The sequence below is a fragment of the Kitasatospora sp. NPDC094015 genome (assembly GCF_040304075.1).
Lineage (GTDB): Bacteria > Actinomycetota > Actinomycetes > Streptomycetales > Streptomycetaceae > Kitasatospora.
The window spans coordinates 83664-139974 of sequence record NZ_JBEOUL010000001.1 but is presented as its reverse complement, the minus strand read 5'-3'; the positions used below and the strand labels follow the sequence as shown (position 1 = coordinate 139974).

The window sequence follows — 56311 nt, the reverse complement described above, 5'->3', positions numbered from 1 at the left end:
GTACAGGGCCTTGGCGGCGCTGGTCATCCGGACCGGGCCGGACTTGCGGACGGCGATCTTCTTCATGCGGGAGCACCCCCTTCACGGGTGGAAGCGGCGATCTGCCGGGTCGGATCAGACCGCGACGACGATGCAGTCCCAAGGCGCGTACAGGGCCTTGGCGGCGCTGGTCATCCGGACCGGGCCGGACTTGCGGATGGCGATCTTCTTCATGCGAATACACCCCCTCGAACAAGGACGGAGCAGCAACGAAGGATCGCTGAGATGAACATCCGTTTGACGGGTCGTCATTTCAGCTGGCTCAGCATGGCGGTGGCTGCTCAAGCGTGTCAACGGATGTGAATGGAGATGTCGCCAGGTTTCATCTCCGATCATGGAGGAGATGATCGGGAGGGCATGCGAGAGCCCGGCGCTCGTGGAGCGCCGGGCTGGTGATGGATCGTCAAGTACCAGGCAGGGGGCGGGCAGTGGCCGGGTCGGTCAGGCCGCGTGCGGGTGCGGGGCCGCCCGTTCGGCGGTGGCCCGGGCCAGGTCGTGGTGGATCGGACCGTGGCCGGCCGACAGCGGCAGGCAGCTGCCGCCGCGGCGGTGGGCGACGATCTCGGCGGCGACCGAGACGGCCGTCTCCTCCGGCGTGCGGGCGCCCAGGTCCAGGCCGATCGGCGAGCGCAGCCGGCCGATCTCGGCCTCGGTCAGGCCGACCTCGCGCAGCCGGGCGTTGCGCTCGCGGTGGGTCCGGCGGGAGCCCATCGCGCCGACGTAGCCGACCGGCAGCCGCAGCGCGCGCTCCAGCAGCGGGATGTCGAACTTGGCGTCGTGGGTGAGCACGCACAGCACCGTGCGGCCGTCGACCCGGTCGAGCTGGGAGTCCAGGTAGCGGTGCGGCCAGTCGACCACCACCTCGTCCGCCTCGGGGAAGCGCCGCTCGGTGGCGAAGACCGGACGGGCGTCGCAGACGGTCACCCGGTAGCCGAGGAACTTGCCGATCCGCACCACGGCGGCGGCGAAGTCGATGGCGCCGAAGACCAGCATCCGCGGGGCCGGGACGTAGGACTCGACGAACAGCGTCACGGTGCCCTGGCCCTCGTCGCAGGGGCGCCCGTCCAGGCCCAGTTCGAGGCGGCCGGTGCGGCCGGCGTCCAGCATCGCGCGGGCCTCGGCGACCGCGGACCGCTCCAGCTCGTGCAGGGGCTGCGCGGGGCGCACGGCGGCGGGCGTGCGGGACAGCGAGCCGTGGTGGGAGTCGGCGGTGACGGCGACCGTGGCGCCGAGCAGCCCGGCCGGTCCGGCGATCACCCGGGCGAGCGCGACCGGGGTCCCGGAGGCGATGAAGGCGATGCCGGCGTCGAGCGCCGGATCCGCGCCGGGGACCACCGGCTGCACGAACACGTCCAGGACCCCGCCGCAGGTCAGACCGACCGCGAAGGCGTCCTCGTCGCTGTAGCCGAACCGCTCCAGCACCGGCTCGCCGCCGGCCAGCGCCTCCCGGCACAGCTCGTACACCGCACCCTCGACGCAGCCGCCGGAGACCGAGCCGATCGCCTCGCCCGCGGCGTCGACGGCCAGCGCCGCCCCCGGGTCGCGCGGCGCGCTGCCGGAGACGCCGACCACGGTCGCCACGGCGAAGGACCGCCCGGCGGCGTGCCAGGCGTGCAGCTGCTCGGCGATGTCCTGCATGTCCGGTGCTCCTTACCAGTCCAGTGTGCACGGTGTACGGGAGGTGCCGCGGTACGGGAGCCGGTGGCCCGTACCGCGGCGGGTCGGTCGGGCGGTGCCTAGTGCACGCCCAGCCAGTCCTTGATCGGGACGAGCGCGAAGTAGATCACGAACACCCCGGTCAGGATCCACATCAGCGGGCCGGGCTCGCGCCACTTCCCGTTGCCGGCCTTGATCACGGTGTACGAGATGACGCCCGCGGCGACACCGGCGGTGATGCTGTAGGTGAAGGGCATCAGCACGCAGGTGAGGAAGGCCGGGATGGCGACCTCGCGGTCGGACCAGTCGATGTGCCGGGCCTGGCTCATCATCATCGAGCCGATCACCACCAGGGCGGCCGAGGCGACCTCGACCGGCACGATCGCGGCGAGCGGCGAGAAGAACAGCATCAGGGCGAACATCGCGCCGGTGATGGTGGAGGCGAGACCGGTGCGGGCGCCGTCGCCGACCCCGGTGGCCGACTCGACGAACACCGTCTGGCCGGAGGCACCGGCGATCCCGCCGATGGCGCCGCCGGCGCCGTCGATGAACAGCGCCTTCGACAGGCCCGGCATCCGGCCCTGCTTGTCGGCCAGCCCGGCCTCGGTGCCGACCCCGATGATGGTCGCCATCGCGTCGAAGAAGCCGGCCAGCACCAGCGTGAAGACCGCGACCGTGGCGCTGATCGCACCGAGGCCCTGGCCGCCGAAGGCGCCGAACAGGTCGACGTGGCCGAACAGGCCGAAGTCGGGCGCCGAGACCGGGCTGCCCGGCCACACCGGCGCGGAGCTGCTCCAGGTCTTGGCGGGCAGGTCGGCGACCGCGTTGACCACGAACGCCACCACGGTGCCGCCGGCGATGCCGATCAGGATCGCGCCGCGGACGTTGCGGGCCAGCAGGACGAAGATCGTCAGCAGCGTGAGGCAGAAGACCAGGACGGGCCAGCCGGACAGCTCGCCGAAGGCGCCGAGCGAGACCGGGGTCGGGCCGCCGGTGTGCACGAAGCCGGCCTTGACCAGGCCGATCAGCGCGACGAACAGGCCGATGCCGATGGTGATGGCGTGCTTGAGCGGCAGCGGGATGCCGTTCATGATCTTCTCGCGCAGGCCGGAGACGACCAGCAGCACGATCAGCAGACCGTAGATCACGCACAGGCCCATCGCCTGTGGCCAGGTGGTGTGCGGTACCACCAGCGCGGATATCGCGCCGGAGACCGACAGGCCGGCGGCCACCGCCAGCGGGACGTTGCCGATCACGCCCATCAGGATCGTGGTCACGGCGGCGGCCAGCGCCGTCGCGGTGGTGAGCTGCGCGTGGTCCAGCTTGAGGCCGTTGACGTCGGCGCCGCTCAGGATGATCGGGTTGAGCAGGACGATGTAGGCCATCGCCATGAAGGTGGTCAGGCCGCCGCGGAGCTCGTTGCCGAGGGTGGAACCCCGGGCGGAGATCTTGAAGTAGGCGTCCAGGACGTGTCTCGGCGGGGCCGGTGCCGGTGACGAGGTGAGGGGCTCGTCGGTGGCGGGTGCTTCTTCAGTGGTGCCGGGCTCCGTGGGGATCCGGGTCATGTCCACTCCCAAGGTTCAAAGGGGGTTGGGGTGGGCGAGCCGACCTGTGTGCCGGGCATAGGAGCAGGCGCAGGGGGACTGTTCGACTCACGATGTGCACGTACGTTGGCTGCGGTGCTGGTCACCTGCGGCCGCGGCCGCAGGAGGGGTGGAGCGCACCGCTGCAGAGCCCCGGCGTGGGAGGCAGCGGGATGGTGCACGGTGGGGTGCGTACAGGTGGTGCGGGTGCTCTTGTGGAGCTGCCCCGGGGCGGCGGGGAAGACGGTCGCCGCCCCGGGGAGGTTCTGGTGGGGGACTAGAGCGTTCCGGTGAGGTGCTCCGGTCGGACCGGGATGCGGGTCAGGGCGATGCCGGTGGCCTGTCGGATCGCGGCGACGATCGACGGGGTGGCGGAGACGGTGGGGGCCTCGCCGACCCCGCGCAGCCCGTACGGCGCGTGCGGGTCCGGCAGCTCCAGCACCTCGACCGGGATCGGCGGGGTGTCCAGGATGGTGGGGATCAGGTAGTCGGTGAAGGAGGCGTTGCGCACCTTCCCGTCCCGGACGATGATCTCCTCCATCACGGCCAGGCCGAGCGCCTGGGTGCAGCCGCCCTGGATCTGGCCGACCACCGACAGCGGGTTGAGCGCCTTGCCGACGTCCTGGACGGCGGTCAGCTCGACCACCTTCACCAGGCCCAGCTCGACGTCCACGTCGACCACCGCGCGGTTGGCGCAGAAGGTGTACTGGACGTGGCCGAAGCCCTGCCCGGTCTCCTTGTCGAAGGGGACGGTCGGCCGGTGGTGGTGCTCGCGGGTCAGGTCGATCGCCTCGTCGCCCAGCAGGTCGACCATCGAGATCAGCGCCCCGGCGGTCTCGGAGACCACCTTGCCGCCGGCCAGGGTGATGTCGCGCTGGGTCCAGCCGTAGCGGCGCCGGCCCTTGTCGATCAGCGCCTGCTTGACCGCCTCGGCGGCCAGCTTCACCGCGCCGCCGGTCATGTAGGTCTGCCGGGAGGCGGAGGTGGAGCCCGCCGACCCGACCTCGGTGTTGGCCGGGTGGATGGTGACCTGCTCGACGCCGAGCTCGGTGCGGGCGATCTGGGCGTGCACGGTGACGCCGCCCTGGCCGACCTCGGCCATCGCGGTGTGCACCATGGCGACCGGCTCGCCACCGATCACCTCCAGGCGGACCCGGGCGGTCGAGTAGTCGTCGAAGCCCTCGGAGAAGCCGACGTTCTTGATGCCCACCGAGTAGCCGACGCCGCGGACGATGCCCTCGCCGTGCGAGGTGTTGGACAGCGCGCCGGGCAGGGTGCGGACGTCGAGGTCGTCGAGGTCCAGCGGCGGCGGCAGCGGCATGTCCTTGACCCGCCGGAGCAGCTCGGCGACCGGGGCCGGCGAGTCGATCGGCTGGCCGGTGGGCATCAGGTCGCCCTCCGACATCGCGTTCAGCTGGCGCAGCTCGACCGGGTCCATGCCCAGCTCGGCCGCGAGCTTGTCCATCTGGCTCTCGTAGCCGAAGGCCGCCTGCACCGCGCCGAACCCGCGCATCGCGCCGCAGCTCGGGTTGTTGCTGTAGAGCGCGATGGCGTGCATCTTCACGTTCGGGATCACGTACGGGCCGTGGCCGAGCGAGGCGGCGTTGCCGACGACGGCGGGCGAGGCGGAGGCGTAGGCGCCGCCGTCCAGCACGATCCGGCAGTCGGCGAAGACCAGCTTGCCGTCCCGGGTGGCGCCGTGCTCGTAGAACATCCGGGCCGGGTGACGGTGCACGTGGCCGAAGAAGGACTCGTCGCGGGCGTAGACGATCTTGACCGGCTTGCCGGTGCGCTGGGCCAGCAGCGAGGCGTGGATCTGCATCGACAGGTCCTCGCGGCCACCGAACGCGCCGCCGACGCCCGCCAGCGTGAGGCGGACCTTCTCCTCGGGCAGGGCGAGCACCGGGGCCATCTGCTGGCGGTCCACGTGCAGCCACTGGGTCGCCACGTAGAGGTCGATGCCGCCGTCCTCGGCGGGCACCGCCAGGCCGGACTCCGGGCCGAGGAAGGCCTGGTCCTGCATGCCGACCTCGTACGTGCCGCTGACGATCACGTCGGCCAGCGCCCGGACCTCGTCGGTCACGCCGAGGCCGGAGACCAGCTTCTGCTCGTGGCAGATGTTGCCGTAGCCGTGCGACTTGAACTCGTGCGGCTCGTGCACGTAGCCGTGCACCTCGGGGGCCAGGCACTGTTCCTCGGTGACGATCGGGGTGAGCACCTCGTACTCGACCTTGATCTTCTTCACCGCGCGGCGGGCGGTCTCCGGGTGGTCGGCCGCGACCAGCGCGATCGCCTCGCCGTGGTAGCGCACCTTGTCGATGGCCAGCGCCGGCTGGTCCTGGATCTCCAGGCCGTAGAACTTGGAGCCGGGGATGTCCTCGTGGGTGAGCACCGCGTAGACACCGGGCACCTTGAGCGCGTCCGAGATGTCGACCGACAGGATGTTGGCGCGGGGGTGCGGCGAGCGCAGCGCCATGCCCCAGAGCATGTCCTCGTGCCACATGTCGGAGGAGTACGCGAACTCGCCCTTGACCTTGAGGTTGCCGTCGGGGCGCAGCGGCGAGCCGCCGATCCCGTCCTTGCTGGCCTGGCGGATGTCCTGCAGGTTCTTCTGACCCTGGATGGTGCGAGTGCTCATTCCGAGACCGCCTTCGCGCACTTGCGGGCGGACGCCAGCCGCACCGCGTCCATGATCTTCTCGTAGCCCGTGCAGCGGCACAGGTTGCCCGACAGCGCCTCGCGGATGTCGTTGTCGCTGGGCTGCGCCTCGTTCTCCAGCAGCGCGTCGGTCTGCACCAGCAGGCCGGGGGTGCAGAAGCCGCACTGGACGGCGCCGGCGTCGATGAACGCCTGCTGGACCAGGCCCAGCTCGCCGTTCTCGTCGGCGAGGCCCTCGACGGTGCGGACCTCGCGGTCCTGCACCTGACCGGCCGCGACCAGACAGGAACAGACCGGGGTGCCGTCCAGGTAGACCGTGCAGGAGCCGCACTCGCCCTGCTCGCAGGCGTTCTTCGAGCCCGGCAGGCCGACCCGCTCGCGCAGCACGTACAGCAGGCTCTCGCCCTCCCAGACGTCGTCGGCCTCGACCGGCTTGCCGTTGGCGGTGAAAGTGACCCTCATGCCGCGCTCCTGATCTGCTTGCTGTAGTCGTTCCACGTCCAGGTGAGCGTGCGGCGGGCCATCACGGCCAGCGAGTGCCGGCGGTACTCGGCGGTGCCGCGGACGTCGTCGATCGGGGACGCGGCGGCCTTCACCAGCTCGCCGAACTGCTGGATCACCTCGGCGCCCAGCAGCTCGCCGGACTCCCACAGGCCGCGCTCGGCGAGCACGCCCTGCAGGAACTCCTCGGCCGCCACGGCGCGCCGCGGCGTCGGGGCGGCGGAGCCGATCCCGGTGCCGACGGTGCCGTTCTTGGGGTGCAGCGCGAAGCCGAACGCGCAGACCGCGATGACCATCGCGTTCCGGGTGCCGATCTTCGAGAACTGCTGCGGCCCGTCGGCCACCGGGATGCGGACGGCGCGGATCAGCTCGTCCTGCTCCAGCGAGTTGCGCTTCACCCCGACGTAGAACTCGTCGATCGGGATCAGCCGGGTGCCGCGGACGGAGGCCGCCTCGACGAACACGTCGCGGCCGGCCGCCAGCAGCGCGGGGTGCGCGTCACCGGCCGGGGAGGCGCCACCGAGGTTGCCGCCGACCCCGCCGCGGTTGCGGATCTGCGGGGAGCCCACGGTGTGGGCGGCGAGTGCCAGACCCGGCAGCGGGCCGGACAGCTCGTCGATGATCCGGGTGTACGGCACGGCGGCGCCGAGTCGCACCACCTCGCCGTCGTTCGACCATTCGGTGAGCTCGGTGATGCGGTTCAGGTCGAGAATCGCGGATGGCCGGTGCACGTCGAAATTCATCTCGACCATGACGTCCGTGCCACCCGAGATCGGCAGCGCGGTCGGGTACTCAGCCTTCGCCGCGAGTGCCTCGTCCCACGTAGCGGGCCGAAGGAACTCCATGCGGGTGTCTCCTCAAGTCGTCGCCTACCGGAACGGTCGGGCACAGTGCCCCGAACTCGGCGCTCGCCCGTTCGGAGGCGGCCACCCCGAGTTCCTACCCTCGGATTTCGGACTCTGCCACCGCTCCGTTGCCGTCGCGTCGAGTCCTGGTCACCGGGGTGTGTCCGGCGGCGTGTGGCCAGTGAACCGCTGTCGGCCCACCCGGAGGCAGTCACCGATGGCATGAAGCCCCGGCGGTGGTGCCGCCCGGCATCCTGTACGTTCCTCTAACGAGGGCAATCGCCCAGCCCAAGCGGTTGCGGACCGCTCGGTACGACCGTAATCCGGCCGTGACGGCGAAGCTACGACCCCGTGACCCGAGCACCCGTTGAGACGTAACGCCGACCCCTCCGGCTGGGGCACACTGTGAGCCCCCACATCCCACCCGACCCCCACCCTCCAGACGAAGGAGTCTGCGGATGCGTGTCCGTGACCTGCTCGCCCCCAGTGCCTTGGGGCTGCGGCTGCTCGCCGCCGAGGACGAGCTCGACCGGCAGGTCGGCGGCGTCATGACCACGGACCTGCACGATCCGGGGCGCTACCTGCACGGTGGTGAACTGGTGCTCACCGGCATGCTCTGGCGCACCGCGCCGGAGGACTCCGAGCGCTTCGTGCGCACCATCGTGGCCGGTGGGGCGGTCGCGCTGGCAGCCGGTGAGGCCGAGGTCGGCCCGGTGCCGGCCGACCTGATCGACGCCTGCCGGCGGCACCGGATGCCGCTGCTCGCGGTGCCCGACCACACCGCCTTCGGCGCCGTCACCGAGTTCGTCGGCCGCCAGGTCTCGGCCGACCGGGCCGCCGACCTGGCCGCCCTGGTGGACCGGCACCGGATGCTGGTCTCGGCCGCCGGCGGCGGCGGCCTGGACGCCGTGCTCGACCTGCTCGGCGGCGACCTCGACCTGGACTGCTGGGTGCTCACGCCCACCGGCCGGGTGATCGCCGGCCCGGCCGACCGGCTCTCCGCCGAGGACCGCGACCAGCTGGCCCGCACCCACCTGGCCGCCCAGCGCCAGCGCCGCCGCCCGCCGCACCGGGCCCGGCTGATCTCCGGCTCGTACTCGCTGCTCCCCGCCGCCGCCGACCCCGCCGCGGACAGCCCGCTGGCCGACTGGGTGCTGGCGGTGGCCGGCGACGTCACCGAGTGGACCGCCAAACGGCAGCAGCTGGCCGAGAACCTGGCCCGGCTGGTGGCCGCCGAGCGGGTCCGCCGGGACGAGGGCCGCCGGCTGCGCCGCCGGCTCGCCGACGAGGTGCTGACCCTGCTCCAGCGGGACGCCGACCCGGCCGAGATCAGCCGCGCGCTGCACGCCTCCTCCGCGATGGCCGTGCGCTACGAGGGCGCCAGCCCCGCGCCGGCCGGCGAGGGCACCTGGCTGGTGCTCAGCGCGGAGAGCACCGGCCTGCCGGACGGCGCGCTGCGCTCGATCATGGAGGAGGCACTGGCCGACACCTCCGACCGCGCCCTGGTGGCCGGCTCCGGCAGCACCGCGGTCGGCGTGCTGCCCGCGCCGGACGCGCAGGTGCCCGCCGAGGCGCTGCGCGAGCTGCTCGCCCCGCTGGAGGCGGGCCTCGGCTCCGAGGGCCGGATCACCGTCGGGGTCTGCGCCCCGGCCGCCGAGGCCGGCGGCCTGCGCGGCGCGCTGGAGGAGTCCCGGCACGCCCGCCGGATCGCCGCCGCCCGGGTCGGCCGGGTCTGCGTGGCCGGCCCCGAGGAACTCGCCTCGCACGTGCTGCTGCTGGCCGCCGTCCCGGACGAGGTCCGGCGGGCCTTCCGCAGCCGGCTGCTGGACCGGGTGATCGCGTACGACATCGAGCACCAGGCGGACCTGGTCCGGACCCTGGAGGCGTTCCTGCGCTCGGACGGCTCCTGGACCCGCTGCGCCGCCCAGCTGCACGTGCACGTCAACACGCTGCGCTACCGGATCGGCCGGATCGAGGAGCTGACCGGGCGTGACCTGTCCCGGCTGGAGGACCGGGTCGACTTCTACCTGGCGCTCGAACTGGCCTGAGGGCCGGCGCCCGACCCGGCCGGCGGGGTGGCGGTGCCCGATCCCGGCTGAGGGCTGCTCAGCGGGTGGCCGAAGCCCCGGTCGGCGGTGGCCTTGGCGAAGGCCGCCGCCGCCGCGGCGGAGCTGTCGACCCGCCAGTCGGTCAGCTGCGAGCTGCCCGGCCACTTCTTCTGCAGGTCGTACCAGACCAGCCCGATCAGCCCGTCCGTGCCGGCGGCGCCCGCGAACAGGTCGGCGATCTGGGCCGTCTTGCGCGGGCCCTCCGCCACCCCGGTCTCGGTGATCAGCAGCGGCTTGCGGGAGAGCGTGCGCAGCACCTTGACGGTCGGCGCGAACAGGTGGCGGTAGTCGGCGCCGTCCTGCGGACCGTAGTAGCCGACCAGGCCCAGCCAGTCGACGTAGTCCTCGCCGGGGAAGTACGGCGGCAGCGCGGCCGGGGCCCCGGAGTCGGTCACGTGCGGGGCCCAGACCCAGATCACGTTGGTCGCCCCGCGGTCGCGGAACACGTCGTGCACGTGCTGCCAGGCCTTGACGTAGTCGTCGGCGCCGGCGTGGCCCGGGCCCCACGGGTTCCACGGTCCGTTCATCTCCTGGGCGAAGCTGATCGCCAGCGGCCCGCGGAACGAGCGGACCTGCTCGGCGAACCGGCCGAGGTAGTCGTCCTGGGAGCCGGAGCCGATCGCGGACAGCGCCGTGCCGGTCGGGTCCCAGGAGAGCATCGGCAGCTGCCCGTGGCCCCAGAGCTTGGCGTTCTCGTCCGGGTCGAAGTCGTCGCCCCACTCCTGGTAGTACTCCCGGACGTCCGGCTGGTGGCCGGCCTTGGCGGCGAACGCGTTCACCGGGTCCAGGTCGTCGGGCGAGCCCGCCGAGGCCAGTCCGAGCAGCTTGCCGCCGGGCGTGCGCAGCGCCGATGCGTCGTACGGCTGCGCCGGGGAGGGGGAGGCCGACCCGCCCGAGGGCGCGGCGGCGTCGTCGCCGGCGGGGGAGCCGGCGGTGGTGCAGGCGGTGAGCAGCAGCGCGGCGGCGGCCAGGACGAGAGCCGGCCGGGGCAGGCGGGCGGCGCGGGCTGCGGTGGGACGTCTGATCACGGGCGGCCGTTCCTGAACGGTTTCCCCGGCCGGCTGCGGCCGAGTGTTCGGGCATCCTACGAGGTCGCGTGGGGGAACCGTGCAGAGGGGGGCAGGACGTGAACCGACGATTTCGATCAGGTCACAGGAGACGGTCAGAACCACCCAAACCGAACATTGATGCCAATTCAGGGAGCGCTGGTGCACTACGGTCCCTATGACATCCCCGCCGTCTCCGCTGGTCCCGGAAAGGCCCGATCACTTCAGTGGCACCTTCACTCCTGCGGTCCGGCCGCCGAGAGCGCGTGGCCGCGGCCCGCACCGCCGGTCCGGCGCCGGTCTTCGTCGACCAGTCGGGCACCCGCGGCCGCCGCATGCGCGGCGTCGGCTGGCTGATCGGCGTCCTCACCGCGGTGCTGGCGGCCACCATGACCAGCGGTCTGGTCGGCCTGCAGTCGCAGGCTCCGGCGCTGCGGATCCCGGTCCAGCCGGCCCCGGGCGGGGTGGCACCCGGCGCCTCGGCGCTGCCGGTGACCGTGCCCGGCGGCTCGGCCTCCCCGTCCGCCCCGGCCTCCGGATCGGCGTCCGCCCGGACCTCCACCTCCCCCTCCGGCAAGGCCACCGGCCGGAGCTCCGCCTCCGCGACCGGCTCCGCCACCGCGCCCGCCACCGCGACCGCCTCCGGAAGCCGGGCCACCACGCCGGTCACCGGCAGGACCACGACCGGCCCGTCGGGCGCGGCAGCCTCCCACTCGGCTGCGACCACCCGCACCGGCAACCACTGACCCGCGTCACCGCCCGGCACCAGGAACCGCCATGTCCCGCCATCAGCGCCCCAGACAGTCCGTCCGACGGTCGCGCCGCCTCGCCGCCCCGCCCCTCCGGTTCTTCCTCCCGGTGACGGTGCTGGTCTTCCTGCTCGCGCTGCTCGTGCTGCGCGGCATGGCGACCAACGAGGTGTTCCACGACAACCAGATCGCGGTGTCGGTGGACAAGACCACCGTGCCGCCGAACCTGCTGACCGGCGGTCCGATCGTCGACGCCCGGGGCAAGCTCAACGACGCCCCGGTCAGCTACTCGATACCCGACCGGACCGTCGTCCTGAGCTTCGACGACGGCCCGGACCCGGTCTGGACCCCGAAGATCCTCGACCTGCTGGCCCAGCACCACATCCACGCCAGCTTCTTCGTCACCGGCGCGATGACCGCCCGCCACCCCGACCTGATCCGCAAGATCGTGGCCGGCGGCCACGAGATCGGCCTGCACACCTTCACCCACCCGGACCTGGCGCTGCAGTCCCAGACCCGGCTGAGCTGGGAGCTGGGCCAGACCCAGCTGGCCCTGGCCGGCGTCGCCGGCGTGCACAGCTCGCTGTTCCGCCCGCCGTACTCCTCCACCGCGGACGCGCTGGACGACTGGACCTGGCCGGTGGTGCAGGAGGTCGGCAAGCGCGGTTACCTGACCGCCTTCATCGACGCCGACACCGACGACTGGCAGCGGCCGGGCGTGGACTCCATCGTCCGGACGGCGATGCCCAAGCAGCCCGGCAAGGGCGAGATGATCCTGCTGCACGACGCCGGTGGCGACCGCTCGCAGACGGTCGCGGCGCTCTCCCAGATCATCGACAAGCTGGAGGCGCAGAACTACAAGTTCGCCAGCATCGGCGAGGCGCTGGGCTCCTCCAACACCACCGTGCCGGTGCACGGCTACCAGCTGTGGGCCGGCCGGGCGTTCATCGCCGGTACCCAGCTCGCGGTCAACGTGCTGCCCTTCCTGATCGACCTGCTGGCCGTGGTGGGCGTGCTGGTGTTCGGCCGGTTCGCACTGATGATCGTGCTGGCCACCCGGCACGTCCGGCGCACCCGGCGGGCCGACTTCAGCTGGGGGCCGCCGGTCACCGAACCGGTCACGGTGCTGGTACCGGCCTACAACGAGCGCGAGTGCATCGCCAACACGCTCAACTCGCTGGCCGCCAGCGAGCACCCGATCGAGATCATCGTGATCGACGACGGCTCGACCGACGGCACCGCCGACATCGTCGAGGAGATGAACTTCCCCAACGTGCGGCTGCTGCGCCAGCCGAACGGCGGCAAGCCCGCGGCGCTCAACAACGGCATCGCCAACGCCACCCACGACATCGTCGTGATGATGGACGGCGACACCGTCTTCGAGCCCTCCACCGTGCGCGAGCTGATCCAGCCGTTCGCCGACCCGGGCGTCGGCGCGGTCGCCGGCAACGCCAAGGTCGGCAACCGGGACACCCTGATCGGGGCGTGGCAGCACATCGAGTACGTGATGGGCTTCAACCTCGACCGCCGGATGTACGACACGCTCAACATCATGCCGACCATCCCCGGGGCGATCGGCGCCTTCCGCCGGGAGGCGCTGCTCGAGGTCGACGGCATGAGCGACGACACGCTCGCCGAGGACACCGACGTCACCATGGCCCTGCTCTGCCAGGGCTGGCGGGTGGTGTACGCGGAGAACGCCCGCGCCTGGACCGAGGCGCCGGCCTCCATGCAGCAGCTCTGGTCGCAGCGCTACCGCTGGAGCTACGGCACCATGCAGGCGATGTGGAAGCACCGGCACGCGGTGGTCGACCGCGGCCCGGCCGGCCGCTTCGGCCGGGTCGGCCTGCCGGTGGTCACCCTGTTCGGCGTGATCACCCCGCTGCTGGCCCCGCTGATCGACCTCTTCCTGCTGTACGGCGTGCTGTTCGTGGACGCCACCCGCACGCTCTCCGCCTGGGTCGCGGTGCTGCTCGTGCAGGGCGCGCTCGCCTTCTACGCCTTCCGGCTGGACAAGGAGAAGCCCTGGCACCTGGTCACCCTGCCGATCCAGCAGGTGGTCTACCGCCAGCTGATGTACCTGGTCCTGCTGCAGTCCTCGATCACCGCCCTCACCGGCGGCCGGCTCCGTTGGCAGAAGCTGCGGCGCACCGGCGAGGTCGCGGCCCCGATCGTGGAGGTCTGACGATGCCCGCTCCCACCGAGCCGCGCGGCCCGGTCGGCTTCGACGCCTTCCGGCGCCTGCCGCCGCCGCAGGACGAGACCATGCAGCTGCGGGTGCTGCGGCCGGGCGAGGCCGAGCAGGAGCGCTCCGCCGAGGACCCCTCGGTGGCCGCGTCGGTCGCCGCGTTCGAGGCGGCCTTCGCCGGCCGGGACGCGCGGCGGACCCCCGCCGCGCCGGCGGCCGACCCCGGGCGGGTCGCCACCGTCGAGCCGGCCCGGGAGCGCGCCGCCGGGCACGCCACGGAGCACGCCGCCGAGCCGGACGCCGAGCCGGACGCCGAGGCCGGTCCCGAGGCCGCCGAGGCCCCGGCGCCGCGCAAGAGCGGCCGCGACCGCTACCTCGACCTGCTGCGCGCGCTGGCCCTGGTCCGCGTGATCCTCTACCACAACTTCAGCTGGGGCTGGCTGCCGCTGGCGTTCCCGTCCATGGGCGTGATGTTCGCGCTGGCCGGCTCGCTGATGGTCCGCTCGCTCAAGCGGCCGGCGCTCAGCGTCATCCGCGGCCGGCTGCGGCGCCTGCTGCCGCCGATGTGGCTGTTCGGCGCGGTGCTGATCGGCTTCATGCTGCTCGACGGCTGGGGCCCGCACGCGGACGGCCACCCGAAGTGGTGGTGGGCCCATATGGCGTTCTGGGTGCTGCCGCTGAGCAACCCGCCCTACGGCGCCGACCTCTCCGGCTTCCACGGCATCATGGAACACAGCTGGGCCGAGAACATCGCGGTGCCGCTCTGGTACCTGCGCGCCTACCTCTGGTACGTGCTGCTCTCCCCGCTGATGCTGCGCTGCCTGCGCCGGCAGCCGCTGCTCACCGTGCTGGCGCCGCTGGCGCTCTCCTGGCTGATCAACTCCGGGCTGTTCAGCCACGACGGCCGGATCGGCGAGGCCGCCACCGACTTCACCACCTTCGCGGCCTGCTGGCTGCTCGGCATGGCCCACCAGGAGGGCATCCTGCGCCGGATGCCGCAGTACCTGGCGCCCTCGGTGGCCCCGCTGATCATGGTCGCCGGGCTCTGGTGGCTGCTCAGCCGCCCGATCGAGGACCCGACCCTGATCGGCGACCTGGAGAGCGTCCCGTTCGCCCAGGCGGTCTGGTCCTTCGGGTACGTGCTGCTGCTGCTCCACCTGAGCCCGTCCTGGGAGACCTGGCCCCGGCCGCTGGAGCGCTGGGACGGGATGGTCAGCCTGCTGAACGCCCGCGCGGTGAGCGTCTACCTCTGGCACGTCCCGGCGCTCGCGCTGTCCATCCCGATCATCGACCACCTCTGGGACGTGGACTTCCTCTTCCAGCACGGGCAGTGGCTGCTGCGCAGTCACTGGACCCCGCTGCTGTTCGCGCTGCCGCTGCTGGCCCTGTTCGTGCTCAGCTTCGGCTGGATGGAGGACCTGGCCGCCAAGCGCTCGCTGCGGCTGTTCCCCTACCCCCGGCGCTCGCGCGGCCGGCGCCGCGCCTGACCGCTGCCACGAACGCGAACGGCCCGCCCCCGGTTCTCCCGGGGGCGGGCCGTTCGCCTGTCTCGCGGGCCGGTCAGTGCTGGACCGGGATGACGCCCGTCAGCCACTTGAAGATCTCCGGGACCATCGGCGCCCAGACGTCGCTGGTGTGCGGGCCGGTGGTCTCCAGGGCCGTGACGGTGGTCGGCGCCTTCGCGGCCTGCTTGAGCGCGGAGGCGTCCTCGAAGCCGTCGCCCTTGTTGCCGCTGACGAACAGCGCGGTCTTCGGCGGGGTCTGGGCGGTCTTCAGGATGTTCAGCGGGTTGGACTTCTCCCGCAGCGCCGGGTCCTTGGCGGTCAGCGAGGCCGGCTCCGCCGCCGGGTCGTTGTAGCCGGAGAGGCTGACGCCCGCGCGGTAGCGGTTGGGGTGCTCCAGGGCGAGCTTGGCCGCGCAGTGGGCGCCGGCCGAGTAGCCGGCCACCGCCCAGCGGTCGGCGGACGGGTCGGCCCGGAAGTTGTCCAGGATCATCTGCGGGACGTCCCGGGAGAGCCAGGTGTCGGCGTTGACCTTGCCCGGGACGTCGGCGCAGCCGGTGTCGACCGTGTCGCCGAGCAGGTTGGTGCGCGGCGAGATCAGGATGAACGGCGCCACCTCGCCGCGCTCCATCATCGGCTTGAGCTGGGCCGAGACCTTCAGCGTGCCGTACCAGGTCTTGGAGGAGCCCGGCCAGCCCGGCAGCAGCTCGACCACGGGGAAGGTCTTGTCCTTGTACGCCGGGTTGTTGTACTGCGGCGGCAGCCAGACCAGCACCTCGCCGTCCACGCCGGACAGCTCGCCCTTCAGCTCGGTGTGCTGCACGTCGCCCGGCACCTTCGGGTCGCCGACGCCCTTGAAGGACTGGATCACCTTGGCCCGGGTCTTGTTGTCCGAGCCGGGGGCGCTGTCCGCCGGGACGTTCGGCACCGCCCGGACGTGCTCGCCGGTGCCGAGCAGGTCGTCCCAGTTCCCGTAGATCAGGTTGGCGTTGTTGACCATGACGAAGACCGTCGTCACGGCCGTGACCTGACAGAACAGGATCATGGCCAGCCGGGAGACGACCTGCACGGGCTTGGGGCCGCGCACCCGCCCCCAGAGCAGCAGCGCCGCCGCGATGGAGACCGGCACGAGGATGATCGTGACGATGAGGAAGGGTGTGCCAGTCAGTTGCATGAAGGTTTTCTCGTATCCGGGTCTGCGGTCGCCCCGGGCTTCCGGGTGCTCGGGGCGTGCTCCGATGGATCAGACGGGGTGGGGCGGGTGATCAGTTGCTGGGAGAAGCCTGAGAGGAACATCACATTTCTGTGAGCTCCCGCCAAGCAGCCACCCAAGTCTGCCACCCGACCGGACCATCACCCGATCGGACCCGATCTTTCCCGGCGCCCCTCCCGAACTGGACGAACACCGTCCGCCGGGCTGCCGGTCCGTCAGCCCGGCTCACCCGGGCGGCCCTACGCGATCTCGACCTGCCGCCCCCGGGCGCCGACACTGGAACCCACGGCCGGGCGAACAGGGCGGAGCTCACAGTGCGGGTACGGACCAGGTGAGGGCGCGGACGGTGGCGGTACTGCTGGTACTGCTCCTGCTGGCGGGGTGCAGCAGCACCGGCGGCCGGCGGGCCGAGCAGGCCAGGGCGCGCGCGGCCACGGCCGGCGGCGCGGTGGACACCCCGCGTTGGAAGGTCGCCATGGTGACCCACGCCGGGGCCGGCGACTCGTTCTGGGACACCGTCCGCAAGGGCGCCGAGCAGGCCGCCGCCAAGGACAACATCACCTTCCTCTACTCCAACGACGCGCAGACCCAGAACCAGGTCCAGCTGGTCCAGGCCGCGATCGACCAGCGGGTGGACGGCCTGCTGGTCTCGCTGGCCAAGGGCGAGGCGATGGCCGACGTCCTGGCCAAGGCCAAGGCCGCCGGCATCCCGGTGATCAGCATCAACTCCGGGCAGGAGTTCTCCGCCCGGTTCGGCGCGCTCACCCACATCGGCCAGGACGAGTCCACCGCGGGCCAGGCGGCCGGCCGCGCGCTGGCCGCGCGCTCCCGGCACTCGGTGCTCTGCGTGATCCACGAGCAGGGGAACATCGGCCAGGAGCAGCGCTGCGAGGGCGCCCGGTCGACCTTCGGCGGCACCTTCCGGACCCTGTACGTCGACGGGGTGAACCTGCCGGACGCCCGGGCCGCGATCGCCGCCAAACTCCAGGCCGACCCCTCCCTGGACACCGTGCTCACCCTCAGCGCCCCGCTCGCCGCGACCGGCCTGCAGGCCGTCCAGGACGCCCGCCGCCCGCTGGAGCTGGACACCTTCGACCTCGGCACCCAGGTGGTGGCGGGCCTGCAGGCGGGCACCGTCGGCTTCGCCGTCGACCAGCAGCCCTACCTCCAGGGGTACGAGGGGGTCGACCTGCTCTGGCTCTACCGCTACAACCTGGACGTGCTCGGCGGCGGCGGTCCGGTGCTCACCGGCCCGCAGGTGCTGACCAAGGACGACGCGGCGGCGCTCGCCCAGTACGTCGCCCGGGGCACCCGGTGAGCGCCCCGGCCGACCTGCTGACCGGCGGCCGCACGCGCCGCCACCGGCTGCTCGCCCGGCCGGAGTTCGGCGCGCTGCTCGCCGCCGCGGCGGTCTTCCTGTTCTTCGCGCTGGTGGCCGACAGCTTCCTGCGGCTCTCCTCGCTCGGCACCGTGCTCTACGCGGCGTCCACCATCGGGATCATGGCGGTGCCGGTCGCGCTGCTGATGATCGGCGGCGAGTTCGACCTGTCGGCCGGGGTGCTGGTCACCACCGCCGCGCTCACCTCCTCGATGGTCTCCTACCAGCTCACCGCCGTGACCTGGGTCGGGGTCGCGGTCTCGCTGGCCGTGGTGCTGGCGATCGGCGCCTTCAACGGCTGGATGCTCGCCCGCACCCGGCTGCCCAGCTTCATCGTCACGCTCGGCACCTTCCTGATGCTGACCGGCGCCAACCTGGGCGTCACCAAACTGGTCTCCGGGACGGTGAGCACCAAGCCGATCGGCGACATGCAGGGCTTCGCCTCCTGCCGCTGGCTGTTCGCCTCCGAGGTCACCGTCGGCGGGCTGACCCTGCGCGCCACCGTCTGGTGGTGGCTGGGGCTGGTCGCGGTGGGCAGCTGGGTGTTGCTGCGCACCCGCTTCGGCAACTGGGTGTTCGCGGTCGGCGGCGACGCGGCGGCGGCCCGCGCGGTCGGCGTGCCGGTCGCCCGCACCAAGACCTGCCTCTACCTGGGCGTCGGCTTCTGCGCCTGGGTGCTCGGCCAGCATCTGCTGTTCTCCTTCGGCACCGTGCAGTCCGGCGAGGGCGTCGGCAACGAGCTGATCTACATCGTCGCGGCGGTGATCGGCGGCTGCCTGATCACCGGCGGGTACGGCTCGGTGGTCGGGTCCGCACTGGGCGCGCTGATCTTCGGGATGGTCAGCAAGGGCATCGTCTACGCCCAGTGGGACCCGGACTGGTTCAAGTTCTTCCTGGGCGCGATGCTGCTGCTGGCCGCCCTGCTGAACTCCTGGGTCAAGCACCGGGCCGAGCTGGGGAGGGCCTGATGACCCTGCTGGAACTGGCCGACGTGGGCAAGTGGTACGGCCCGGTCCGCGCTCTGGAGGGGGTCTCGCTGAGCGTGGCGGCCGGGCGGATCAGCTGCGTGCTCGGCGACAACGGCGCCGGCAAGTCCACCCTGATCAAGATCATCTCAGGTCTGCACCGGCACGACGAGGGCCGCTACACGGTGGCCGGGCGCGAGGTGCGGCTGAGCTCCCCGCGCGAGGCGCTCGACCTCGGCATCGCCACCGTCTACCAGGACCTCGCGGTGGTCCCGCTGATGCCGGTCTGGCGGAACTTCTTCCTCGGCGCCGAACTCGGCTCGCTGCGCCTGGACATCCCCCGGATGCGGGCCGTCGCCCGCGAGGCGCTGGCCCGGATGGGCATCGAACTCGCCGACGTGGACCAGCCGATCGGCACCCTGTCGGGCGGGCAGCGGCAGTGCGTGGCGATCGCCCGGGCGGTGCACTTCGGGGCGAAGGCGCTGGTCCTGGACGAGCCGACCGCCGCGCTCGGCGTCAAGCAGTCGGGCGTGGTGCTCAAGTACGTGGCGGCGGCCCGGGAACAGGGCCTCGGGGTGGTGCTGATCACCCACAATCCGCACCACGCCTACCTGGTGGGTGACCACTTCACCCTGCTGCGAAGGGGGAGGATGGCGGGTAGCCACCCGCGCGCGGAGATCAGCCTCGAACGGCTCACCACCGAGATGGCGGGCGGTTCGGACCTGGCCGAGCTCAGCCACGAACTCGGCCGCCCCGACGACCCGAAGGAGCGTCCACCCCAGTGACCACCCCGAACGACAGCGCGCGCCCGCCGGTCCTGCCCACCCTGTTCGGCCTCGGCCCGCGCGGGGCCGACCGCCGCCGGCGTACCCTGCCGGCCGGGGTGCTGCGGCTGCCGACCATCGGAGTCGACATCGGCGGCACCAAGGTGGTGGCGGGCGTGGTCGACGGCGAGGGCCGGGTGCTCGACCGGGTGCGCACCGAGACCCCGGACAAGAACAAGAGCGCCCGGGTGGTCGAGGACGTCATCGTCGAGCTGGTGCTGGAGCTCGCCGACAAGCACGACGTGCACGCGGTGGGCGTCGGCGCCGCCGGCTGGGTCGACGCGGACCGCTCCCGGGTGCTCTTCGCCCCGCACCTGAACTGGCGCAACGAGCCGCTGCGGGACGCGCTCAGCGAGCGGCTGCGCTTCCCGGTGGTGGTCGAGAACGACGCCAACGCGGCCGCCTGGGCGGAGTGGCGGTTCGGTGCCGGGCGGGGCGAGGACCACATGGTGATGATCACCCTGGGGACGGGCATCGGCGGCGCGGTGGTCCGCGACGGCTTCGTGGACCGCGGCAAGTACGGGCTGGCCGGCGAGTTCGGCCACATGCAGGTGGTGCCCGCGGGGCACCGCTGCCCGTGCGGCAACCGGGGCTGCTGGGAGCAGTACTCCTCCGGCAACGCGCTGGTGCGCGAGGCCCGGGGGCTGGTGGAGGAGGAGTCCCCGGTGGTGGAGCCGCTGCTGGCCAGGGCCGGCGGCACGGCGGCCGGGATCACCGGCCCGCTGGTCACCGAGGCGGCCCGGGACGGCGACCCGGTCGCGATCGAGCTGCTCTTCGAGGTCGGGCACTGGCTCGGCGTCGGCATCGCCAACCTGGCGGCCGCGCTGGACCCGGGTCGGTTCGTGATCGGCGGCGGCGTCTCGGAGGCCGGCGACCTGCTGCTCGCCCCCGCGCAGGAGGCCTTCCGGCGCACCCTCACCGGCCGCGGCTTCCGCCCCGAGGCGGGCATCGTGCCCGCCGCGCTGGGCAACGAGGCCGGCCTGGTCGGCGCGGCCGACCTGGCCCGCCAGGTCGCCCGCCGCTTCCGCACGGTCAAGCGCCGCCGCGCGGAACGCGCTTCCCTGCGCTAGGCCCTGTCCGGCCGGGCCGGCACCACAGACCCGCTGGTCAGGGCACCCCCGGAGATCGGGTACGATTTCCTCATCACTCGGGCGCGGGTGGCGGAATAGGCAGACGCGCTGGATTCAGGTTCCAGTGCCCGAAAGGGCGTGGGGGTTCAACTCCCCCCTCGCGCACCATGAAGTACCGACGAAGCGGTGCTTCCCACAGTGGCAGAAGCTGCTGAGGGAAGCACCGCTTCGTCGTCTGCGCCGCTGGGGCAGGAGTGTCCCGCCTGCTTCGGACGCCACCGGAACCAGTAGTCAGGACCGTCGACCCGGTAGCGGGCTCCGGCGTCGAACCGCACCTCACCCATCAGTCGCCTCGCGTCGTCCGGAGCCTGCCGGTACGGCCCCAGCAGCAGGGCCAGTTCGTCGTAGCGGGCATCGATCCCGCCGTGCCCCGGATGGGTCTCCGGCCCCACCGTTCCGGCCGTGCAGCGCTCGTTCCACCTGGCGAAGATCGCCCACTGCTCGCGCTCCAGCTCCACCGCCGCGTCGCTCGCGGGCCAGACGCCGTACTCGTCCGCCTTATCCGCCTCGTCCCAGTCGTAGCCCTGGAAGTAGTGGGGCTTGCCCTCGACATCGGCGAGGCCGGCGCGCGGTCCGTCGTACCACTCCAACTCGACGTACACGCGCTCGAATCCGTCCGCGATCAGCTGCACGTCATCCCAGGTCTCAGCCACACAGGCAGGCTACCGACGAGCAACCTCCACATCCATGCTCACGATCTACGGGGCCTTGGCCGTGATCGATCCCTGGTCAGGTCCACGGGTCGTCGCGGTCTCCGACGTCGGTCATGTCGAGGTCCAGCATGCTGCGCAGGCAGCGGTGGAGACTGCTTGCACCAGCGGTTTCCACCGCGCGCATCCACGGGAGCGGCGCCATCGATCGGGCGGTCCCGTCGGTGGCGAGGTCGTCCACCGTGGCGCGTAGCTCGTCGGAGACCGGTAGATCGGTGAGGCACAGCCACCCCATCGCGGCGCTCACCCGTACTTCGGGCGGTCGCGAGGGGTCGGACCAGCAGGTCCGCATCCATGTCACTGTCCCCATCTCGTGTTGGGCCCGGGCCAGTTGGGCGATCGCGAGGACCAAGCCCGCGCCTGCGGCCGGGTCGTGCTCGGCGGGCAGGCGGGAGCGGAGCGCGGTGAGGATGTCCGGTGCGCGGCCGGAGGCGGCCGCCAGCGCGTATGCGGTGGCGATGCGCACCTCGGGGTCGAGGTCGTCGAGCAGGGGCAGGAGAAGATCGGTGTCCGTGGCGATTGCGCCGCGAGCGGCCTGCACCGACCAGTTCTGCAGGTAACCGGTGACCTCGAAGGACCATTCGTCATCGCCACGGAGTCGCAGCATGTCTGCTCGCGTGCAAACGCCCTGGTGCCGCATGCGGGCTGCCTCGCCCACCACGGTCAGGGCCTCGGCGCGGTGGCCGGCTGCCGGACCGGTACCGATCCGGATCAGGAAGGGCACCGCCGGTGCGACCGCGGCCGTCATGTCGTTGGCACACAGGCCGATCAGCATGCCGAGTGGACTGCCAACGGCGGCGGCGTCACCCGAGCGCAACCGCTCCATGACCTCCCGGACCCTGGCACCTTCCGGGAAGCGGCCCCATGGCACCTCGTCGAGCAGGAACCGGTCCTTGGCCTCCGGACGGATACCCGTCACCACCGCGCGAACATCGAGGGGCCCACCTACCTGGTCGAGCGGATCCCCGTCCACGAACGCTCGCACCACCCCCCGGTACGCCGGGTCGTTCTCCCAGTCCCGGCCGGTCATGGTCAGGAGCCGTCGGCGGAGTGGAGGACGGCCTCGGCGATCTCGCGTACGCGGTCGCGGGTGATGCCGGTCCGCTGTTCGACGGCGAGCGGGTGGTCGGTGGGTTCGAGCTCGATGAAGGGACGTTGGCCGATCGGCCTGGTGTGGAGGTTGGTCTTCAGGTTGATGGTGCTGGGCGAGTAGACGGGAAGCTCGGTGGTCAGCCAGCCGAAGTACGGCTTCTCGGACTCGCGCCCCGGTGAGTCCCAGAGGTCTGCGGCGCGGGCGAAGTTCTCGCGGCTCAGCGAGACCCAGGCGCCCCAGGAGAAGACCTCGCTGCTGCCGATGACCGGTATCTCGATCAGGCCCTTGACGAAATGGTGCTGTGCCTTGATGACGCACTGATCCGAGGAGAGCAGGCAGTCGGGGGCCTCGCCGTAGCTCGGATCCCAGACGTGGGGGGCGGCTGTCGAGTAGTTCATCGGCAGTTCAGCGTGCTGCTCGCCGCAGCACGAGCAGGTGAACCCGGGATCACTGGTCATGGGCGGAAGCCTAATGATCAGATCGGATCAGGGGCCTCGGTGGGGCCGGGTCGGCCGGTGGGTCACCTCAGTGGGATCGAGATCCAGGACCGGTCGGTGGTCGGGGAGCCGAAGGTCAGGGTGGAGAACGCCGGGTTGTGGGTGATGTACAGCGGGTCGACGGTGTCCACCACCAGGGCCAGCCGGTGGCCGGCCGGGACGTCGTAGGCGGTGGCCTGGAGCGGGAAGTCGGCGGTGAAGGCCCGGCCGGGGGTGCGGTCGAGGAAGGTGTACGGCGCGTGGCCCACCAGGCGGCCGACGCCGAGCGCGTCCACGTCGTACAGGTAGGCGATCAGGCTGCCCCGGGCGGCCGAGGGGGTCACCGAGAGGTGCACCCGGGCCGCGCCGCGCACCCGTTGGGCGGTGCCGTACGGGGCGGACTGCCAGACCGCGGCCACCGGGCGGGGGAGCAGCGGGACGGAGACCAGCGGCGGCACCTTGAGGAACTGCTCGGCCAGGTTGGACAGGATGGCGATGCCGCCGTCCGCCCCGGAGTCCAGGTTGGTGCCGATCGGGGTCCGCCAGCCGGTCGCGGTGCCGGGGGCGAGCGAGCCGGTGCCGAGCAGGTCGCGGCCGCCGAGGCCGAGCCGGGTGGTCGAGCTGCTGACGGCCTGCCAGCTCGGGTAGTCCTCGTAGTGGTCCTGGAGTTGGGGCTCGATGTGCACCGGCAGGGCGCGGTCGATGCCGTTGTCGGTGCCGAGCAGGTAGTGGTCGAGCCAGGCCCGGGCGTCGGTCCAGACGTCGTTGGGCAGGCCGAGCAGTCCGGTGGCCTCGGCGGTGGCGTGGTCGCCGGGGCGCAGTTCGAGCCGCTTGGGCACGGTGAGCCGCTGGTAGAAGTCGGTGAGCTGGTTGGGCGGGAAGATCGAGTCGCCCCAGGCGTTGGCCAGCATGATCGCGGCGCCGTTGGCGTTGATCCGGTCCAGGTAGTGCGCGGCGGAGCGTTCGGCGGCCCAGGCGCGCAGGTCGGCCTCGTCGGCGTAGTCGCTGCCGAAGAAGCGGGTCAGCTGCTCCTGGAGCTCGTCCCCGGGGCGGCCGGTGAGGTAGCCGAGCAGGGCGAGCGCGCCGGCCGACTGGAGGTGCTGGGTCTCGTCGCTGAACAGCGAGTCGGCCAGGTCGGCCCACCCGCTCATCCCGGCGACGGCCTTGATCCGGGGGTCGAAGGCAGCCCCCAGCAGGCTGATCCCGGCGCCGTACGAGATGCCGGCCAGGCCGATCCGGGACGGGTCGGCGCTGGTGTGGGCGAGCGCCCAGTCGATCACCCGGGAGAGGTCGGCGAGGTCCGGCGGGCCGGCGACCTCGATCTGCCCGCCGGAGCCCCAGAACCCGCGCGGGGTGTAGGAGACCACCACGTACCCGGCGTCGGCGAAGCGCTTGGCCTGCGCCAGGTACTCGCTGTCGTTGAGCGACCACGAGCTTGGCAGCACCAGCAGCGGGTGGTGGGCGGCGCCGTCCCCGGACTCGTAGACGTTGCCCTTGAGGACGACGCCGTCGGAGCCGGGGATGTCGGTGAAGCGCAGGGTGGAGGGTGAGGCGGCGGTGCGGGCGGTGGCCGCGCCGGTGGCCGCGGCCCCGGCGGTGGGGGCCAGGGCGAGCGGGGCGGCGGTGAGCAGGGCGGTGGCCAGCGCGAGGGCGGCCAGCCGGTGGGGGCGTGCGGGCATGGGGCACTCCAAGGAAGCGGCTCAGGGTGGGGGTGGAGCCGGGTGCGCTGTACTGGACGGTAGCTTGTTGGACGAGGTGTCAGTAACTCGTCGGAAGGTCTCGGACCGGTAACGAAATTACCGGCGGGTAGTGCGCCGATGCGCGGTTGTCCTGTCCACCACACGTGTGAAAGAACGGGAAGCTGACGCTGCCTCAGGAGGCCCGTATGAGAATCCTGGCCCGTTCCGCGCCCGCCCTGGCCATCGCCGCCGCCCTGGTCTGCGCCGCGGTCGCCCCGGCCGCGGCCGCCGCACCGCCCGCCAAGACCCCGGAGGCCACCGGCTACGGCGGAGCCGTCGCCAGCGTGGACGCGGACGCCACCGCCGCCGGCATCGAGGTGCTGCGTGCGGGCGGCAACGCGGTGGACGCGGCGGTCGCCGTCGCGGCCGCCCTCGGGGTGACCGAGCCGTACTCCGCCGGCATCGGCGGGGGCGGCTACTTCGTCCTCTACGACGCCCGCACCGGCCGGGTCACCACCCTGGACGGCCGCGAGACCGCCTCCCACCGCTCCGACGACACGCTGTTCCTGGAGAACGGCAAGCCGCTCGCCTTCGCCGACGCCGTCACCAGCGGACTGTCGGTCGGCGTGCCCGGCACCCCGGCCACCTGGCAGAAGGCGCTGGACCTCTGGGGCACCCGCTCGCTCGGCGAGGTGCTGCGCCCGGCCGAGCGGATCGCCGACCGCGGGTTCACGGTCGACCAGACCTTCCGCGACCAGACGGCGCTCAACCAGGCGCGCTTCCAGGACTTCCCGGCCACCCGGCAGCTCTTCCTGCCGAACGGCGCCCTCCCGGTGGTCGGCTCCCGCCTGCGCAACCCCGACCTCGCCGCCACCTACCGCGAGCTCGGCCGCCAGGGCACCGACGCGCTCTACCGGGGCCCGATCGGCGCGGACATCGTGCGCGCCCTCCAGCACCCGCCGGTGGACCCGGCCTCCGGCCGCAACGCCCGCCCGGGCCAGGTGACCACCGCCGACCTGGCGGCCTACCGCGCGCTGGTCCAGCAGCCCACCAAGGTCCCCTACCGGGGCCTGGAGGTGGACGGCATCGCGCCCTCCTCGTCCGGCGGTACCACCGGCGGCGAGGCGCTCGGCATCCTCGCCCGCAGTGACCTCGCCAAGCTCGACGACACCCAGTACTACCACCGCTTCCTGGAGGCCAGCCGGATCGCCTTCGCGGACCGCGGCCGCTGGGTCGGCGACCCGCGCTTCGTCCAGGTGCCCACCGCCCAGCTGCTCTCGCCGGCCTTCGCCGCCGCCCGGGCCTGCCTGATCGACCCGGGCCACGCGCTGACCAGCCCGCTCGCCCCGGGCGACCCGTACCACCCGGCCGCCTGCGCGAGCAGCGGGCCGGCCGTGAGCGAGACCTACGAGGGGCCCAGCACCACCCATCTGACGGTCGCCGACCGCTGGGGCAGCGTGGTCTCCTACACCCTGACGATCGAGCAGACCGGCGGCAGCGGCATCACCGTCCCCGGCCGCGGCTTCCTGCTCAACAACGAGCTGACCGACTTCTCCTTCGTGCCCGCCACCCCCGGCGTGCCCGACCCCAACCTGCCCGGCCCGGGCAAGCGCCCGCGCTCCTCGATCTCGCCGACCATCGTGCTCAAGGACGGCCGACCGCTGTTCGCCACCGGCTCGCCCGGCGGCTCGACCATCATCACCACCGCGCTCCAGGTGGTGCTCGGCCGGATCGACCGCGGTCTGACGCTGGAACAGGCGATCGCCGCGCCGCGCGCCAGCCAGCGCAACACCGCCGCGACCAGCGCCGAGCCCGCCTTCCTGGCGCTGCCCGAGCGGGCCCGGCTGGAGGCGCTCGGGCACGTCTTCGTGGACGGCGGCGAGATCGGCGCGGCCACCGGCGTCGAGCGGCTGCCGGACGGCCGCTGGCGGGCCGCGGCCGAACCGGTGCGGCGCGGCGGCGGCTCGGCCGCCGTGGTGCGGCCCGGCCGCTGACGGCCCGGCCACCGGCGGCCCGGCGCCGATCCGGCCGGGGTTGTCGGTGCCGGACGGTATGTTCGGGGTGGGTGCCCGGAGGTCGGCCCGCACGGGTCGACCGGGGCGCCCACCCCTCGTCCGCACCGCCCCGGGAAGGCCGCCCGCCGTGACAGTCCGTATCGCCACCTGGAACATCAACTCCGTCACCGCCCGGCTGCCCAAGCTCCTGGAGTGGCTGGAGAGCGCCGCGCCGGACGTGCTCTGCCTCCAGGAGCTGAAGTGCTCCACCGACGCCTTCCCGTACGACGCGGTCAAGGAGCTCGGCTACGAGACCGCCGCGCACGGCACCGGCCGGTGGAACGGCGTCGCCGTGGTCTCCCGGATCGGCCTGGACGACGTGGTGCGCGGCCTGCCCGAGCAGCCGGGCTACCTGGCCGACGGCGCGCTGCTGCCCGAGGTGGAGCCGCGGGCGATCGGGGCCACCTGCGGCCCGGTCCGGGTCTGGTCGGTCTACGTGCCCAACGGGCGCGAGGTCGGCCACCCGCACTACCAGTACAAGCTGGACTGGCTGGCCGCCCTGCGCGGGACCGTCCTGGCGGACGCCGCCGGCGCCCGGCCGTTCGCGGTGCTCGGCGACTACAACGTGGCGCCCACCGACGAGGACGTCTTCGACGTGGCTGCCTTCGAGGGCCTGACCCACGTCACGGAGCCCGAGCGGGCCGCGCTCGCCGCGCTCGCCACCGCGGGCCTCCAGGACGTGGTGCCCCGCCCGCTGAAGTACGACCACCCGTACACCTACTGGGACTACCGCCAGCTCGCCTTCCCCAAGAACCGCGGCATGCGGATCGACCTGACCTTCGCCAACAAGGCCTTCGCCGACGCGGTGACCGACAGCTACGTCGACCGCGAGGCCCGCAAGGGCAAGGGCACCAGCGACCACGCTCCCGTGGTGGTCGACCTCGACCTCTGAGCGCCACCCGCCGGCGGCCCACCCGTGACGCACGGTGACGGTACGGACCCGAACGGGCTCAACCGGGTGGCCGCCCGGCGTGGCGCTGCCTAGCGTCGCGGGTAACCAGGTGCAGCTGTTCGATCACGCGGACGCCGGAGTCCGCCCGCTGCACCGGAGAACCCTGGAGGTACGGCATGCGCCGCACGTGTACGGCCGCCGCAGCCCTGCTGGGCGCGACCACCCTGCTCGGCCTCGCCGGGCCGGCGGCCCAGGCCAAGGACGTCGCCCCCGCGTGGGTCAGTCCCGCGGAAGGGGCCCCGGGCCAGACCGTGACCGTCAGCGTCACCTGCGACACCAGCTCCGTGAAGACCGTCACCGCCGCCTCCCAGGCCTTCACCGGCGGCTCGGCCACCCTCACCGTCGGCCCCGACGGCAAGTACAGCGGCCCGGCCAAGCTGGTCGCCCAGCAGGACCTGGTCGGCACCGTCAAGAAGGCGCTCCAGGGCAACTCCTGGGGTATCGACGGCAAGTGCCCCAACGGGGACACCTTCACCGGCGCGGTGGCGGTCACCGGTTCGGCGTCCTGGGGCGGCGGCATGCCGTCCGAGGGCTACAAGCCGTCCGCGCAGCCCGCCCAGCCCGCCCAGCCCGTCCGGCCCCAGCCCGCCGAGCCGCAGGGTCCGCACGGGTCCGTCGGGACGGGCCTCGGCGGTTCGATCCACACCGACGGCCGGGAGCTCGCGGCCGGCGGGGTGCTGGTCGCGGGCGGCGTCGCCGGCTTCTGGCTGCTGCGCCGCCGCCCCGACGGTCAGCGGTCCTGATGCCGGTACGGCGAGCCCTTGCTGATCGGCGCCCCGTGGTCGCACCGGGGCGCCGATCCGCGTCCGGGCCCGGTCAGGCCGGGGCGCCGAGCGGGGCGCCGGCCCCGCCGGTGTACTCGTCGCCGGGCTTGTCCCGGTCCGCGCCGTCCGCCTCCTCGTCGAGCTCCAGCGCCCGCAGGGTGCCGGCGGCCAGCAGGAACTGGGCGGCGATGTAGGTCGACATGATGAGCAGCTCGTGGCCGGGCAGCTCCTTCCAGCCCGCCAGCCGGGTGGCGATCAGCGAGTCCGAGAGCAGGAACAGCGCGCCGCCGAGCCCGGTCCGCCAGCCCCGCCCGGCCGAGGTGACGGCGGTGGAGGCGAGCAGCAGGCTGTAGCCGGCCACCGGGACCTTCAGGTCGCCGAGGCCGGGCCAGAGCTGACTGATCATCGCCGCCCAGGCCGCCGCGTACGCCGCCGCGACCACGGCCGTGCGCCGCCGGTCGGTCAGGGCGCCCTGCTGCACGAACATCGTCACGTAGCAGACGTGGGCGGCCGCGAAGGAACCCATGCCCGCCAGGAACGCGGTCTCGTCGTCGAACTGGAGCGCCACGTCGCCGCCCGCGCTCAGCAGCAGGGCCGGCGCCAGCAGCTTCGGGGCCCGCGGGCTGCTCGCCAGGGTGTGCGCCGCGAGCAGCGGCATCAGGGCCGGCTTGGTGGCGTTGCGGAGCACGGAGGCGCCGGCCGCGATCGCGCCCAGGTGGGTGGCCGAGGTGACGGCGTAGCCGGCGAGCAGGCCGCGGGCGGTGCGCAGGCGTCGGGTGATGGTCATGCGGGGGTGCCCTCCGGGCGGTCGGCGGTGCCGGGCTGCCAGCCCGGCCCCTTGATGAGGTGGCGCACGCGGTCGCCCCAGCCGGCGGCGCCGGCCAGGTCACGGGCGATCGACACGTACTCGTGGGTGGCCACCCGCAGCGGATTGTAGGTGTCCAGGTTCTTCGTCAGGCCGTAGACCGGCCTGGTGGTCTCCGGGGTGAAGCTGCCGAACAGCCGGTCGAAGACGATCAGGATGCCGCCGAAGTTGCGGTCCAGGTAGCCGCCCTGCGAGGCGTGGTGCACCCGGTGGTGCGAGGGGGTGTTGAAGAGGAACTCGACCGGCCGGGGCAGCCGGTCGATCCGCTCGGTGTGGATCCAGAACTGGTAGACCAGGTTGACCGAGGAGCAGAAGGCCAGCGCGGCCGGGTGGACGCCGGCGGCGATCATCGGCAGGTAGAACACCCAGCTCGTGGCGCCGGTCCAGGGCTGCCGCAGCGCGGTCGACAGGTTGTAGTGCCGGCTGGAGTGGTGGACCACGTGGCAGGCCCACAGGATCCGGATCACGTGGTGGCCGCGGTGCGCCCAGTAGTAGCAGAAGTCCTGCGCCAGCAGCATCAGCGGCACCGTCCACCACAGCACCGGCACCCGCAGCGGCGTCAGCTCGTACAGCGCCGAGTAGACCGCCAGGATCGGGATCTTCCAGCCGGCGTCGAAGAGCAGGCTGCCCAGTCCCATCCCCAGGCTGGTGCCGGTGTCCCGGGCGGCGTAGCCCTGCTCCTCCTCGTCCGGGTGGAACCGGTAGGAGACCAGTTCCACGACGGTGAGCAGGACGAAGGCGGGTATCGACCACAGCACGACGTCGGGCAGGTTCGGCATGCCCGTGACGATAGGGGAGCATCCCCGAGCTGCGGAAGAGGTTGTTACCGCCGCGTAGGAGCACGGGGTGCCGCGGGCCCGGGCGGGCGGGCACGCCTGCGGCGGTCGGGGGCCACCGTCTAGTCTGGTGGGCGACATGGAGCAGCACGAGTACGCGACCGGCGCCGGGGAGGTGCCGGGTCGCACGGGGATCGGGCGCGCGGGCGGGGCGGGGCAGCTCACGGCCCAGCCGTCGGCCGACCTGTACCCGGCTGCCCAGGAACTCGCCGCCCGGCTCGCGCAGGCGCCGCCGCAGGCCGCGCACGACCTGTTCACCGCGGCCTTCGGCCTGTACGGGGCGCGCCACTTCGGCGCCGCGCTGGAGCCGGCCGACCCCGCCCCGGCCGACACCAGCTGGTGGCACGGTCCGAGCGCGCACCGCTCCGCCGCCCTGCGCACCCGCCCGCTGCGCTACCGCCGGGGCCGCGGGGACGCCGCCGGTGCCCCCGCCCCCGCCCCCGTCCCCGTCCCCGGACCGGCCGAGCCGCCCGGCGGCGCGGGGCGGCACCGCAAGCCGGAGCGCCCGCGCGGCGCGGCCGAGCCGGCCTCGGCGGTGGAGCGGCGGACGGCCGCCCGCCTGCTGCTGGCCCATCCGCTGGTCACCGACTCCGGCCCGCACGCGGCGGGCTTCCCGCTGGTGCGGCGGCACGCCGACTGGCTGGCCGAGCGCTTCGAGCGGGTCCTCGGCTACCGGCTGTCGGTGGCCGAGCGGCACGCCCGGCTGCAGAAGGCGCCGCTGCCCGGCCGCACCCTGCCGGGCTTCGCGCCCGCCTCGTACGCCTGCCTGGTGCTGGCGCTCGGCGCGCTGGCCGACGGCCGGGCCCCGGACCTCGACCACCCGCAGGCGCTGGCGGTGCTCCGGGGCTGGCAGGTGGTCGGCCGGGACGCCGACGGCGGCCCGGTGGTCGACCGCGAGCTGGCCGCCGCGCTCGCCCCGGCGGCCCCGCTGCCCGCCGCGGGGCCGGAGCTGACGGTGCGACGGCTGCTGGTGGAGACGCCGGTGGTGCTGCTGGACGAACTCTCGCCGGCCGAACGCGACTGGCTGCTGCCGCGCCGGGGCGCCGAGGCGGCGCTGCTCGCCGACTTCCTCGGGCTGCGCACCGAGGTACGGGCCGAGGGCGTGGCCCTGCTCGACCCCGCGGACGAGCTCACCGACCTCGCGCTGCCCGGCACCGGCACGCTGGCCCAGGCCGCCCTGCTGCTGGTGCAGCGGCTGGTGGAGGAGTTGCGCCCGCTGCCGGGGGAGGCCGCGCCGCCGGCCGTGCTGATACCCGACGCGCTGATCGACGGCGCGCTCGGCGACGTCACCGACGACCACGGGCTGCGGGCCGGTTGGAGCCCCGAGTACCTGGCCGACCGCCCGGCGTTCCGGCGGGACGTGCTCGACCTGCTGGCGGGGATGCGCCTGATCGCCCCGGCCGGCCGGGCCTGGCTGCTGCGGGCGCCGGCCGCCCGCTACGCGCCCGCGGCGGAGCCCGAGCCGGTGCCGGGATCGGGCCGCCACTCGCGCCCGCACGGGGACCTCGACGACGGCCCGGACGGGGAGGGGTGAGCCGGCCGGCCTATTTCGGCTGGACGCGCTCCGCGACCGCGCGGTGCTCCTGCACGGTCGACTCGTACTCGACCGCCTGCCCGCTCGCCAGGACGTGGTCCTCGGGGCCCATGATCGAGTCGTAGTAGACGGTCAGCTCGGGACCGCCGTCGTCGGGGACGATGAAGCCGTAGCCGTGGTCCGGGAAGTAGGACCGCACGGTGCCGGTGGCCATGGTGCCTCCTCGGGACGAAGAGCGGTGGTCACCTGCAGTATCCGCGCGCGGCCCGGCGCCCACCACTCAGCGGGCGGCGGTACTGGCCGCGGGCACCTGCCGTACGGTCTCCACGGTGGCGCCGACGCCGAGGCAGCCGAGCGCGATGGAGGCGGCGACCGCGGTGCAGGCGATCAGCCGGCGGTGCCGCTTGGGCAGCGGGAAGGTGTCCGGTCGGGCCGCGGCGGGCGCGACCGGGGACAGCAGGGCGTTCATGCCGGTGAGCATGCCGGTACGGCGTTAACGGTCGATACGTCCGGGTTAAGTCGCGACCCGAGCTGGAAGTCAAGACATCGGAGTGACGCCCGGGGCCCGAAGGGTCTCAGCGGGGCTCGTACGGCGTGAGCACCAGCCGGACCACGTCCTCCAGCCGGCGCCGGGCGTCGTCCAGCGTGGTGCGGCCGGTCACCCAGGCGGTCAGCTCGCCCTGCCAGGCGTGGCCGACGATGTGCCGGACCAGCTCGCCCGCCGAGGCCGGGACCTCCGACATCACCGCGTCCAGCGCCGCCCGGTCGGCCCGGGCCATGCCCTGGAGCGCCTCGCTGGCGAACGGGTCGGTCGAGGTGGCGACCGCGACCCGCAGCCGGGCCAGCTCGGGCTGGCGCTGGTAGGCCCGCATCCCGTGCCGGACGAACCGGACCGTCCGGTCGGTGCCGGAGGGCCCGTCCCGGGCGGTGCGCTGCTCGGCCACCAGGTCGGCGAGCAGCAGCCGGTGCCAGTCCGCGATCGCGGCGGCGAGCAGGTGGTCCTTGGAGGAGAAGTACCGGTACGCCGTGCCGAGCGCCACCCCGGAGCGTTCCGACACCTGTTTCATCTGGAGCCGCTCGACGCCGATCTCGGTCACCAGGGCCAGGGCGGCCTGGATCAGACTCCGGCGCCGTTCGAGCTGACGGGGCGACATCGCCTCCACCGGCCTTGGTGACAGGTCAACCTTGGTCACCCGCCCATGATACGGGGCGGGTGACCGGGTCGGTATGCGGCCTGATCAGGGCCGCGGCACCGATCGGGCCGTCGCCTACCCGGGCGGTCGGCGGCGCTCGCGCACCAGGGTCTCCTGCACGGCGGAGGCGACCAACTGCCCCTCGCGGTCGTAGAACTCGCCCAGGGCCAGCCCGCGCCCGTCCGAGACCGAGGGGCTGCGCTGCGCGAACAGCAGCCAGCGGTCGGCCCGGAACGGCCGGTGGAACCACATCGCGTGGTCCAGCGAGGCCAGCGTGATCAGCGGCGGTTCGCTGCGCTGGAAGCGGTGCGGCTGCAGGTGCAGCGCGGTGGTGGAGGCCAGCGTCAGATCGGACAGGTAGGTGAGCGCGCAGACCTGGAGCAGCGGGTCCTCGGCCGGCAGCGGGGTGCCGGTCCGCAGCCAGACGAACTGCTGCGGCACGCCCGGGATCTCGGGCGGCAGGCCGGGGGTGCCGGGCGGGATGAACCGCAGCTCCAGGGTGCGGAAGTCGGTGGCCCGGGCGAAGTCCTCCGGGTCGGCCCGCGCCCACGCGGTGAACGGGTCGGGCAGCTCCTCCGGCCCGGGGACCGGTGGCATGGTGCGCTGCCGCTCGCCGGAGCGCTCCGGCCGCTTGAAGGAGGCGGACAGGGTGAAGATCGCCTCGCCGCGCTGAACGGCCGTCACCCGCCGGGTGGCGTACGAGCGGCCGTCGCGGACCTGGTCCACCTGGTAGACGATCGGGCGCTGCGGGTCGCCGGGCCGCAGGAAGTACCCGTGCAGCGAGTGCACCCGCCGGTCCGGGTCCACCGTCCGCCCGGCGGCCGTCAGCGCCTGCGCCGCGACCTGGCCGCCGAACGCCCGCATCGGCGCACCGGCGTGGCAGCTGCCGCGGAACAGGTTCTCGTCCAGCTCCTCGAGCAGCAGCAGGTCGGCGAACGGCCGGATCGCCGACCGGCCGGCCGTCTCCTGGTTCATCGCATCCGTCACGGCACCATCCTGGCAGACCGGGCCGGGCGGCGCCGCCGAGCGGCCGCCGCGCGACAGCTGGAACACGTTGCAGAACCGCGGCACTGTCGGTACCGGGACCTAGCGTTCCGGACATGACGCAAGCCGTACAGACGTACGCCTACCTGCGCTCCTCGGCGCTGACCGAGCAGCCCTCGGGGCGGGCCCTCGCCCTGGCGACCTCCGGCGGCTGCACGCCCGCCGGCGCGGTGGCCAACCCCCGCTTCTTCAGCGGGTTCCTCACCGCCCCGGAGCCGGCCGCCGCCGCCCTGCTGGCGGTCGCCGACGTCGCCGCCGCCCGCTACCACCAGCCGCTGCTGCGCGCCTCGCTCGACCCGGTGGTCACCGCCGGCGGCGACCGGCTGCGCTTCGAGTCCTTCTCCGGCTGCTGCGGCGTGCACGCCCGCCTCGACGTGCTCGCCGACGGCCTGGACGGCGGCGAGATCGGCCACGGCACCACCAACGTGGACGTCAACAACCCGCTGCGGGAGGCGCTCGGCCGGGCCGGCGGCGCCGACCCGCTGCACCTGGCGGTCGGCCCGGACGCCCTGGAGGTGACCACCTTCGACGGCACCCTGGTCGAGAAGAAGGTCCCGCTGCCCGACCGCTGGCTGCGCGGCTTCGCCGAGACCCAGGTGCTGGCCGCCGGCTTCGACCTGCGCGCCGAGGTCCCCGCCGCCGAGGCGGTCCGCTTCCTGCGCTCGCTGCCGCGCGGCGCCGGCCGCAGCGTCCAGTGGGTGGTGCCCGCCGGCCGTACGCTGCGCCCGGCCGCCCGCCCGGTGCCCGGCGCGGTCTGCCTGCCCGGCCCCGAGCGGCTCGTCGCCCTCCAACGGGTGCTGCGCCACGCGCTGGCGCTGCGCCTGTACGGGCCGCCGGCCGGCCGGCAGCCGACCGCCTCGGCCTGGGAGATCGTGCTGCCCGGCATGCGGCTCACCCTCACCCTCTCGCCGGACGTCGCCCGCGGTTTCTCCGGCGAGGGCGGCGTGCTCACCGCGCTGGCGAGCCCGGCCGCGGCGGCCGACGCCGAGCTGGTCTCGGTCCTGCTGGCCTGGGAGCCCCGGATCGAGGTGGCGGAACTGGCCGCGCAGTCCGGGCTCACCCCCGAGCGGGTCCGGGCGGCGCTCACCGTGCTCGGCACGGCCGGCCAGATCGGCTACGACACCGCCGAGGCTGCCCACTTCCACCGTCAACTGCCCTACGACGCCGGCCGCGCCGAGGCGCACAACCCGCGTCTGCGGGCCGCCCGCGCCCTGCTGGCGGCCGGCGCCGTCCGCCTCGACCCGGACGGGCCGCTCGCCACGGTGACCGTGGACGACCACGTCCAGCGGGTCCGGCGGGCGCCCGACGGCAGCCTCAGCTGCACCTGCCTGTGGTGGGCCAAGTACCGGGGCGGGCGCGGCCCGTGCAAGCACGCGCTGGCCGTCCGGCTGGCCACCGGTCCGGAGGTGGGGGCATGACCGGCCTGCCGGCGGCGGTGCGCCGCGGGGACGTGCCCGCGACCGTGGCGGCGCTGGCCGCCCTGACGGCGGAGCAGCGCCGCGTCGCCCTGCCCGACCTGGTCGCGCTGCGCCGGGAGCAGCGCCCCGAGTGGTGGGCCGTCCCGGGGGACGTCCGGGTCGCGCTGATGATCGCCGGGGCGGCCTGCCACAGCGCGCCCTCCGCGGCGGCCGGCTGGCTCGGCGGCCAGGACTTCCGCGCGGTCGGCCTCTGGGAGCGCCCCGAGCTGCGGGCCGTGCTGGACACCCGGCCGGTGGAGTGGCGCAGCGCCGTCGCGGACCGGCTCGCCCGGCGCCCGGCCCGCAGCTGGGGCTGGAACGACTACCCGCTGCTGGAGCACCTGGTCCTGACCACCGGCATGCCCGTCCCGGAAGCGGACCAGTTCGTCACCGAGTGGATGCGCCACCGCACTTGGCAGCTGGACCCGTCCGCGCCGACCCGCTCGCTGTGGGAGCAGCTGGTGGGCGACCCGTTCGTCCCGGTGCTGGTGCCCCGGCTGTTCGAGGTGCCGGAGACCGGCGCCCTGCTGGCGACCGGGATGACGGACGTGGACAACCGGTGGGCCGGCTGCCTGGTCCGGCTCGCCGAGCGCGGCACCGTCGCGCGGCCGGAGCTGATCGACCGCTGCCTGGCCCGGCTGCTGCGCGGCGGGCGGCCGAACGACCAGCGCGGCTTCCTCGCCGTGCTCCGGGCCCTCGCCCCGACCCTCGAGGAGAACGCCCGGCACGTACGCAGCCACCTCGCCCTGCTGGACGGCCTGTCCACCGTGGCCGCGCACGCCCAGGCGGTGCTGGTGGAGCTGGACACCGCCGGGCTGCTCGGCCCCGACCTGCTCGCCGAGGCGGCCGGGCGGGTGCTCTTCCGCACCGAGAAGAAGCTGGTGCGGGCCCAGCTCGGCTGGCTGGACAGGTCCGCCCGGCGCGAGCCCGACCGGGCCGGCACCGTGGTGCTGGCCACCGCCGGGGCGTTCGGCCACCCGGACCGCGCTGTGCAGGAGAGCGCCCTGCGGGTGGTGGCCCGTCACCTCGCGGCGGCCGGCCCCGCCGTGCTGCCCGACCTGCGGGCGGCCGCCGAACTCCTCGACCCGGCCCACCACGCGCGGGCCGCCGAGCTGCTGGGCGTGCGCCCCGCGGCGGCCGACGAGCCGTACCGTGAGTTGCTGCCGCCCGTCCCGGTGCCCCGCCCGCTGCCGGGCCCGCTCGCCACCCCCGCCGAGGTGGCGGAGGAACTGGCCGCGCTGCTCCAGGGGGACCCCGACCCGGCTGCCTTCGAACGGACCCTGGACGGGCTGGTGCGCCACGCCCACCTCGACCGCGCGGCCCTCACCGAGGCCCTGGAGCCGGTGCTCCGCGGGCCGAGCTGGGACGCCCGCCACTGGGACGCCCGCCGTTGGGCCGACTGCACCCCCGCCGACCTGCTGTACGTCGCGGCGGCCGCCGCCGACCGGCTGCCGGCCGACCAGGCCTGGTCGGCCCGGGTGCCGAGCCGCTCCCCGCTGCGCGGCCAGCGGCTGACCGTCTTCGGCGCCCAGCTCGCCGCCCGGCTGGAGGAGGCGGCCTGGCAGGTCCGGGCCACCCCGCCGCCGTACCTGCTGGCGGTGCCGACCGACACCACCGGCGCGCTCGCCGCCGGGACGCTGGTGGAGCGGCTGGCCGGCTACGAGGCGGCCGGCCGCATCCCCGGCGCGGCCGACCTCGGGCAGGCGCTGCTCCGGGCCGTCCTGCCGGACCAGGCCGCCGCCGAGGCTGCCGCGGCGCTGACCTCCCCGGCCGGGCGACGGCTGGCGGCCTGGCTGCGCGAGGGCGGACTCCCGCACCAGGACGCCGTCCTGCCGGTGGAGCCCGCCGACACGGCCCGCCGCCTCGGCCGGCTGCGCTGGTGGCACTGGGAGGACCGTCGCGCCCTGCGCCCGCCCGGCCCGCCGCCCGCCCACCCGCTGCCCGCCGACGCGGCCCGCCTCGTCGCGGCGGAGCCGGCCGGCCGCTGCCCGGTCGAGGGGTTCTGGTTCACCTCCGCCGCGCACTGGACGGCGATGCTGCCCGGCCACCGCGAGCAGGTCGCCGTCCGGCTCCGCTGGGCGTTCGCCGCCGCGGCCGGCGCCGGCGGGTACGAGGACCGGGGCGCCCCGCAGGCCCTGCCGCTGCTCGCCGAGTCGGGCGGCCCGGCCGGCCCGGCGGTCCACCTGGTGCTCGGCTACGGGCTCGGCACCCGCTTCCCCGAGGACCGGGCGGCGGCCGTGGACGCGCTGCTGGTGCTCGCCGCCCGCGGCGACCTCGACGGCGCCCTGCTCGGCACCGGACTGGCCCGGCTGGCCAGGGCCGGCGAGCTGAAGACCAACCGGCTGGCCGCCGCTCTGCGTTCGGCCGCCGACACCGGCGCCCACGGCACCGTCTGGTCGGTGCTGGCCCCGGCCCTGCCGGGGCTGCTCGACGGCAAGCCGGTGCACGCCGCCGCGGACCTGCTCGCGCTGGCCGCCGACTGCGCCCGGCGCTGCGCGGCCCGGGGCCCGATCCCGGAGGTCACCGCCCTGGCCGGGCGGGGCGGCGGGTCGAGGCTGGTCAAGGAGGCCAGGGGCTTGGCGGGGGTGCTGTCGGACGGGGCGTGACACCACCCCCTACGGTGGGCAGGTCGCCGTCCACCGTTTCTCCGGAGCACTCGTGCTGCACCTGCGTCTGATCGTCCCCGCCGACCTGCGGGAGAGCGTCCTCCAACGGCTGGACGAGCTGGTGGGGGTGACCCATCTGGTGCTGCTCCCGGGCAGCGCCGTGCGGCCCGCCGGGGACGTGGTGCTCTGCGACGTCGCCCGGGAGGCCGCCGACGAGGTGCTGGCCGCGCTGCGCGCACTCGGCCTCGCCGAGCGGGGCGCGATCGACGTGGACGAGGTCGGGCTCACCATCTCGGCGGCGGCCGACGAGGCCGAACGGCAGGCGCCCGGCGAGGGCGCGGACGCGCTGGTGTGGGAGGAGGTCGCGGAGATCACCCACGAGGAGTCCACGCTCACCGCCGTGTTCCTGGTCATGCTGACGGTGGCCACCATGCTGGCGGCCTGCGGCGCGGTCCTCGACAGCGCGATCCTGGTGGTCGGCGCGATGGCGGTCGGGCCGGAGTTCGGCCCGCTGGCCGGCCTGTGCGTCGCGGTCGTCCAGCGCCGGGCCCGCCCGGCACTGCGCTCGCTGCTCGCCCTGGTGGTCGGCTTCGCGGTCGCGATGGTGCTGACCGTCGGCTTCAGCCTGCTGATGGACCGGCTGGGGCTGTTCAGCGAGGTCGGCTTCGACGCCGCCAGGCCCAACACCTCGTTCATCTGGAAGCCCGACGCCACGTCCTTCGTGGTCGCCTTCCTGGCCGGGGTGGCGGGGCTGCTCTCGCTCACCTCGGCCAGGGCCGGCGCCCTGGTCGGGGTGGCGATCTCGGTGACCACGGTGCCGGCGGCCGCCAACGCGGCCGTCGCGCTCGGCTACGGCGACTACCGGCAGGCCTGGGGCTCGGCCCTCCAACTGGCACTCAACCTGGCCGGCATCGTGCTCGCCGGGGTGCTCACCCTGCTCGTCCAGCAGGGCGCCTGGCGGCTGGTGCTCGGGCCGCGTCGCGGGCGCCGCTGAGCCCGCCGCGCGGCGCCGACGGCCCCGACGGCCCCCGGGTCAGACCGTGACGCCGCCGTCCTCCACCGTGGCGGGCTTGGCCGGCGCGGCCACCGCGAAGTCCTCCGGCACCACCAGGTCGACCGGCTCCGGCGTCGCCGCCACCGCCCGCCACCAGAGCTTGAGCTCCGGCGGGTCGGCCGGCTCGAACGGCTTGCCGGGCCGGGGCATGGCGAGCTGCGCGCCGAGCGCCTTGGCGGCCGCGACCGTCCGCTCGGCCGGCTCCGCCCACGGGTGCGGGGCCAGGTTGAAGGTGCACCAGTGGACCGGCAGCAGCACCGCCCCGCCCAGGTCCTGGTGCGCCTGCACCCCTTCCTCCGGGGTCATGTGCACCTCGGGCCAGTAGTCGCTGTAGGCGCCGATCTGCATCATGGTCGCGTCGAACGGGCCCAGCCGCTGCCCGATCTCGGCGAAGCCGGGGAAGTAGCCGGAGTCGCCGCTGTGGAAGATCCGGTGCCGCGGTCCGGCCACCACCCAGGACGCCCACAGGTAGTGCGAACTGGTGCGCGGCCCGCGGCTGCAGTAGTGCCGGGCCGGGGTGGCCGTCAGGGTCAGCCCGGCCACCTCCGCCTGCTGCCACCAGTCCAGTTCGATGATCCGCTTGGTCGGCACGCCCCAGTGCTCCAGGTGCGCGCCCACCCCGAGCGGGACGGCGAACACCGTGCCGGTGCGGCTCAGCGCCTTCACCGTCGGCATGTCCAGGTGGTCGTAGTGGTCGTGCGAGATCACCACCACGTCCACCCGGCCGAGTTCGCGCAGCGGGATCGGCACCGGGTGCAGCCGCTTGGGGCCGATCCCGAGGAACGGGGAGCAGCGCTCGCCCCACACCGGGTCGAACAGCACCCGCCGGCCGTCCAGCTCGGCCAGCACCGAGGCGTGGCCCAGCCAGGTGAGCCGCAGTCCGGAGGCGGGCGGGGTGGCCAACTCGCCGGGCAGCAGCCGGTGCACCGGGACGGCCGCGACCGGTGCCCGGCGCGCCTTGTCGCCGGTGAGCTGCGCCCGGGTCGCCTCCAGCGGCGAACGCTCGTACACCAGCCGCCGGGTGGGGACGGGGTTGCGGAAGGCGCCGTCCGCGAAGTTGGGGGAGTTCTCCACCCGCCAGCGCCGGTAGCCGTGCGGGTCGGCGCCGAACGCCTCGGTCCGCACCCGGTGCCAGGTGGTCCTGGGGAGCGCCTTGAGCCGCTTGACGTCGGCGAGTTCGGCGCCGAGCTGGAGGGTCAGGTCGACCGCCCGGCCGGCGGCCCGACCCGCGGCACGGGAGATCCAGGGGACGGGGCTGGGCACGGCACCTCCACGGTCGGAACATCCGTACGGCGGCACCGCCGGCCGAGGGTGGCGGTGGTCGGCATGCCGAGGCGCGTACGGATGCCGGAGGAGCCCGGTGCCGCACGACAGCCGTCGAATCGGACATTACCGGCAGGATGCCCGGCCCACACGGTGGAAACGGCCCAGGCGCACCGTTCGGCCTAGTGACCTCCCGGCGACCTCCCGGTGGGCCTTCCGGTGGACTCTGCGGGCTCCGCCCGGCCCGTGGTGGGGCGCTGGTTCAGGCCGCGTAGAAGCGGGTGATGGTCTCGGCGACGCAGTGCGGCTTCGGGCTGTCCTCGCTGGTGATGGTGTACCGCACCACGGCCTGCAGGCCGCCCGCCACCTCCTCGGCCGAGACCAGCACGGCGGTGGCCCGGACCGCGGTGCCGACCGGCACCGGCGCGGGGAAACGGACCTTGTCCGAGCCGTAGTTGAGGGCCATCCGGACGCCCTCGACCTGGTAGCACTCCTTGGCCAGCACCGGGATCAGCGAGAGCGTGAGGTAGCCGTGCGCGATGGTGCCGCCGAAGGGGCTCTCCTTGGCCCGCGCCGGGTCCACGTGGATCCACTGGTGGTCGCCGGTCGCCTCGGCGAACAGGTCCACCCGCTGCTGGTCCAGGGTGTGCCACTCGCTGGTGCCGAGTTCGGTGCCGACCGCGGCGGCCAGGGCGGCGGGGGAGGCGAAGCTGGTCAAGGTGCGCTCCAGGGGGAGAGGGGCTCCGGGCGCCGGTCGGACGGCCCGCGCGGGGCGGCCGCCGGCGGCTTCCGGAGAGTATGCCTACTCACCGGTCACCTGTCAGCGGGGTGGCCGCCCGCCCGGCCCCGTTCCCCGTGCGGCCCCGTTCCCCGTCCGGGCCTCGTTTCCCGCGCGGGCGCGGGGAACCCCGCCCGGCGGCGGGTCGGGCGGCGTGAGCACCCGGCGCCCGGTGATCAGCTCCGGGGTGAGCAGCACGTACATCGGTGCGCCGCCGCGTACCCAGGGCGCCAGGCCGCCCGCCAGGATCGCGCCGTAGCGCGCCGGGTCGCGGACCACCTCGGTGCGCCCGCGCACCAGGACGCTCCACCCGCTCCTGGCCGCCGGGTCCAGCTGGTCGGCCTGGAAGGCGGCCACCGTCCCGTCCAGCGCCCGCGACACGGTCCCGCCCTCGCGCAGCGCCAGCACCAGCCGCCCGTCCGGGGCGGACTCGAAGGCCACCGGCAGCACGGCGGGCAGCGCGTGCGCGGTGTACACCACCCGCCCCACGGGCACGGTGCTCAGCAGGCGCCGGCACTCCGCCTCGCCCAGCTTCTCCACCCGGTCGTCTCGGTCCATCCTCCGATGGTGCGGCGGGCGGGCGGCCCGCAACAGGGTCGATGGTCCCGTGAACGGTGCCGGTCGGCCGGTGCGCGCGGGTCGCCGATGCGGTCGATGCGGGCCCGGCGCGGTCACCGCGGCGGTAGCTTGAGCGGCGGACCGGCACTCCCGCGGCGGCCGGCGTGCCGGCGGGGGCGGCCGACGGCACGGTACGGGCACGGATGGGGGCGGCAAGGATGAGCGGCGGGATCGAGCTGGTGGTGATCGGCGCGGACGGCGGGCCCGAGCGCGGCCACGCCGGATCGGCGCGGGCGGCGCAGGGCGCGGCCGAGCTGGCCCGTACCCTGCCGGGCCGGACCTTCGACGCCGGCACCCGCGGCTGCCGGGTCAGCCACCTGCCGGCCGACGCCGACGCCAACACCATGCTCACGGCGCTGCGCGGGGCCGCCCAGCGGCCGGCCCGCTGGCTGGTGGTCTGCCTGCTCGGGCAGCTGGTGGCCGATCCGCGCGGGCGCCGGATCGCGCTGGTGACGGCCGGGTCGACCCCCGACAACGCCTACCGGCGCGGGCTCGCCTGGGACTGGGTGACCAGCGCGATGGTGCACGGCGACCAGGAGGAGACCCTGCTGCTGGTGGACGCGGTGGCGGACAAGGACACCTGGGCGGCGCTGGGGCGCGAGGACGGCGCCGGGGAGCTGCTGACCCACTCGCGGGTGCCGCTGTGGGGGAGGGTCGCCCGGTACGTGGGCGGCCGCCGCGGGCGGGAGGCGGTCCTGCCGGGCGGCGAGGGATCGTTCAGCTGGGCGCTCGGGCGGGTGCTGGAGCACGGGGTGCAGGGCGCCGCGGCCGCGGTCGGGCCGCAGGAGTTGCAGGCGGCGGTGGAGGCGCAGCTGACCTGGGGCGAGATGGCGGGCGGCGCGGCCTCGGCCAGACTGCTGGTACCGGCGGAAGGCGGACGGTTGTTGATGCGCAATCGGGCCGCGGTACGGGGCGCCTTGGCCGGATTGTCGCTTTCCGAAGAACTGTTGGCAGTTCTGTGGCGAGAAAGTGCCCCAACCGATCCGCCTTCCGCGTAAGGTCAGAGGGCTCGGGGTGTTGCCGTGCCGGGGTGGGTTGGCGAAGAATCGATGGCCCCGAAGCAACACATCGGGACGGCGTACAAGTTCTGCGGCCACGGTCACTGGTGTGGCGGCCGCGGCGAGGTGGGGCGATGCGGCAGCGCGGAAATGTGTTGCGCCCTGGGGTGGTTGGGGTTGGTGGGATGGCTCTGCTGATGGTGCTGAGCGGGTGCGCCGGCAGCGGATCGGCCGGTTCCGCGGAACGCCTGGGTACTCCTGCGGCGAGTGTTCCCACCGGGAATGGGGTCATCCCTTCGGGTGGTTCGGGTGCGGAGTCGGCCGTCCCCACGGACGGCCTCGAAGGCGCCGTCGGCGACACCGTCCTGAGCGTCTATCAGCACTGGTGGGACGCCAAGGTTGAGGCGTACGGGCGATCGGATTCGGACGGCGCGCAGATGGGCGCGTACTCCTCCGGACAGGCGCTCAGTGATTCGCTGGCCGGACTCCACCAGCTGCACGAGGCAAATCTGGTCATGGTGGGTGCACCGCGAACTTCCCCCGTGGTCAAGAATCTCGATCCGGCGACGGATCCGCGGACCGCGGTGGTCGAGGACTGCCTGAACGTGTCCGAATGGCATCAGGCCGATCCGGTCACGCACACCGTCGAAGATCCCGCGGAACGACTCTCGCGCTATGTGTCCACCACGAAACTCCGGAAGAGCAGCGCCGGCTGGGTGATTGTCGAAACCTCTCGCGAAGTGGGGCGGACATGTTGAAATCGGTCGCACGCCTGCTGACCGCCGGTGCGCTGGTGCTTGCCGGGAGCACCGCCGCAGCCGCTGATCCGAGCCCTTCCGGCGGCGTCACCAAGTGCCGGAACTGGTACATCTGCGTGGGCGTCACGGAGCCCGGCTCGACGCCGGGGCCGGGCCAGCCCTCCGGCCCGCCCGCCGGCGGCGGCGGGGGCGGGGTGCAGACCTGCAGCTGGAACGGCAAGGAGTGGCCCTGCTGGGACGACGACCTGGGCTGGTTCAGCAGCTCCGACGGCTGCTACTACCAGCTCTCCGTCCCCGCGCCGCCGGCCGACGACCCGGCCTGGCGCGGCCACTCGTCCGCCGACGGCGCCCTCTACGAGGTCAACTGCCGGGGCGCGGACGGCCAGTTGTCGACCAAGCCGCTCGCCTTCTTCGCGCAGCCGCCCGGCGGCCCGCCGCCGGACCGCCCCGCGGTGCTCGGCCGGCAGGCGCTGGACGCGATCAAGTTCTCCTCGCCCGACCTGCACGCCGCCCCGGCCACCACGGCCGTGGTGGGCGCACCGGTCTGGCTCTGGTACACCCCGACCCCGACCACCTCCGGCACCCAGCGCGCCACCGCCCGCGGGATCACCCTCAGCGTGACGGCGACCGCCACGCTCAAGGAGGTCCGCTGGAACACCGGCGACAAGGGCGCGGACGGCAAGGCCGCGGTGGTCACCTGCAAGGACGCCGGCACGCCCTACCGGGAGGGGGCCGACCCGGCCGCCACCGCCTGCTCGCACGTGTACCTGACCGGCTCGGCGAAGCTGCGCAACGACTCCTACTACCTCCAGGCCACCCTGGTCTGGCGGGTCGACGTGGTGCGCTCCGACACCGGCGCCAAGGTCTTCAACAGCTTCGACTACGAGCGGACCACCGATGTGCCGCTCGCCCTGCGGGTCGGCGAGGTCCAGGTGCTCAACTGACCCCCGTCCCAGCCCGGTCCAGCTCCCGTACGAAAGGCCGAAGCCCGGTGGAGAACCGCACCATCCCGACGCCGAGCCCCGGCGCCGCCCTCGCGCAGGACCTCGCGCGGCCGGCACCCCGCACCCCGTCACGGAACCTGGGTGCCCGGCGGCGGCGCCCCGCCGTGCTGGCGATGGCGGTCGCGCTGATCGCGGCCGGCGGGCTGGGCGGGGCCGTGCTCTACAACAGCAGCGGGCAGCGGATCGCGGTGCTGGCGGTGGCCCGGGACGTCCCGATGGGCCAGACCATCACCGCCGAGGACCTGGTGGTCGCGCACATCGCCGGCGACCCGGTGCTCAAGCCGCTGGACGCCCGGGACGGCTCCCGGGTGGTCGGCCTGCGGGCCGCCGCCGACCTGCGCCGCGGCTCGCTGCTGGTGAAGTCGGACCTGACCGCCGACCCGGCCGTGCAGCCCGGCCAGCAGACCGTCGGCGTCGCCGCCAAGCGCAACCAGCTGCCCGCCACCCGGCTGCAGCCCGGCCTCCAGGTGCTGATCGTGCACACCGCCAAGGCAGACCAGGCGGCCGGGCGCACCCCGGAGACGCTCACCGCGGTGGTCGCGGCGGTCGGCAAGGTCGACTCCGACGGGGGCCAGGTGATCGACGTCGCGGTCGGCCCGGCGGACGGACCGAAACTGGCCACCTGGGTGGCGACCGGCGACATCCAGGTGATCCTCGCGCCGCGGGCCGCAGCCGGCGCGGCCGCCACCCCGGACGCGCCCACCGGCTCGGCCGCGCCCTCGGGTTCGGGCACCCCGGGCCCCGGCGCGAGCAGCAGCAAGGGGAGCAGCTGATGGCAGTGATCGCCGTCGTCGGTGGCACCGGCGCGCCGGGCGCCACCACCACGGCGCTCGCGCTGCTGCTGGCCTGGCCGCTGGCGCCCGGCCGCCGGGTGCTGCTCGCCGAGTGCGACCCGGACGGCGGCGCGGTGCTGGCCGGCGCCCTGGAAGGCCGGGTCGACGCCGTGTACGGGCTGCGCAACCTGGCCGTCGCGGACCGCCGCGGGCTGCTGGCGCAGTCCATCTGGGACCAGCTGATCGACCTCTCGCCCGCCGGCACCGGCGACCGGCTGCTGCTGCCCGGCCTGACCGACCCGGCCCAGGCCCCCGGGCTCGCGTACACCTGGGAGCCGCTGGTCGACGCGCTGCACGGCCTGGAGGCACAGGGCTACGACGTGATCCTGGACCTCGGCCGCTCCGGCGCCACCGGCCAGAGCGCGGTGCTGGCCCGGCGGGCCGACGTGGTCGCGGTGACCGCCCGCACCACGCTGCGCGGCCTGAGCGCCGTCCGGCCCCGGCTGGCGGCGCTGTGCGAGGACCTCTCCACCGCCGGGTCCGGGGCGGACGCGGCGGGCCTGCTGCTGATCGCCGAAGGCCCGTACCCGGTGGCCGACATCGCCCGCGAGCTGGGCGTGCCGGCGCTCGGGCTGCTCCCGCACGCGCCCCGCACGGCGCGGGTGCTCTCGGACGGCGGGGACATCGCGGACCGGCGGTTCGTCCGCTCGGAGCTGATGCGCACCGCGCGCAGCGCCGTCGACCGGATCCAGGACCTCACCGCCCGCCGGCGCGAGCGGCTCGGCCTCGCCGCCGCTCCGGCGGAGCCCGCGGTCCCGGCCTGGCCGCAGCCGCCCGGCCAGCCGTACACCCCGCAGCCGTACGCGCCGCAGCAGCCCTACGCCCCGCAGCCGGCCGCGGTGCAGCCCCAGCCACCGCAACCCCAGCCGCCGCAGCCGTTCGCCCCGCAGCCGTACGGCGCGCAGGGCTTCCCGCCACCGCAGTACGCGCAGCCGGTGCCGCCGTACGCCCAGCCCGTGCCGGCCGCCGACCCGTACCCGGCGGCCCAGCCGCCGCAGCCCGGGCCGCAGATCGCACCGCCGGCGGCGCCGCAGCCGCCCGCCCCGGCGCCGTTCCCCGCCCCGCAGCCACCGCAGTCCGGGCCGTACGGGGAGGTGCTCCGTGCGCGCTAGCCCCGTCAACCCGGCCGCCGGGACGGACCCGGCCGCCCTGCCCTGGGCCACCCCGCAAACCCCGCGGACCCCGCACGACCGCCCGCAGCCGGCGGCGACCGGACCGGTGCGCCCCGCGCACGCCGTCGCCGCCCTGCAGCCGGTGGGCGTGCGCCCCGCCGTGGACCCGCAGGTGGCCCGCGAGCTCAAGCGCCAGGTCGCCGCCGAACTCCACCAGCAGCTCACCCGGTTGGCCGACGGCTCGGACACCGAGGTGGACCGCGCCACCCGCCGCCAGCGCGGCCGGGCACTGATCGAGGAGGCGGTGGCCCGCTGGTCCGACGCCTACGCGCAGACCCACGGCATCCCGCCCACCCGGGAGCAGGACCGGGCGCTCGCCGAGGCCGTCTTCGACCTGCTGTTCCGGGCCGGCCGGCTCCAGCCCTACCTGGACGACCCGGAGATCGAGAACATCCTGATCAACGGCTGCGACGACGTGTGGATCTCCAAGGTGCACCAGCCGCTGCGGCAGGTCCCGCCGGTGGCCGACTCCGACGCCGAACTGGTCGAGCTGCTCCAGGACCTGGCCCGCCAGCACGGCGGCGGGGAGCGCTCGCTGTCCACCGCCAGCCCGACCCTCGCGCTGCGGCTGGAGGGCGGCATGCGCCTGCAGGCCCTGACCGAGGTCACCCCCCGGCCGTACGTGGCGATCCGCCGGCACCGGGTGGCCTCCGCCGGCCTCGCCGACCTGGTCGGGCTGGGCACCATCGACCCGACCCTCGCCGCCTTCCTGGCCGCCGCGATCCGGGCCCGCAAGAACGTGGTGATCACCGGCACCCAGGGCGTCGGCAAGACCAGCCTGCTGCGCGCGATGGCCGCCGAGATCCCGCCGGACGAACGGGTCGGCACCCTGGAGTCCGAGTTCGAACTCTGGCTGCACACCCTCGGCCACCTGCGCCAGGTGGTCCCGATGGAGGCCCGCGAGGGCAACGGTGAACGGGTCGACGGCCGGGCCGCCGGCGAGCTGACGATCGGTGAACTGATCCCGGCCGCACTGCGGATGACCCTCTCCCGGATCATCGTCGGCGAGGTCCGCTCCGCCGAGGTGGTCCCGATGCTGCGGGTGATGACCAACGGCGAGGGCGGCTCGATGTGCACCCTGCACGCCCGCGGCCCGCAGATGGTGGTCGACCGGATCGCCGAACTCTGCCTGGAGTACGGCGCCCACATGACCGACACCCTCGCCTACCGGCTCACCGCCAACGCCGTCGACTTCATCGTGCACGTCGCCATGGTGGACGAGACCGCGGTCGGCGGCCGCCGGCACCGGTTCGTCTCGCACGTCCTGGAGGTCACCGGCCTCGGCGAGTCCGGCCGCCCGGCGATGAACACCGTCTTCGGCCCGCGCCCGGACCTGGGCGAGCCCCGGGCCGTCCCGCACACCCCGCCGAACTGCCTGGACGACCTGCGCCGGGTCGGCTTCGACGCCGGCCTGCTCCAGTCCGCGTACGGGAGTTGGGCCGCCCCGCTGGCACTGCGGATCGGAGGGACGCGCTGATGCTGCTGTTCGTGCTGTGCGGCCTGCTGCTGGCCGCCGGCCTGGTCACCCTGGTCGTCGCGCTGCGCGGCAGCACCGCCGAGGAGCCCGAGGCCGGACCGCTGACCGGCCGCCTCCACGTGTTCTGGTACGGCGCGCCCGGCGAGGCCGCGCCCCGGATCGCCCGGCTGCGCCGGATCCAGCTGGCCGTGGCCCTGGCCGCCGCGCCGGCGGCCTGGCTCTACACCGGGATCCCGCTGGTCGCGGTGCTGGCGGTGGCCGGGGTCTTCGGGCTGCCCTGGCTGTTCGGCGCGACCCGCTCCGACACCCGCCGGATCGAGCGGCTGGAGGCCCTGGCCGAGTGGACCCAGCGGCTGGCCGACGTCCTGCTGCTCGGCGTCGGGCTCAACCAGGCCATCGTCACCAGCCGCCGCACCGCGCCGGCCGCCCTCGAGGCCGAGGTCTCCGACCTCTCCGCCCGGCTCCAGGCCCGTTGGCGGCCCGAGGAGGCGCTGCGCGCCTTCGGCGACCAGCTCGCCGACGCCACCGCCGACAAGGTGCTCGCCGCCCTGCTGCTGCGCGCGGGCGACAGCGGCCCGGGCCTCGCCCGCGCCCTCGCCGACCTGGCCGGCTCGGTGCGCGAGGAGGTCCGCCAGCGCCGCGCGATCGAGGCCGACCGGGCCAAGCACCGCACCACCATCCGCTGGCTGGTCGGCATCATCCTGTTCGTCATCGTGGTCGGCAGCTTCAACACCGCCTACACCGCGCCGTACAGCAGCGCGCTCGGCCAGGTCGTGCTGGCCGTGGTCGCGCTCGCCTTCGTCGCGGTGATCGGCTGGATGCGCTCGCTGGCCGCGCACAGCCCGCTGCCCCGGATCCTCGAGGCGGACCGCCGGAGCAAGGCCGGCCGCCCGGCCGCCGACCGGCCGGCCCCCGCCGAGCCGGACGGCGCCGACCAACTCGCCAAGGAGGCCCGGTGATCTCGCCCTGGGCGGTGCTGGCCGGAGCGGCCGCCGCGGGCGGTCTCGCCCTGCTCGCCGCCGAACTGCGCCCCGCCCCGCCCGACCTGGGCCAGGCCCTGGACCGGCTGCACCGCAGGCCCGACCCGCGGCCGCAGGACGCGCCCGCCCGGGCCGCCTGGTACGACCGGCTCGGCGAGGGCTCGCTCGGCCGCACCGGCGTGCGGATCCCGCACCGGCAGCTCGCCCTGATCGGCCGCAGCCCGGCCCGGTTCATGGCGCACAAGCTGCTGTTCGCCCTGCTCGGCCTGGTGCTGCCCGGCTACCTCTCCGCGATGGCCGCCCTCGCCGACCTCCAACTCCCCATCGCCGTACCGCTGGTGGTCGGGCCGTTGCTGGCCGCGCTGCTCTGGTTCGTCCCGGACGGCATCGTCGCCGGCGAGGCCCGGGAAGCCCGCACCGAGTACCTGCACGGCATCGCGGCCTTCCTCGAACTCGTCGCCCTGGAGCGGGCCGCCGACAGCGGACCGGCCGAGGCCCTGCGCCGGGCCGCCGCCGTCGGCCGCGGCGCGGTGTTCCGGCGGATCCGGGAGGCCCTGGAGCGCGCCGCCACCGACCGGCTCCCGCCGTGGGACGGCCTGGACGCGCTCGCCGTCGAGCTCGGACTCACCCCGCTGCAGGACGTCGCCGACATCATGCGGATCTCCGGCAGCGACGGCGCGGCCGTCTACGACACCCTGCGCGCGCGGGCCGAGGGCCTGCGCGGCGAGCTGCTCGCCGCCGAGCTGGCCCGGGCCAACACCGACAGCGAGCGGATGGTCGCGCCCGGCACCGCGCTCACCCTGCTGATGACGGTGCTGATCGTCTTCCCCGCGCTCTACCAGATGCTCCGGGCGAGCTGATGTCGGGAGCCAGCCGCCGCCCGCCCGGTCCGCACCGCTCGATCCGCACCGCCCCGTCCCCCGTCCCGTCCGCCCCCGTCCTGGAGACCACACCATGACCCGGATCAGACTCCTGCTCACCGCCCTGCTGCTGCCGATCCTGCTGCCCGTGCGGCTCGGCGGCCCCGTCCTGCAGCACCGGCTCGGCCGGCTGCGCACCGCCCGGGCCGCCGGCGACCGCGGCGCCATCAGCATCGAACTCGCCCTCGCCGTGATCGTGATGGTGGCGATCGCCGGCGGCGTGCTGCTGGCCGTCAAGGCCCTCGCGACCAAGGCCACCGACACCATCCCGGACGACATCCCGAGCGCCGCGCAGTGATCCACCGCCCGCGCGTGCTCCGTTCGCCCGAGCGGGGCGCGGTCACCCTGAGCCTGGCGATCCTCTTCCCCACCGTGCTGTTCATCGTGCTGATGGTGGTCCAGGCCTCGCTCTGGTGGTACGCCAGCGAGGCCGCGGTGGCCGCCGCGCGCGAAGGGGTCGAGGCCGGCCGGGTCCGGGGCGCCACGCCGGCGGACGGAGACGCGCGGGTACAGGAGTTCCTCGGCCGGTTCGACACCTTGGCCCGGCTGGCCTCGGTCTCGCACGACGGGTCCGACGACACCACGGTCCGGATCGTGGTGGAGGTCAGGACCCAGTCGGTGCTCCCTTTCATCGACGGACGCACCATCACCCGGAGCGCCCGTGCGCCCCGGGAACGCTTCACTGCGCCGGGGGTCACTCCGTGAGCGCTCGGCCGGACGGGGGTAGCGACCGGGGCAGCGTGGCCGTCGAGGTCGCGCTGCTCGCCCCGGTCCTGGTCGCCTTCGTGCTCCTGGTGGTGGCCGCCGGCCGGGTCCAGACCACGGCCGGCGTGGTCGACGCCGCCGCCCGCGCGGCGGCCCGGGCGGCCTCGCTGGCCCGGGACGACGACGGGGGGCGCCAGGCGGCGGCCGACGCGGCCACCGAGATGCTGGACGAACGACAGGTGAGATGCACGGTGGACCGCGACCACATGCTCACGTACCACAACCTGACCACCCCGACCGGGGACGTCAGGACCGTGACGGCGAGGATCAGTTGCCGGGTGTCGCTCGGCCAGTTGATGTATGTGGACCGGGCACCGGGTAGCACGACCGTGGTGGGGGAGTTCACCTCGGTGATCGACCGGTACCGCGGCAACTGAAAGGCGGAGGGGGGACGTTGATGAACATCGGGATCATCCGGGCGCACCGCCCGGCGGCGGACGACCGGGGCGCGGTCTCCACCTTCGTGGCGATCACCGCCGCCAGCCTGGTCATCCTGCTCGGCATCGTGCTCGACCTCGGCGGCCGGCTGCGGGTGATGGAGCAGACCGACGCCCTCGCCCAGGAGGCCGCCCGGGCCGCCGGCCAGCAGCTCGACGAGCGGGCCCTGCTGGAGGGCCGCTACCAGGTGCTCCAGGCCGAGGCTCAGGCCGCGGCCGACGCCTACCTGCGCCCGTACCACCTCACCGCGCGCGTCGAGTTCCCCGACCCGGGGACGGTCACCGTGCGGATCGACTCGGAGTACCACACCAAGCTGCTCAGCCTGATCAGGATCGACACCCTCCCGGTGCACGGGACCGGCAAGGCCGTCCTGGTGCACGGCGTCACGGAAGCGGAGAACGGCTGATGGCCGCGCGACGAGCCAACCACCATGCCCGTAGGCCCGGTTCGGCCCCGGCCGGCCCCGGCGGACGCCGGCCCGTCCCGATCCGGCCGGCCCGCCGCCGGACCGCCGGCTCGGTCCTCGGCGCGTTCGGCGCGCTGGTCGCCCTGCTCGGCCTGCTGGGCGCGGTGCCCGCCGTGCTGCTCTACGGCACCCTCGCGGTGATCGGCATGGGCGACCCGGTCGAGGCCGGCCTGAGCACCGTGCTCACCAGCCCGGACGACGGGCGGCTCTTCCTCTGGGCACTGGTCGCGGTCGGCTGGGTGGCCTGGCTCTGCTTCGCCGGGTCGGTGCTGCTGGAGATCCCCGCCCAGCTGCGCGGCCGGGTGGCCCGGCGGATCCCGGCCCTCGGCTGGAGCCAGCGGATCGCCGCCGGCCTGGTCGGCTCGGTGCTGGCGCTGCTGCCGGTGGCCGGCTCGGCCTTCGCCGCCGCGCCCGCCCACGTCCAGGCGGTGGCCCCGGCGCAGCTGGCCGCCGCACCGCAGTACCCGCAGCTCACCGCCGCCGCGCCGGCGGCCGCCCCGGCGGCCGATCCGCAGCCCGGCTACACCGTCCGGGACTCCCGGCCGGCCGACAGCCTCTGGTCGATCGCCGAACGGCAACTGGGCTCGGGCGAGCGCTGGCAGGAGATCGCCCGGCTGAACGACGGCCGGGTGATGGACAGTTCGGGCACGCGCTTCGACGCCGACCGGCCGATCCAGCCGGGCTGGCAGCTGCTGATGCCCGCCGACGCCAAGGCCGACCAGGCGGCCGGCGGTGCGCAGACCGGCGGCGCGCAGACCGGCGGTGCACCCGCCGGGGCTCCCGCGCCGACCGCCCCGCACGCGGGCGGATCGGTGACCGTCGCCGCCGGCGACACGCTGTCCGCCATCGCGCAGCGGGAGTTGGGCTCGGCCGAGGCCTGGCCGCAGCTGTTCGAGGCCAACAAGGGCGCGGCCGCCCCGGACGGCGAGCGGCTGACCGACCCGGACGTGGTGGTGCCCGGGATGGTGCTGGCGATCCCCGGCGCCCCGGCCCCCGCGTCCCCGGCCCCCGCGCCCGATCCGGCCCCCGAGCAGCCGGCGCCCGCCCCCGCGCCGTCCGACCCGGCGCCCGCCTCACCGGCCCCCGAGTCCCCGGCCCCGGCGTCGTCCGCGCCGGCCTCGTCGCAGCCGTCCTCCGCGCAGCCGTCCGCCGAGGCCGCCGGGGTGCCGGTGGCCGACCAGCACCACGCCAGGCCCAGCGACGACTACTCGGTGGCGCTCGCCGCCTCCGGGATCAGCGTGCTGCTGGCCGCGGTGCTGATCGGCTCGGTCTCCCGCCGCCGGGTCGACCAGCAGCGGGCCCGCCGCCCCCGGCACCGGATCGCGCTGCCCGCCGCGCCCGCCGCCGCGTTCGAGGCCGAGCTGAAGGCCCGGCAGAGCAGCCCCGCGCTGGACCTGCTCAACCGCGCGCTGCGCACCCTCTCCCGCAACACCGTGCGCGGGGACAAGCGGCTGCCCGCCCTGGTCGCCGCCCGGGTCACCCCCGGCCGTACGGTCGAACTGCACCTGGCCGCGCCCGCCGTGCCGATCGCGCCGTTCCGGGCCGCGCACGCGCCGAACGTCTGGTGGTGCCCGGAGGACTCCTCGGAGCTGCTCTCGGTGAACCAGGCCGCCAAGGCCGCCTCGCCGTACCCGGCGCTGGTCACCCTCGGCAGCGCGCCCGACGGCTCGGTGGTCCTCGCCGACCTGGAGACGGTCCGCCTGGTGCACCTGGCCGGGCACCCCGACGACGCCGGCGACGTGCTGCGGACGCTGGCGATCGAGCTGGCCCACAGCCCGCTGGCGGACCGGCTCCACCTGCACCTGGTCGGGTTCGGCGCCGAACTGCCGATCGCCGGGCCCACGGTGGAGCGGGTGCACCACCACGAGACCATCGAGGCCGCCCTCGCCGTGCTCGGCCCGCGGACGGCCAAGGCGCGCGCCACCCTGATCGCCGCAGACGCCACCAGCCCGCGCGACGCCCGCAGCCGGGGCCACGCCGACGACAGCTGGGTGCCGGAGATCGTGCTGTCCGCGCAGCCGCCGTCCGGCGACGTGCCCACCGCGCTGGGCCGGCTGCTCGACGGGCGCCCGCGGACCTGCCTGGCCGTGCTGACCCGCGCCCCCGAGCGCGGCGCCGGGCCGGTCGCCCGCTGGACGCTGCCCAGCACCGGCCAGATCACGCTGCCGGGCCTGCACCTGTCGGTGGAGCTCCAGCGGCTCAGCCCGGAGGAGCTCGGCCTGCTGGGCGAGCTGGTCCGCAGCTCGGGTGACACCACCCAGCACCCGGCCCCGGACTGGACCCTCGACGGGCCCGGCAGCGACCTCGAACCGGCCGAACTGCCGTTGCCGGTACCGGTGCTGGCCGGGGTCGGGGCCGCCGGTGGCCCGCTCGGCGATCCGTTCGGCAGCCCGCTCGGCGGCCCGATCGGGGGTACGGCCGGACCACGGCCGGTGGCCCGGGTGGTCGGCACCGGCGTGAGCCCGTTCGCGGGGATCGCCCCGACCACGCCCGGCGTCCCGCCGGTGATCCCGCTGGTACCGGCGGCATCGGGCGTCCCGCTGACCAAGCAGCCGCCGACCAAGCAGCCGCCGACCAAGCAGTCGCCGACCAGGCAGCCGGGCCCGAAGCAGCCCGGCCGGCCCGGTCCGCAGCAGCCGGGGTCGGAGCCGTCCCCCGGCGGGCCCGCCGTGCCGCCGCCGGGCCGCCACAGCATCAACGGCCTGGGCCTGCACGCGGCGGGCGCCCCCGCTCCCGTCGCCCTGCCCGCCCCCGTCCCTGCGCCGGAACCGGTCGCCGAGCCGGTCGCCGACCCGTACGCCGAGCCGCCGGCCGGTTCGGGCCCGGAGCCGGCCCGGGGGGCCTTCCCGGAGCCGGTCGCCGTGCACGAGGCGGCCCCGGCGCCGATCCCCGCCGCGCTGCCCCCGGCCGCGGGCCCGGTTCCGGCACCCGTGCCCGCTCCCGGCGCGGCGGAGCGCCCCGGGGCCGCCCGCAGCGACAGCGACGACCTGCTGGCGATCCTGCGCTCGCCGGAGGCCCACACCCTGCGCACCGCCCCCCGGATCCGGCTGCTCGGCCCGGTCGACGTGCTGGGCGCGGCCGGCACCGCCGACCAGGGCGCTGTCCCGCACCTCACCGAACTGGCGGCCTTCCTGGCGCTGCGGCCCGGCACCGACCACACCGAGCTGGACCGCGGACTGCACCCGGGCGCTGCCCACCTCGACCAGCACCCGACCCCGGCCGGTGCCCCCGCCAACCCGCTGCCCGGCAAGCTGACGGCGCTGGCCTCCTGGCTCGGCGCCTCGGCCGAGGGCCGCGAGTTCCTGCCCGCCGAGCAGCCGGAGGGCTACCGCCTCGCCCCGACGGTCAGCTGCGACTGGGACGAGTTCCGCAGCCTGTACCGGCGCGGCATGCGCAGCACCAGCAGCACCGCGGACGCCGCCCTCGCCCACGCCCTGGCCCTGGTCCGGGGCGCCCCGTTCGCCGAGGCCACCGCCGGCGCGTACGGCTGGGCGGAGGCCGAACGCCAGGACATGCTGGCCGCCATCGTCGACACCGCCCACGAGCTCGCCGCCCGCCGGCTCCAGTACGGCGACCACCGCACCGCGGAGGCCGCCATCTTCCGGGCCCTCGCGGTCGCCCCCGAGGTCGAACTCCTGCACCGCGACCTGTTCTACGCCTACGCCTCGGCCGGCGCCCGCGACCAGCTGGTCCGGGCCGTCAACCGCCTGGACGCGCTCAGCCGCCGCACCGGCCGCCAGCTCGACCCGGACACCGTGGCCCTCCTGCGCGACCTGCTCTCGGGCAGCTGACCACCCCGCGGCGCGCCACCGGGACGGCTCCGGTGGCGGGCCGCGGCCGGTCGTGGACGGACCGGCCACGCCGGGCTGCGCGGTTCTTCGACGGGTGATCTGACGGACTATCATCGCGCCATGTCCACTGCCGAACTGATCCGGATCGTCTCCCGCTCCTCCCCGATGGCGCTCGCCCAGGTGGAGCGGGTGCGGGCCGAACTCGCCGTGCTGCACCCCGGGATCGCCACCGAGGTGGTGCCCGTCACCACGTCGGGCGACCGCTGGATGGGGGATCTCGCGGCGCTCGGCGGCAAGGGGGCGTTCACCAAGGAGGTGGACGCCGCACTGCTGGCCGGTGAGGCCGACCTCGCCGTGCACTGCCTCAAGGACGTGCCCGCCGACCGTCCGCTGCCGGCCGGCACCGTGTTCGCCGCCTACCTGCGGCGCGACGACATCCGGGACGCCCTGGTGCACCCCGGCGGGCTGACCCTGGACGAGCTGCCGCGCGGCGCCCGGATCGGCACCTCCTCGGTGCGCCGGATCGCCCAGCTCGCCGCCACCCACCCGCACCTGGAGTGCGTCCCGATCCGGGGCAACGCCAACAGCCGCCTCGCCAAGCTGGACGCCGGCGAGGCCGACGCGCTGCTGCTCGCGGTCTCCGGCCTGGAGCGGATCGGACTGCCGGAGCGGATCAGCCAGATCCTCCCGGTGGACGCGATGTGCCCGCCGATCGGCGCCGGGATCCTCGCCCTGCAGTGCCGCGAGGACGACCCGGCGACCATCGAGACGGTCGCCGGCCTGGGCGACCGGGACACCTGGCGCGAGGCCACCGCCGAACGGATGTTCCTGCACGTGCTCCAGGGCCACTGCAACTCGCCGATCGCGGGCTACGCGAAGGCCGAGCCGGACGGCCGGCTGTCGATGCGCGGCCGGGTCTTCTCCCCCGACGGCAAGCGCATCCTGGACGCCCACGAGTGGGCCGGCGCCCTCGGCCCGGAGGACCTCGGCACCGCCACCGCGCTGGCGCTCAAGCGGCAGGGCGCCCAGGAGCTGATCGACGGCATCCCGCACTGATCCCGCCGGCGTCCTCGCGCGCCGCCCCGTCCCTGCCTTCCGGCGCTTGACCTCAAGCGCGCTTCACGTTCGAGGATGGCCGCAACGGAGCGGCAACGAGCGAGTCGAGGACGTCATGCGCGCGGTGTGGTTGAGGGAGTTCGGCGGTCCCGAGGTCCTGGTCGAGGGCGACGCGCCCCGGCCGGTGCCCGGTCCCGGGCAGGTGCTGATCGAGGTGGCGTACGCCAACACCACCTTCGTGGAGACGCAGTTCCGGGCCACCGGCCGCGGCCCGTTCCCGGCGCAGCCGCCG

50 protein-coding genes and 1 tRNA gene (1 of these 51 running past the window's edge) are annotated in these 56311 nt (G+C 74.6%); 31 read left to right on the top strand and 20 right to left on the bottom strand.

Annotation, left to right across the window (positions count from 1 at the left end; translation table 11 throughout):
• Positions 1-480: 480 nt before the first annotated feature.
• The 5 genes from ABT014_RS00600 to ABT014_RS00580 form a co-directional block, all read right to left on the bottom strand.
• Positions 481-1677 carry an XdhC family protein gene (locus ABT014_RS00600; RefSeq protein ID WP_350635275.1) on the bottom strand — a complete coding sequence of 399 codons (1197 nt, stop codon included), beginning with the start codon at positions 1675-1677 and terminating at the stop codon, positions 481-483.
• Positions 1678-1775: 98 nt separating this feature from the next.
• Positions 1776-3260, bottom strand: a complete 1485-nt coding sequence (locus tag ABT014_RS00595) for an NCS2 family permease (protein WP_350635273.1) — start codon at positions 3258-3260, stop codon at positions 1776-1778.
• 295 nt (positions 3261-3555) lie between these two features.
• Positions 3556-5916, bottom strand: coding sequence for a xanthine dehydrogenase subunit D (gene pucD, locus ABT014_RS00590; RefSeq protein WP_350635271.1), 2361 nt, complete (start codon positions 5914-5916; stop codon positions 3556-3558).
• Positions 5913-6398, bottom strand: coding sequence for a (2Fe-2S)-binding protein (locus tag ABT014_RS00585; RefSeq protein ID WP_350635269.1), 486 nt, complete (start codon positions 6396-6398; stop codon positions 5913-5915). The genes pucD and ABT014_RS00585 overlap by 4 nt, the downstream gene beginning before the upstream one ends.
• On the bottom strand, positions 6395-7282 hold the full coding sequence (locus tag ABT014_RS00580; protein ID WP_350635267.1) for an FAD binding domain-containing protein: 888 nt from the start codon (positions 7280-7282) through the stop codon (positions 6395-6397). Before ABT014_RS00580 ends, ABT014_RS00585 begins: the two co-directional genes overlap by 4 nt.
• A 458-nt stretch (positions 7283-7740) precedes the next feature.
• Here ABT014_RS00580 and ABT014_RS00575 point away from each other — a divergent pair, with 458 nt between their 5' ends.
• Positions 7741-9330 (top strand): PucR family transcriptional regulator, encoded by a 1590-nt coding sequence (locus tag ABT014_RS00575; protein WP_350635265.1) that lies wholly within the window; start codon positions 7741-7743, stop codon positions 9328-9330.
• Here the strand turns inward: ABT014_RS00575 and ABT014_RS00570 are convergent.
• Complete coding sequence (locus ABT014_RS00570; protein WP_350635263.1) at positions 9306-10418, bottom strand: glycoside hydrolase family 26 protein; 1113 nt, start codon at positions 10416-10418, stop codon at positions 9306-9308. The genes ABT014_RS00575 and ABT014_RS00570 overlap by 25 nt on opposite strands.
• Positions 10419-10663: 245 nt before the next feature.
• Here ABT014_RS00570 and ABT014_RS00565 point away from each other — a divergent pair, with 245 nt between their 5' ends.
• Genes ABT014_RS00565 through ABT014_RS00555 form a run of 3 tightly spaced genes read left to right on the top strand, consistent with a single transcriptional unit; the run spans position 10664 to position 14860 of the window.
• Positions 10664-11182 (top strand): hypothetical protein, encoded by a 519-nt coding sequence (locus ABT014_RS00565; RefSeq protein WP_350635261.1) that lies wholly within the window; start codon positions 10664-10666, stop codon positions 11180-11182.
• A 31-nt stretch (positions 11183-11213) separates the two neighbouring features.
• A complete protein-coding gene (locus tag ABT014_RS00560) occupies positions 11214-13370 on the top strand; it encodes a bifunctional polysaccharide deacetylase/glycosyltransferase family 2 protein (RefSeq protein ID WP_350635259.1) in 2157 nt (718 codons plus the stop codon).
• Positions 13371-13372: 2 nt separating this feature from the next.
• Positions 13373-14860, top strand: coding sequence for an acyltransferase family protein (locus tag ABT014_RS00555; protein ID WP_350635257.1), 1488 nt, complete (start codon positions 13373-13375; stop codon positions 14858-14860).
• A gap of 73 nt (positions 14861-14933) precedes the next feature.
• Here the strand turns inward: ABT014_RS00555 and ABT014_RS00550 are convergent, their stop codons facing one another.
• Positions 14934-16049 carry an alpha/beta hydrolase gene (locus tag ABT014_RS00550; RefSeq protein ID WP_350635255.1) on the bottom strand — a complete coding sequence of 372 codons (1116 nt, stop codon included), beginning with the start codon at positions 16047-16049 and terminating at the stop codon, positions 14934-14936.
• A 385-nt stretch (positions 16050-16434) separates the two neighbouring features.
• Here ABT014_RS00550 and ABT014_RS00545 point away from each other — a divergent pair, with 385 nt between their 5' ends.
• From ABT014_RS00545 to ABT014_RS00525, 5 genes are all read left to right on the top strand, one after another.
• The gene (locus ABT014_RS00545; RefSeq protein WP_350635253.1) at positions 16435-17406 is read left to right on the top strand and encodes a sugar ABC transporter substrate-binding protein; all 972 of its coding nucleotides are present in this window, start codon (positions 16435-16437) and stop codon (positions 17404-17406) included.
• Positions 17403-18434 carry an ABC transporter permease gene (locus tag ABT014_RS00540; RefSeq protein ID WP_350635252.1) on the top strand — a complete coding sequence of 344 codons (1032 nt, stop codon included), beginning with the start codon at positions 17403-17405 and terminating at the stop codon, positions 18432-18434. Before ABT014_RS00545 ends, ABT014_RS00540 begins: the two co-directional genes overlap by 4 nt.
• Entirely contained in the window at positions 18434-19216 is a 783-nt protein-coding gene (locus ABT014_RS00535) for an ATP-binding cassette domain-containing protein (RefSeq protein ID WP_350635250.1), read from the top strand. The genes ABT014_RS00540 and ABT014_RS00535 overlap by 1 nt, the downstream gene beginning before the upstream one ends.
• Positions 19213-20325 carry an ROK family glucokinase gene (locus tag ABT014_RS00530; RefSeq protein WP_350635248.1) on the top strand — a complete coding sequence of 371 codons (1113 nt, stop codon included), beginning with the start codon at positions 19213-19215 and terminating at the stop codon, positions 20323-20325. The genes ABT014_RS00535 and ABT014_RS00530 overlap by 4 nt, the downstream gene beginning before the upstream one ends.
• Before the next feature lie 81 nt (positions 20326-20406).
• Positions 20407-20493 (top strand) — tRNA-Leu (locus ABT014_RS00525).
• On the opposite strand, the gene ABT014_RS00520 is transcribed toward ABT014_RS00525, so the two are convergent.
• The 4 genes from ABT014_RS00520 to ABT014_RS00505 all read right to left on the bottom strand — a co-directional run bounded on the left by ABT014_RS00520 (position 20472) and on the right by ABT014_RS00505 (position 24343).
• The gene (locus tag ABT014_RS00520) at positions 20472-21038 is read right to left on the bottom strand and encodes a hypothetical protein (protein ID WP_350635246.1); all 567 of its coding nucleotides are present in this window, start codon (positions 21036-21038) and stop codon (positions 20472-20474) included. The genes ABT014_RS00525 and ABT014_RS00520 overlap by 22 nt on opposite strands.
• Before the next feature lie 76 nt (positions 21039-21114).
• A complete protein-coding gene (locus tag ABT014_RS00515; protein WP_350635245.1) occupies positions 21115-22125 on the bottom strand; it encodes a hypothetical protein in 1011 nt (336 codons plus the stop codon).
• A 2-nt stretch (positions 22126-22127) separates the two neighbouring features.
• Complete coding sequence (locus ABT014_RS00510; RefSeq protein WP_350635971.1) at positions 22128-22586, bottom strand: DUF2199 domain-containing protein; 459 nt, start codon at positions 22584-22586, stop codon at positions 22128-22130.
• 122 nt (positions 22587-22708) lie between these two features.
• Entirely contained in the window at positions 22709-24343 is a 1635-nt protein-coding gene (locus ABT014_RS00505) for a CocE/NonD family hydrolase (RefSeq protein ID WP_350635243.1), read from the bottom strand.
• Between the two features lie 206 nt (positions 24344-24549).
• On the opposite strand from ABT014_RS00505, the gene ggt reads away from it, so the two are divergent.
• From ggt to ABT014_RS00490, 3 genes are all read left to right on the top strand, one after another.
• A complete protein-coding gene (gene ggt, locus ABT014_RS00500; RefSeq protein ID WP_350635241.1) occupies positions 24550-26337 on the top strand; it encodes a gamma-glutamyltransferase in 1788 nt (595 codons plus the stop codon).
• Positions 26338-26485: 148 nt separating this feature from the next.
• Positions 26486-27289, top strand: a complete 804-nt coding sequence (locus ABT014_RS00495) for an exodeoxyribonuclease III (RefSeq protein ID WP_350635239.1) — start codon at positions 26486-26488, stop codon at positions 27287-27289.
• 176 nt (positions 27290-27465) lie between these two features.
• Positions 27466-28092, top strand: coding sequence for a hypothetical protein (locus ABT014_RS00490; protein ID WP_350635237.1), 627 nt, complete (start codon positions 27466-27468; stop codon positions 28090-28092).
• A 73-nt stretch (positions 28093-28165) separates the two neighbouring features.
• On the opposite strand, the gene ABT014_RS00485 is transcribed toward ABT014_RS00490, so the two are convergent.
• On the bottom strand, positions 28166-28900 hold the full coding sequence (locus ABT014_RS00485) for a lysoplasmalogenase (RefSeq protein WP_350635235.1): 735 nt from the start codon (positions 28898-28900) through the stop codon (positions 28166-28168).
• Positions 28897-29757: a sterol desaturase family protein gene (locus tag ABT014_RS00480; RefSeq protein WP_350635233.1), complete on the bottom strand. Its 861-nt coding sequence runs from the start codon at positions 29755-29757 to the stop codon at positions 28897-28899. The genes ABT014_RS00485 and ABT014_RS00480 overlap by 4 nt, the downstream gene beginning before the upstream one ends.
• A 136-nt stretch (positions 29758-29893) precedes the next feature.
• On the opposite strand from ABT014_RS00480, the gene ABT014_RS00475 reads away from it, so the two are divergent.
• The gene (locus tag ABT014_RS00475) at positions 29894-31348 is read left to right on the top strand and encodes a DUF2398 family protein (RefSeq protein ID WP_350635231.1); all 1455 of its coding nucleotides are present in this window, start codon (positions 29894-29896) and stop codon (positions 31346-31348) included.
• Between the two features lie 10 nt (positions 31349-31358).
• Here ABT014_RS00475 and ABT014_RS00470 read toward each other — a convergent pair whose 3' ends face one another.
• The 4 genes from ABT014_RS00470 to ABT014_RS00455 all read right to left on the bottom strand — a co-directional run bounded on the left by ABT014_RS00470 (position 31359) and on the right by ABT014_RS00455 (position 33528).
• On the bottom strand, positions 31359-31562 hold the full coding sequence (locus ABT014_RS00470; RefSeq protein ID WP_350635228.1) for a cold-shock protein: 204 nt from the start codon (positions 31560-31562) through the stop codon (positions 31359-31361).
• A 66-nt stretch (positions 31563-31628) separates the two neighbouring features.
• The gene (locus tag ABT014_RS00465) at positions 31629-31817 is read right to left on the bottom strand and encodes a hypothetical protein (protein ID WP_350635226.1); all 189 of its coding nucleotides are present in this window, start codon (positions 31815-31817) and stop codon (positions 31629-31631) included.
• Between the two features lie 106 nt (positions 31818-31923).
• Positions 31924-32541: a TetR/AcrR family transcriptional regulator gene (locus ABT014_RS00460; RefSeq protein ID WP_350635224.1), complete on the bottom strand. Its 618-nt coding sequence runs from the start codon at positions 32539-32541 to the stop codon at positions 31924-31926.
• A gap of 75 nt (positions 32542-32616) precedes the next feature.
• Positions 32617-33528, bottom strand: coding sequence for an acyl-CoA thioesterase (locus ABT014_RS00455; RefSeq protein ID WP_502894800.1), 912 nt, complete (start codon positions 33526-33528; stop codon positions 32617-32619).
• Between the two features lie 113 nt (positions 33529-33641).
• On the opposite strand from ABT014_RS00455, the gene ABT014_RS00450 reads away from it, so the two are divergent.
• From ABT014_RS00450 to ABT014_RS00440, 3 genes are read left to right on the top strand one after another with little or no spacing between them, the layout of a single operon-like run.
• On the top strand, positions 33642-35003 hold the full coding sequence (locus tag ABT014_RS00450; protein ID WP_502894799.1) for an SWIM zinc finger family protein: 1362 nt from the start codon (positions 33642-33644) through the stop codon (positions 35001-35003).
• On the top strand, positions 35000-37648 hold the full coding sequence (locus ABT014_RS00445) for a DUF7824 domain-containing protein (protein ID WP_350635222.1): 2649 nt from the start codon (positions 35000-35002) through the stop codon (positions 37646-37648). The genes ABT014_RS00450 and ABT014_RS00445 overlap by 4 nt, the downstream gene beginning before the upstream one ends.
• Positions 37649-37700: 52 nt before the next feature.
• Entirely contained in the window at positions 37701-38642 is a 942-nt protein-coding gene (locus tag ABT014_RS00440; protein WP_350635220.1) for a DUF389 domain-containing protein, read from the top strand.
• A 39-nt stretch (positions 38643-38681) separates the two neighbouring features.
• Here the strand turns inward: ABT014_RS00440 and ABT014_RS00435 are convergent, their stop codons facing one another.
• The 3 genes from ABT014_RS00435 to ABT014_RS00425 form a co-directional block, all read right to left on the bottom strand.
• Entirely contained in the window at positions 38682-39827 is a 1146-nt protein-coding gene (locus ABT014_RS00435; protein ID WP_350635965.1) for an MBL fold metallo-hydrolase, read from the bottom strand.
• A gap of 400 nt (positions 39828-40227) precedes the next feature.
• Positions 40228-40683, bottom strand: a complete 456-nt coding sequence (locus tag ABT014_RS00430) for a MaoC family dehydratase (protein WP_350635217.1) — start codon at positions 40681-40683, stop codon at positions 40228-40230.
• A gap of 102 nt (positions 40684-40785) precedes the next feature.
• Positions 40786-41301 carry a pyridoxamine 5'-phosphate oxidase family protein gene (locus tag ABT014_RS00425; protein ID WP_350635213.1) on the bottom strand — a complete coding sequence of 172 codons (516 nt, stop codon included), beginning with the start codon at positions 41299-41301 and terminating at the stop codon, positions 40786-40788.
• A 218-nt stretch (positions 41302-41519) separates the two neighbouring features.
• Here ABT014_RS00425 and ABT014_RS00420 point away from each other — a divergent pair, with 218 nt between their 5' ends.
• From ABT014_RS00420 to ABT014_RS00350, 15 genes are all read left to right on the top strand, one after another.
• Positions 41520-42359: a hypothetical protein gene (locus tag ABT014_RS00420; RefSeq protein ID WP_350635212.1), complete on the top strand. Its 840-nt coding sequence runs from the start codon at positions 41520-41522 to the stop codon at positions 42357-42359.
• A gap of 185 nt (positions 42360-42544) precedes the next feature.
• Positions 42545-43117, top strand: coding sequence for a hypothetical protein (locus ABT014_RS00415; RefSeq protein WP_350635210.1), 573 nt, complete (start codon positions 42545-42547; stop codon positions 43115-43117).
• Entirely contained in the window at positions 43111-44061 is a 951-nt protein-coding gene (locus ABT014_RS00410; protein ID WP_350635208.1) for a hypothetical protein, read from the top strand. The genes ABT014_RS00415 and ABT014_RS00410 overlap by 7 nt, the downstream gene beginning before the upstream one ends.
• A gap of 47 nt (positions 44062-44108) precedes the next feature.
• The gene (locus ABT014_RS00405; protein WP_350635205.1) at positions 44109-44894 is read left to right on the top strand and encodes an SAF domain-containing protein; all 786 of its coding nucleotides are present in this window, start codon (positions 44109-44111) and stop codon (positions 44892-44894) included.
• Positions 44894-46066 carry a CpaE-like family protein gene (locus ABT014_RS00400; RefSeq protein ID WP_350635203.1) on the top strand — a complete coding sequence of 391 codons (1173 nt, stop codon included), beginning with the start codon at positions 44894-44896 and terminating at the stop codon, positions 46064-46066. The genes ABT014_RS00405 and ABT014_RS00400 overlap by 1 nt, the downstream gene beginning before the upstream one ends.
• Complete coding sequence (locus ABT014_RS00395) at positions 46056-47603, top strand: TadA family conjugal transfer-associated ATPase (RefSeq protein WP_350635201.1); 1548 nt, start codon at positions 46056-46058, stop codon at positions 47601-47603. Before ABT014_RS00400 ends, ABT014_RS00395 begins: the two co-directional genes overlap by 11 nt.
• Entirely contained in the window at positions 47603-48562 is a 960-nt protein-coding gene (locus ABT014_RS00390) for a type II secretion system F family protein (protein ID WP_350635199.1), read from the top strand. The genes ABT014_RS00395 and ABT014_RS00390 overlap by 1 nt, the downstream gene beginning before the upstream one ends.
• The gene (locus ABT014_RS00385) at positions 48559-49443 is read left to right on the top strand and encodes a hypothetical protein (RefSeq protein ID WP_350635197.1); all 885 of its coding nucleotides are present in this window, start codon (positions 48559-48561) and stop codon (positions 49441-49443) included. The genes ABT014_RS00390 and ABT014_RS00385 overlap by 4 nt, the downstream gene beginning before the upstream one ends.
• 94 nt (positions 49444-49537) lie before the next feature.
• Positions 49538-49801, top strand: a complete 264-nt coding sequence (locus tag ABT014_RS00380) for a hypothetical protein (protein ID WP_350635195.1) — start codon at positions 49538-49540, stop codon at positions 49799-49801.
• A gap of 14 nt (positions 49802-49815) precedes the next feature.
• A complete protein-coding gene (locus tag ABT014_RS00375) occupies positions 49816-50208 on the top strand; it encodes a TadE/TadG family type IV pilus assembly protein (RefSeq protein ID WP_350635193.1) in 393 nt (130 codons plus the stop codon).
• Positions 50205-50645, top strand: coding sequence for a TadE/TadG family type IV pilus assembly protein (locus ABT014_RS00370; protein ID WP_350635191.1), 441 nt, complete (start codon positions 50205-50207; stop codon positions 50643-50645). The genes ABT014_RS00375 and ABT014_RS00370 overlap by 4 nt, the downstream gene beginning before the upstream one ends.
• Before the next feature lie 20 nt (positions 50646-50665).
• Positions 50666-51112 (top strand): hypothetical protein, encoded by a 447-nt coding sequence (locus tag ABT014_RS00365; protein WP_350635190.1) that lies wholly within the window; start codon positions 50666-50668, stop codon positions 51110-51112.
• Complete coding sequence (locus ABT014_RS00360) at positions 51112-54963, top strand: LysM peptidoglycan-binding domain-containing protein (protein WP_350635188.1); 3852 nt, start codon at positions 51112-51114, stop codon at positions 54961-54963. The genes ABT014_RS00365 and ABT014_RS00360 overlap by 1 nt, the downstream gene beginning before the upstream one ends.
• Positions 54964-55083: 120 nt before the next feature.
• Positions 55084-56019, top strand: a complete 936-nt coding sequence (hemC, locus tag ABT014_RS00355; RefSeq protein WP_350635186.1) for a hydroxymethylbilane synthase — start codon at positions 55084-55086, stop codon at positions 56017-56019.
• 115 nt (positions 56020-56134) lie between these two features.
• Positions 56135-56311, top strand: the 5' portion of a protein-coding gene (locus ABT014_RS00350; RefSeq protein ID WP_350635184.1) for a zinc-binding dehydrogenase. It continues 780 nt past the right edge of the window; 177 of the gene's 957 nt are visible here — the first part of the coding sequence; the start codon lies at positions 56135-56137; its stop codon lies off the right edge, out of view.

Bases quoted from the DNA above. Each gene is read 5' to 3' on its own strand.
- ABT014_RS00550 (WP_350635255.1), bottom strand. From the start codon at position 16,049: ATGCAACTGACTGGCACACCCTTCCTCATCGTCACGATCATCCTCGTG.
- ABT014_RS00360 (WP_350635188.1), top strand. From the start codon at position 51,112: ATGGCCGCGCGACGAGCCAACCACCATGCCCGTAGGCCCGGTTCGGCC.
- ABT014_RS00465 (WP_350635226.1), bottom strand. From the start codon at position 31,817: ATGAACGCCCTGCTGTCCCCGGTCGCGCCCGCCGCGGCCCGACCGGAC.
- ABT014_RS00515 (WP_350635245.1), bottom strand. From the start codon at position 22,125: ATGACCGGCCGGGACTGGGAGAACGACCCGGCGTACCGGGGGGTGGTG.
- ABT014_RS00480 (WP_350635233.1), bottom strand. From the start codon at position 29,757: ATGCCGAACCTGCCCGACGTCGTGCTGTGGTCGATACCCGCCTTCGTC.
- ABT014_RS00415 (WP_350635210.1), top strand. From the start codon at position 42,545: ATGGCTCTGCTGATGGTGCTGAGCGGGTGCGCCGGCAGCGGATCGGCC.
- ABT014_RS00420 (WP_350635212.1), top strand. From the start codon at position 41,520: ATGAGCGGCGGGATCGAGCTGGTGGTGATCGGCGCGGACGGCGGGCCC.
- ABT014_RS00505 (WP_350635243.1), bottom strand. From the start codon at position 24,343: ATGCCCGCACGCCCCCACCGGCTGGCCGCCCTCGCGCTGGCCACCGCC.
- ABT014_RS00400 (WP_350635203.1), top strand. From the start codon at position 44,894: ATGGCAGTGATCGCCGTCGTCGGTGGCACCGGCGCGCCGGGCGCCACC.
- ggt (WP_350635241.1), top strand. From the start codon at position 24,550: ATGAGAATCCTGGCCCGTTCCGCGCCCGCCCTGGCCATCGCCGCCGCC.
- ABT014_RS00510 (WP_350635971.1), bottom strand. From the start codon at position 22,586: ATGAACTACTCGACAGCCGCCCCCCACGTCTGGGATCCGAGCTACGGC.
- ABT014_RS00390 (WP_350635199.1), top strand. From the start codon at position 47,603: ATGCTGCTGTTCGTGCTGTGCGGCCTGCTGCTGGCCGCCGGCCTGGTC.
- ABT014_RS00450 (WP_502894799.1), top strand. From the start codon at position 33,642: ATGACGCAAGCCGTACAGACGTACGCCTACCTGCGCTCCTCGGCGCTG.
- ABT014_RS00595 (WP_350635273.1), bottom strand. From the start codon at position 3,260: ATGACCCGGATCCCCACGGAGCCCGGCACCACTGAAGAAGCACCCGCC.
- ABT014_RS00560 (WP_350635259.1), top strand. From the start codon at position 11,214: ATGTCCCGCCATCAGCGCCCCAGACAGTCCGTCCGACGGTCGCGCCGC.
- pucD (WP_350635271.1), bottom strand. From the start codon at position 5,916: ATGAGCACTCGCACCATCCAGGGTCAGAAGAACCTGCAGGACATCCGC.
- ABT014_RS00575 (WP_350635265.1), top strand. From the start codon at position 7,741: ATGCGTGTCCGTGACCTGCTCGCCCCCAGTGCCTTGGGGCTGCGGCTG.
- ABT014_RS00600 (WP_350635275.1), bottom strand. From the start codon at position 1,677: ATGCAGGACATCGCCGAGCAGCTGCACGCCTGGCACGCCGCCGGGCGG.
- ABT014_RS00485 (WP_350635235.1), bottom strand. From the start codon at position 28,900: ATGACCATCACCCGACGCCTGCGCACCGCCCGCGGCCTGCTCGCCGGC.
- ABT014_RS00410 (WP_350635208.1), top strand. From the start codon at position 43,111: ATGTTGAAATCGGTCGCACGCCTGCTGACCGCCGGTGCGCTGGTGCTT.
- ABT014_RS00365 (WP_350635190.1), top strand. From the start codon at position 50,666: ATGAACATCGGGATCATCCGGGCGCACCGCCCGGCGGCGGACGACCGG.
- ABT014_RS00470 (WP_350635228.1), bottom strand. From the start codon at position 31,562: ATGGCCACCGGCACCGTGCGGTCCTACTTCCCGGACCACGGCTACGGC.
- ABT014_RS00555 (WP_350635257.1), top strand. From the start codon at position 13,373: ATGCCCGCTCCCACCGAGCCGCGCGGCCCGGTCGGCTTCGACGCCTTC.
- ABT014_RS00535 (WP_350635250.1), top strand. From the start codon at position 18,434: ATGACCCTGCTGGAACTGGCCGACGTGGGCAAGTGGTACGGCCCGGTC.
- ABT014_RS00445 (WP_350635222.1), top strand. From the start codon at position 35,000: ATGACCGGCCTGCCGGCGGCGGTGCGCCGCGGGGACGTGCCCGCGACC.
- ABT014_RS00580 (WP_350635267.1), bottom strand. From the start codon at position 7,282: ATGGAGTTCCTTCGGCCCGCTACGTGGGACGAGGCACTCGCGGCGAAG.
- ABT014_RS00585 (WP_350635269.1), bottom strand. From the start codon at position 6,398: ATGAGGGTCACTTTCACCGCCAACGGCAAGCCGGTCGAGGCCGACGAC.
- ABT014_RS00380 (WP_350635195.1), top strand. From the start codon at position 49,538: ATGACCCGGATCAGACTCCTGCTCACCGCCCTGCTGCTGCCGATCCTG.
- ABT014_RS00475 (WP_350635231.1), top strand. From the start codon at position 29,894: ATGGAGCAGCACGAGTACGCGACCGGCGCCGGGGAGGTGCCGGGTCGC.
- hemC (WP_350635186.1), top strand. From the start codon at position 55,084: ATGTCCACTGCCGAACTGATCCGGATCGTCTCCCGCTCCTCCCCGATG.
- ABT014_RS00490 (WP_350635237.1), top strand. From the start codon at position 27,466: ATGCGCCGCACGTGTACGGCCGCCGCAGCCCTGCTGGGCGCGACCACC.
- ABT014_RS00425 (WP_350635213.1), bottom strand. From the start codon at position 41,301: ATGGACCGAGACGACCGGGTGGAGAAGCTGGGCGAGGCGGAGTGCCGG.